Raw genomic sequence first — 48209 nt, 5'->3', positions numbered from 1 at the left:
ATATATAAAAGTGTACCCGCTTCGTAACCCACAACTTCCATGGTAGCCTTATCGGTTTCCACATCAGCCAATKAGTCGTCAGATTTTACTTTATCACCAACTTTAAAGTTCCATTTATTGRTAACGCCCTCGGTCATGGTATCGCTAAGCGCAGGCATACGTATTACAGTAGCCGGTATGCTTGAAAGGTCAACCTTTGGCGCAGCAGTAGCGGCAGGTTTTTTATCAGCAACCGGTGCAGCTTCTTTAGCCGGGGTTGCTTCCTTAGCAGGCGCAGCAGGTTCTCCTGCACCATCGGCAAGGGCTGCTTTGTAATCTTCACCATCTTTACCTAAAACGGCAATTACAGCATCAACCGGAACGGCGCTACCTTCTTCAACACCTATATATAATAAGGTGCCATCCTGGTACGATTCAAAATCCATGGTAGCTTTATCAGTTTCAATCTCGGCCAATACATCGCCGGATTTTACTTTATCGCCAACTTTCTTATGCCATTTCGCCAATACCCCTTCGGTCATGGTATCGCTCATTTTAGGCATTCTAACTACTTCGGCCATATACTATTTATATGTGTTATAAAAAATTTGGTATAAATATAACGGTTAGTCCCTAATGTAAGGGTAATCGCTTTGAACGTAAACGTCGGTATATAATTCAGAAGCCTCCGGCCATGGTGATTCTTCGGCAAACTTAACCGATTCATCAACCAATACTTTTACCCTTGCATCAACTTCTTCAAACCATTTCTCGTCGGCATAAGCTTTTTCAACAATAGCCTGGCGGGTTATTTCAATCGGATCTTTTGCTTTATAGCTTTCCAATTCCTCTTTAGTGCGGTATTTTTGAGGATCGGACATAGAGTGACCCTTATAACGATAAGTACGCATTTCCAGGAATGTAGGGCCTTCGCCGGCACGTGCACGTGAAATGGCTTCATCCATTGCTACGTGTACCGCGGCAGGGTCCATACCATCAACAGCTGATGAGGGGATACCATAAGGTAAGCCCAATTTATAAATATCAGTTTGGATAGTAGTACGGGCCACAGAAGTACCCATGGCATAACCATTGTTTTCGCAAACAAAAATTACCGGCAATTTCCAAAGCGCAGCCATATTAAAGGTTTCGGTAAGTGCACCCTGGCGCACCGCTCCATCACCCATATAGGCTATGTTCACAAACTCAGTTCCCTTATATTGCTCGGCAAAAGCGATACCTGCACCCATTGGCACCTGTCCGCCAACTATACCGTGGCCACCGTAAAAGTGTTTTTCTTTATCAAACATGTGCATTGATCCGCCCTTGCCTTTTGAGCATCCGGTTGCTTTACCATATAACTCGGCCATGATGGCATTTGGTGTTACCCCTTTTGCCAAAGCATGCGCGTGATCGCGGTAAGCGGTGATCATACTGTCTTCCYGTTTCATTACAGACATGGCTCCGGCCAGCACGGCCTCTTGCCCAATATACAGGTGGCAAAAGCCCCTGATCTTTTGTTGTCCGTATAGTTGTCCTGCTTTTTCCTCGAACTTACGCATCAACAGCATTTGTTCGTACCACATCAGGTAAGTGTCCTTTGTTATTTCGATTGAACTCATGTAATTAAACAATCTTTTTCTTGGAGTAAAGCGCAAATCTAATTATATCCTTTAAATTATCGAAACCACAACCAATTTGTTATGCAGATTTATTTTTTATTTTATATTAGGATGTTTTATAAGCATTATAACGCCTGTTTTGTTTGTTTAACCAAACTTTATAAGGCTATTTTAAGGTTTTACAAAAGCATTTCGACCAACTTTCTGTGTCCGAACCGTCAAAAAGACATGATTGCCCTTAATTTCAGACTTTTTTTTCACCAATCCTGTAATAAATAGTACATTAAGAATCGCGCCTCACAACATTATGTAATCGTTCTTCGTAATAGTAACAGCGTTAAATTAATAAGATTTTTAGTTGAGCCTGTTTATTTATATTTTTTGAAAAAAAAGTGCGTTTTATTTGCAAATTTAAAAAATATGGATAGTTTTGTATTCAACGATAGACAAAGTGTCTAATTTAATAAACAATTTGTTGACCCTATCAACAATTCAACTGATTAAATGAAGAAATTTGCCCTGGCTATTGCCCTTATTTTCACTGTTTTAGCTTCACAGGCTCAAACAAAAAATGTTACAAGTGTTGCTGAGGATAAAACCGATGAACAGGACGGTTTAGCAAAAACATACTTATCGCAAATTATGGGTGTCGCGTTATCCGCAACCTCAAACATGAAACTTTTTCACTTTGTTTATGATTGGATTGGTACCCCCTACCACTTTGGTGGCAGCTCCAGAAAAGGTATCGATTGCTCGGCATTTACCAAAGAATTATACAGCGAGGTTTTTAACCTTGATATCAAAAGAAATTCACGCGATATTTTCAGCATGGTTAATCCTGTTAACAAGGATGAGCTTAAAGAAGGCGACCTGGTTTTCTTTAAAATACATAGCCGCAGGATATCGCACGTAGGTATTTACCTTGGTGGCGGCAGATTTGCACATGCATCATCCAGAGGCGTAGCTATCAGCAGCCTTGATGACGAATACTATAGCCGCTATTTTTACAGGGGTGGCCGCCTGCTTGCTTCGTTTAAAGATGAGTTGAGCAATACCCCTGCAACCAACGACGAAGAGGATAATAATTAAAAGAAATTCAATTAAATACATAAATTAGTCCTTTCATAAATATGAAGGGACTTTTTTTTTCCGCACGGTTTTTTTTATTGCCTATAACCTTTTGCACTGCAATGCTTTTACAAGCCTGTGAAAACCCCACGCTTATTAAACATCGCCTGGCGCGGCATAAGGAGAAGGCGGTGATAACCCAACCAGTAAAAACCATTCCTGTTCGGCCCGATTCATTATGCATTGCCGCAGTAGGTGATATTATGCTGGGCACATCATACCCCGACAGCGCTACCCTGCCGCCAGACAGTGCCGTCAATAGCTTTAGAGCCGTAAAGCCTGAGTTGACAGGCGCAGATATAATATTTGGCAACCTGGAAGGCTCGCTGCTTGATAATGGCGATCCTGCCCATTTTAAATTACACCAAAAAAGCAAGGCCTTCCTGTTTAGGATGCCTACTAAATATGCCTCGGTTTTAAAAGATGCCGGCTTTAACGTACTTAGCTTAGCCAACAATCATATTAACGATTTTGACGTAAACGGTCGCAAAAGCACCATTAAAACGCTGGATAGCCTGGGCATTAATTATGCAGGACTGCTGGTTAAGCCTTCAACCGTTTTTGAATTGAATGGCGTTAAATATGGCTTTTGCTCATTTGCTCCCAATGCAAACACGGTATCAATACTCGATCTGAAAGGCTCGGCCCGCATCATCAGCAAATTGAAACAACGTTGTGATGTGGTTATTGTATCTTTTCATGGCGGCGGCGAGGGTGTTGATTTTGAGCATGTGCCCTGTGCCATGGAAAGTTACATTAATGAAAAACGCGGCGATGTGCATGCTTTTGCGCATAATGCTATTGATGCAGGGGCCGATCTGATTCTTGGCAATGGGCCTCATGTTAACCGCGCTATAGAACTTTATAATAACCGGCTGATTGCTTATAGCCTTGGTAATTTTTGCACCTATCGTTGTGTAAGCGTGGCCGGCATTTGTGGCCTGGCACCTATGCTGAAAGTATATGTAAATAAAAAAGGTGAGTTTTTGAAAGGCCGGATTTTATCGTTCAGGCAGGCACATGATACCGGACTGGTTAAGGACACCCTGAACCGGGCAGCTATAAGGATCAGGACACTTACTGAATCAGATTTTCCGGGGAGCGGGTTGAGCATTTCTGATGAAGGAGAGATAGCGGTAACAGTACCCGCAACATAATAGCTTTGGTGCTAAAGCCACAAAGTTTTTGATAATTGTACTGCATTAACCTTTGTAAAGAAAGTTAATGCAATTACCTCAAATAAACCGCATCCTCTTCGCCCTCTTCATCAAGCACAACATCAACATGTTCTTTAATTACCGTGGATAAAGCCATGCCTGCAAAATCGGTTGTTACAGGGAAACTTTTGTGGTTACGATCTACCAATACTGCTGTACGCAATTTTTTGAGCGGTACATCCAGGAAAACACCAAAGCCATACGCAAGGGTTTTACCGCTATTGAGCACATCATCTACCAGGATCACTACTTTGTTACTGCACTCCGTTACATCAAAATTAATTTTGGCCTGCAGGCTGCTGCTTTGCTTATCCAGTTCAATAGATAACAGTTTACAGCTAAAGGGAGCTATTTCTTCAAGGATGGCTTTCAGCCTTTTGGCAATGTGGTTACCACTGGGCATAATGCCGGCTATCAGTATTTCTTCTTCGTCGAAATTATCTTCCAGTATCTGGTAAGCAATACGGTCGAGCTTTTGCTGTATCTGTTGCTGGTTTAATATCAGGAGTTTTTTTTCAGACATGTGAATTAATTGTTGTAATGTTTGAAGGTTGGACCGTTGTAATGTTCCATTTTTTTGTGGTAAATATACAAGTCCGTTTTAACGTTTTGCAAAGTAACCTTTCAACTTTGTAACATTAAAACTTTGCGACAGCTTATTTTTTATACGGAACGTAAACAAAGTTTGCTCCCTCCGGCACTACCACAAACACGCACATATATTCATTAGGATTTTTATAGCTGTTGATGAAACGGTCTTTTAATTCGGGCTTGATTACACCACGTTCTGTGAATTCTTCAAGCGTTGAAGCATGGATGCTCCAATCCGAATTAAGATCATGCCTGTCAAGGATCAATTCTCCTAATTTGAGTTCGTGCTGGTGGGCGATGAAAATGGGATATGACGATAAACCTTCCATCATGATCTCGATTGCTACCTCGTGAATAGAATCCGTAAAAAATTTAAGATCTCGCTCCAGGCTCAGTAGCGGACTGTTCTTTGCCGCTTCATGGCTGTCTTTATTATTACCTTCGTTTAACAGGTCTTCGGGTTGCATACGTTAGAAAATTCTAAATGATAAACTCTAAATCCAGAAAGGGGAAACTCCGGGCAGATAAAACTCTTAATCCAGAAAGAGTTTTTTGTCCTTTATCCTTGCTCCTTTTTTTTTCTGTCCTTCCTCTCCCTCTATCTCAATACCAACAGCACAACATTCTCCACATGCTGCGTATGCGGGAACATATCAACGGGCTGTATTTTTACTGTGTCGTATTTTTCTTTTAGTACCAGCAAATCCCGGGCCTGTGTAGCTGCATTACAGCTTACATAAACTATTTTTGGGGCCTCAATTTCCATCAGGCGGGCAACTACATCCGGGTGCATGCCTGCACGCGGCGGATCGGTAATGATCACATCAGGCTTGCCGTGTTCGGCTACAAAATCCGCCACCAGCACATCCTTCATATCACCGGCATAAAATTTTGTATTGGTGATATTGTTAATGGCTGAGTTTATTTTGGCATCTTCAATAGCTGTAGGCACATACTCCACACCAATAACTTCGCGCACATCACCTGCTATAAAATTGGCAATGGTACCGGCGCCGGTGTACAGGTCGTAAACCAGTTCATCCCCGGTGAAACCTGCAAAATCACGGGTTATTTCGTACAGGCGCAAGGCCTGGATACTGTTGGTTTGGTAAAATGATTTTGGACCAATGCGGAATTTTATACCATTCATTTCCTCATGGATAAATTCGGGGCCTTTAAAGGCTATTACATCCTGGTCAAAAATGGTATCGTTCTTTTTTTGGTTAATGATGTATAGCAGCGAAGTAATCTCCGGGAAGCCTGCATCTATAAAGCTCATCAGCTTGTTCACCTCATCTTCGCTCACATACGCAAAAACCACAATTACCATCACCTCGCCTGTTGATGATGTTCGTACAATAAGGTTACGCAAAGCGCCATGGTGATTGCGCAGATTATAAAAAGAATAGCCTTGTTCTATCACAAAATCGCGGATGCTGTTACGCAGATCATTTGATGGTTCGGCCTGCAGGTAGCAGTGTTTTACATCAAGTATTTTATCAAAACGGCCGGGGATATGAAAGCCCAGCGCATTCATGTTGAGCGTTTCGTCCTCCTTGTTCTCGCCATCATACAACCAGCGTTTATCACTAAAGGTGTACTCCAGTTTGTTACGGTAATAACGATCGGCCGGGGAAGGGATGATATCCATGATACCGTCAACATCAATTTTGGCAATGCGACCAAGCGCGTCTGCAACAGATTTTTGTTTGAATTTTAACTGCGCCTCGTAGGTCATGTGCTGCCACTTACAGCCCCCACAGGTGCCAAAATGTTCGCAGAAAGGATCGGTACGATACTCGGATGGTTGTTTTAGTTGGGTGATTTTTGCCTCACCAAAATTCTTTTTGCTGCGGTAAACCTGCACATCAGCAATATCGCCGGGGATGGCTTTATCAACAAAAAGCACAAACTCATCTGCCTTGCCTACCCCTTTACCCTCTTCGGCAATATCAATTATCCGAACGTCTTCAAAAAACTTCTGTTTCGCAACTTTATTCATCAGGCTGCAAAGTTATGCAAAAAAGCATAATCAGGAAGTAAGATACAAGAATCAAGGTGTTAACCTACAAAAGGCGGCATGCTGTTATTGCTAAGCAAACAAGCTTAACAGGTAACTTATTATACCTTTTGTTGCTTTTTCCTCAACCTCGAACTCCTCATCTATCTGGTCAGAAAAATCTGCTAGTTCACGACTCATGGCATTTTTAATTTACTATGCAAACATAATAAATAACATACTAAAAACCAATATGGTATATGGTATTTTTGAAAATAAATTTCTTTGCTCACTTTTTTCACTTAGAACATTCGAAGAGAAATGTTCTAAGTGAAAACATCTTCCTAGAGAAGTACATCAATATACCAAGCCAATTCTTTATAAAAGAAGAATAAAAAACCTTTGAATTACAAAGTCAATAAAGAAATAAAATTAATGATTCGAATATCACGCGCAATGTTCTATATCTTTATAGATGACCACGCAGGAACAAATATATAATTGGTTAATAGTCGGCCTTCAACAGTCACCGACGAGATTTTCGGAGGTGTTTTATTACGATAGACGCGACAATCAGTTTTTTTCGATTTTAATGACTGATTACCTTTTGTTTGACCAAAATGGAGAGTTAGCCGAGGATATAGTCACCAACTATTCACAAAACACATTAACTCTGCTTACAGACAGAATAAGGAGAGTCAATATTGATAACAGGGTAATTGGCGTTCCACGGCTTGGTGATATCGAAGGCGATTATCTGGAGCATGTGGATACCTTTTTAAATCTAAATTCAATTAATATAGAAGCTTCAACCATTTGGGATGTAGAGGAAAGCGGCACGATAAGTATTAAAATAGATGAAAAGCTTTAAACCGCAATAGCCGCCTTCACCAAATACGGCAAAATCTCTTTTTGAAAAGAAACAAAATTCTTACGTACATCTGAATCACTCACCGAAGTAAACGCGAAGCTGAACACTATGCTTTTACTGCATTTAATTAAAAACCGCAATCGCTGGTGGTATGTTTCGTGCTTGCGGATGCCCGGCAGTTGGATAAATGAAGCCATTAACATTTCTTCCAGCTCGTTGGATAAGTTCTTCAAAAAATCCTGGGAGTTGGTGGATTCACGGATGAAATCCCAGCCTATAAATTCGTTGCAAACGGTGTACGACAGGCGACAGGTTTTCATGATGAGGTTATTGAGGTGAGCCTCTTCATCCATATCGGGCGTGTTGCTTTGAACCAGGTCATCAACACTGGCTTTAATATAGTCCATTAGCAAAATATGCAGTACAGCCTCTTTACTATCAAAGTATTTATAGATAGTGGCCTTTGCAATTTTTGCTTTTTTGGCAATTTCGTTAACACTGGTTTTATGGTAACCGAATTTACGGAATAGATCCTGAGCTGCCCGCTTTATACTGTCTTTTATTTTATCGGCTTCCATGAATTAGTTGGATACGGTTATCGTATAATTATAATAACTTACAATATAACTCCTTAATGCCTTAGTTGCCGGGGCCTTTACAGGCGTTCCATCGCTCAGCGAAAACATTGATCCGCTGCATGGATCGGTTACTGTAAAGCCGGAGGCATCAAGTGTTACGGCGCATTTTTTTTCGGGCTGATAGCTGCTGCAACGGTCATAGGCAACATACCCGCCGGTTGCTGTACGGTAAATAATTAACCCGGCAACACCATAACCGCTTATAAAAACCACACCGCCGGCACTGTTAAGTGCCGATAGGCTGGGATCATTTATTGCCCTTGAGAAATTCACTGGTACACTGGGTACATAGTCTGTAGCTTTGCCGCATGAAAAATAGCATAAGCTAATGAATGCTATCATCAGCAGCCTTCTCATAGCATCTCGGTTGTAAACTGCTTCAGGAAGCGCACATCATTTTCTGAGAACAGGCGCAGATCGCGAATAACATATTTAAGATTGGCAATTCGTTCCATACCCATACCAAACGCAAAACCGGTAAATTTCTTACTATCTATACCGCAGTTTTCCAAAACATTCGGATCAACCATACCGCAACCCAATATTTCAACCCAGCCGCTGTATTTACACATGTTACAGCCAGACCCTTTGCAAATGGTACAGGATATGTCCATCTCGGCAGATGGCTCAGTAAACGGAAAATACGATGGGCGGAAACGTACCCTGGTGCCTTCGCCGTAAAGCTCCTGCACAAAGTGATAAAGCGTTTGTTTCAGATCGGCGAAGGATACGTTTTCATCAACATACAAACCTTCTACCTGGTGAAAAAAACAATGAGCACGTGCCGAAATGGCCTCATTACGGTAAACCCTGCCGGGCATAATAGCCCTGAATGGTGGTTTGCCATGCTCCATCATCCTCACCTGTACCGATGAGGTGTGGGTACGCAAAGCGATATCATCCTTTCCGTTGTTCTTTTTAATAAAAAAGGTGTCCTGCATATCGCGCGCAGGGTGTTCTTCGGGGAAATTCAAGGCCGAAAAGTTATGCCAGTCGTCTTCAATCTCCGGTCCTTCTGCAACAACAAAGCCCAGGCGCTTAAATATATCGATGATCTCGTTACGTACCAAAGATAAAGGGTGACGTGAGCCAACGGTAAAGCCATCACCAGGCAAAGTTAAATCGATATCCAGGTCTTTAGCTTGCGGACCAGCTTCAAAACCATCCTTTAACTCCGTATATTTTGCCTCGGCCAGTTGCTTAAACTGGTTAAGCACCTTTCCAAAGGTCCGTTTTTCTTCGGGGCCGACATTTTTAAACTGCTCAAACAAGTCTTTGATAATTCCCTTGGTGCCTAAAAACTTTATCCTGAACGTTTCCAATTCATCGGCATTAACCGGTGAAAAGGCGTTGATCTCGGCAGTATATTGATCTATTTGAGCTTGCATTATTTTCCTTAACTAYTATTAAACAGGCAAGCATGAATAAATCATGCTTACAATAAGATGCAAATATAAAATTATTTAATCACTCCCAATTCCTTACCTACTTTGGTAAACGCCGCTATAGCCTTATCCAAATGATGCATATCATGTGCTGCCGAGATCTGAACACGGATACGGGCCTTACCCTGCGGAACTACCGGGTAGTAAAAACCGATCACATAAATGCCTTCTTCCAGCATTTTAGCGGCAAACTCCTGGGCCAGCTTGGCTTCGTAAAGCATAACCGGTACAATTGGATGCACTCCCGGTTTTATATCAAATCCGGCTTCCGTCATTTTTTGGCGGAAGTATTGGGTATTACTTTCCAGTTTATCGCGCAGCTCGGTAGTTTCACTCAGCATATCCAAAACAGCTATTGATGCGCCGGCGATAGATGGAGCAAGCGTGTTGGAGAAAAGGTACGGACGCGAACGCTGGCGCAGCATATCAATGATCTCTTTACGGCCGGATGTAAATCCTCCCGATGCACCGCCCAAGGCCTTACCCAGGGTGCCGGTAATAATGTCAATTTTACCCATCACGTTATGATGCTCATGGGTACCCCTCCCGGTTTTACCCATAAAGCCCGAGCAATGACTTTCGTCAATCATTACCAGGGCATTGTATTGTTCGGCTAAAGCGCAAATCTTATCAAGTTGTGCAATGGTGCCATCCATACTAAAGGCGCCATCTGTTACTATGATACGGTGACGGCAGCCTTCGGTAGCTTTAAGCTTTTCTTCAAGATCAGTCATATCATCGTGCTTGTAGCGCTGGCGCTGAGCCTTGCAAAGGCGTACACCATCTATAATCGAAGCATGATTCAGCTCATCAGATATTATAGCATCCTGTTCGTTAAACAATGGTTCAAAAACACCGCCATTAGCATCAAATGCCGCGGCGTAAAGTATGGTATCTTCGGCACCTAAAAATTCGGCAATCTTTTTTTCAAGCTCCTTATGTATATCCTGTGTACCGCAGATGAAACGTACAGATGATAAACCGTAACCATGGGTATCCATTGCATCCTTAGCTGCCTGTATCACTTTAGGATTTGCAGATAGGCCAAGATAATTGTTGGCGCAAAAGTTAATTACTTCTTTGCCGCCCTGTACAGTAATATCCGCGCCCTGTGGTGATGTAATAATGCGTTCCTTTTTATATAACCCCGCATTTTCAATGGCTTCAAGTTCCTGCTGTAAAACCGGCTGTAGTGTATTATACATAGTATGTAATATTAAAGGCAGCAAAATTAAGCATTCACATGCATTTGAAATGCCTAATGAGGTCTAAATATTAAATAGCCTCTTTAGATGAAACATTTTGGAGGCAAAAAGTATTCTTACTAAAGAAAGATTATGAAAAAAAACTTACTGCTGATTGTCACTATTTTATGCGCTCTTAATACAACAGCACAGCAATATCTATTATCCGGGCAGATAACTGATCAAAAAAACAACGTAATTCCGTTTACTTCAGTATACATTCGCAATTCAACCTATGGTACTACAGCTAATGAAAACGGATTGTACCAGTTTAAGCTTTCGCCCGGCACCTATAACTTAACTTACCGTTCTGTTGGCTTTAATGAAAAAGTAGTAACAGTTACTATAACAGATCATGATGAAACCTTGAATGTGCAAATGGATGACGAGGTTTTTGGAACAGCAAGGGTAGCTGCCATTTATCGCAAAAACCGCGATGCTGCTGATACCATCATGAAACAAGTGATCAAAAAGCGAAAATACTACCTGGACGAAGCCGCTTCGTACTCCTGCGCGGTTTATATAAAAGGAGTGCAAAAACTGTTGAGCGCGCCTAAATCCCTATTATCAAAAGAGGTTATCAATACGCTTGATCTGGATTCCATAGGTCGCGGCATTCTTTATCAGCAGGAATCACTATCGGAATATAATTTTCAAAGGCCTGATAAAATAAAGGAAATTACAATTGCCAACCGAACAGCTGGTATAAACACTGCTTTTAGTTATAATAAGGCATCCGATCTGCAGGTGAATTTTTACAATAATGTGTTTACCATAAACGGTTTAAGTACCCGTGGCTTTGTATCGCCCCTGGCATCAAATGCATTAACATTTTATAGGTATAAGCTATTGGGTGTATCAAATGAGAATGGTCGCGTTATTGATAAAATACAGGTAATCCCACGCCGCAGCCATGGCCAGTATTTCCAGGGCGATATTTATATTGTAGAGGGCGACTGGCGTTTATACGGTGCCGATCTGTACCTGGCCAATGGCATAAATAGCCTCAACCTGATAGATACTTTACATATCAGCCAGCAATATGTAGCCATTACCGATAGCGTTTGGATGCCATCGGCAGTGCAATACAACTTTAAGGGAGCTGTTTTTGGGTTTAAATTTGGCGGGTATTACCTGGCTATTTATAACAGCTATAAAATCAACCCCACTTTCCCGGATCATTTTTTTACAGGTGAAGTATTAAAGATTGATACTGCCGCAAACTCAAAAAAGGAAGATTACTGGGCATCTGTCCGCCCCGTTCCTTTAACCACAAAGGAAGCCCGGGATTACCAAAAGAAGGATAGCGTTGCAGCTTATAAGTTAACAGATCGCTACTTAGATTCCATTCAACATACCAAAAACCATATCAACTATCCGGGTTATTTAATATTTGGCTACTATGCCAGTAGCCGCAGCGAGAAGGATTCGTTATATGTTTATCCTTTTTTGCAAACCTTTTATTACAACACGGTTGAGGGTTTTGGTATTAATGCTAAGGTGAGATATACCAAAAAGCTGGACGATTTCCGCTCGCTAAGTATAACGCCGAACTTGCGGTACGGATTTGTAAACAAAATTTTGAGTGCCAATGTTTACTCGGAATATAAGAATGATCCTTTTCACAATGCTAAGTTTTTCATGAGCCTTGGCAACGATATTCTGGATTTAAATAACGTAGGCACCAGGTCGCTATACTTTAATACCCTGAGTACCCTCTTAAGCGAAAATAACTATGTTAAGTATTACCGCACCCACTATGGTCAGTTTGGATACCAGCGCGAGGTTACCAATGGGGTATTACTTAGCGGAAATCTGTCTTACGCCAGCCGAAGCCAGCTTTACAATACCTCATACGCCCACATTAAAGATGTTAAAAACAGGGAATATACGTCAAACAATCCGCTGGCCCCGCCGGGAACGCCAGCCGATGACCATTCCTTTTTATTTCCACAGAACCAGGCACTTACCTTTAGTACCTCGGCAACTTTTACGTTCGACCAGCGATATACTACCCGGCCTACCGGCAAGTTTAACCTGCCTTCAAAATACCCGGCGCTCACCGTAAATTACCGCAAAGGCATCAAGGGGGTATTTGGTTCGGATGTTAATTATGACTTTACTTCTGTTGATGTTTCGCAATACAAAATCAGGGTGGGGTTAACCGGCTTTTCAGCTTTCAAGCTCACTGCAGGAGGCTTCTTTAATGACAAAACCCTGTATTATATGGATTACAACCACTTTTTAGGTAACCAGGGTACCACCTTTGATCCTACCTATGTAGGCAGTTTCCACTTTTTACCTTTTTATACATATAGTACCAATGGAGCCTTTTTTGAAGCACATTTCCAGCACAACTTTGCCGGATCGATATTTAATAAGATCCCCATCCTGAGAAAGGCCAAGCTGGAAGAGGTCATCGGCGCTAATTACCTTACTACCAAAAACAACCGCAATTACCAGGAATATTATGTAGGCGTACAACGCCTTATTTTCAGGGTTGATTATGGTATATCCTACGCCGGTAATAAAAAATACATCCAGGGGTTCAGGATCTTTTACGGCATAAGGTAAAGGTGAAAGGATAAAGGTGAAAGGTTATTACATATAATAATCAAGTGTTCGCATTTTTATATGGATCCATTTACCAAAACATGCCGAACACCCGATTTCAAAAACATCCCCAAAACACACCTCAGGCAATCCTAACATAACCTTTACCCTACCTTATCATCATATAAACTTTCACCCTTAGTGCACCATTCACCAACCTATAAAAACCTTTTGCCTTTTACCTTTATCCTTTCACCTCAAAACGCTTTTACCTTTCCGCTCAAAATCATATCTTTGCACTTCATTTAACACTGTTTGCAGCAGTATCAATGGTTTATGGCAATATATAATACACTACTGTACTATTGTTATTCAACAATAGCCGATGCGGAGCAATTTGCTGCCGATCATTTAAATTTTTGTAAAAGTTTAGGGTTAACCGGTCGCATTATTGTAGCTACCGAGGGGCTTAACGGTACCGTATCCGGCACCGCCGAAGCTTGCAAAACCTATATGGATACCGTACACGCCGATGCACGTTTCGCGGGCATCGACTTTAAGATTGATGAAGTTGCCGAGCCATCATTTGTAAAAATGCACTGCCGTTATAAAGCCGAGATCGTATACTCGGGCCTGCGCGACCCTAACGTGATTAATCCGCAGCAACAAACCGGCAAACACCTGGAGCCAAAAGAATTTATGGCCATGAAAGACCGCGACGATGTGGTTGTATTGGACGTTCGCTCCAACTATGAGCACTCCTTAGGCAAATTCAAAAACGCGGTAACGCTTGATATAGAAAACTTCAGGGATTTCCCGGCGATGATCAATGAACTCGCCAAATACAAGGATAAAAAGATCCTGACCTATTGCACCGGCGGCATTAAATGCGAAAAAGCATCGGCCTTGTTATTGCACGAAGGTTTCCCCGAGGTATACCAACTGCATGGCGGCATTATTAAATATGGTAAGGAAGCAGGGGGTCAGGATTTTGATGGCAAATGCTATGTATTTGATAACCGCCTGTCAGTCGATGTAAACAGCGTGAACCCAGTGGTTATCTCCACCTGCCGTAATTGCGGCAAAACAACGCCTAAAATGATCAACTGCGCCAACCCTGAGTGCAATGAGCATTTTACCCAATGCGATGAATGCGGAACCAAAATGGAAGGCTGCTGCAGCGATGCCTGCCAAAGCCATCCGCGCAAAAGGATTTATGATGGTACGGGCTACTACGTAAAAGTTCCGCAGCCGGTAAATACAGCGAAAAGGAAAAACGAGGGATTGACGGTATAGCGCGTCAATACGAGCGGTAAAATACGGAAATTCTGAAGGCGGAAATAACGTTTTGAAACAGTATACCCTGCACCCAAAGCTTTCTGCCTTAAGCTTTTCGCTTTTTGCTAATCTTTTATTTCTCCAATTCAAAGCTTAATTTCGTAAAATTGGTTTGCTTTACAAGCTGATACCATTTTATATCCCATGCGTAGATCCCTGCTCACTGTTATATCCCTGCTTTGTATCGTTGCCCTTGATGCCGGCGCGGTTGATATAAAAAGCATAGGGGTGCCTTATGTACAAAACTACACCAAGGCCATGTACCAGTCGGGCAATCAAAACTGGAGTGTAACGCGCGATGAGCATGGCATTATGTATTTTGGCAACGCCGAGGGCTTACTCGCTTTTGATGGCAAATACTGGCAGCAGCACCATATGCCCAATTCCCTTATCGTTCGGTCGGTATCCGCCGATGGCAGGAGTAAAGTTTACGTTGGCGCTTATGGCGAATTTGGTTACTGGGCCAATGATAAAAAAGGGTTTTTAAAATACAATTCGCTTGTAAGCCTGGTTCCCAAAAAATACCGGCCAATAAACGAGGAGATCTGGAAAATATATGTTGACGGCGATAGGGTGATCTTCCAATCGTTTGGATCTATCTACATTTATGCCAAAGGGAAAATTGATGTTATAAAGGGACCAAGTCCGTACCTGTTTTTATTTAAAGCCGGCAAACGCCTTTTTATTGAGCAGGTATCCGCGGGCTTATTCGAGCTTATAAACAATCATTTGGTGTATGTTGCGGGTAGTAATATTTTAGGCGCAAGCGGGATACTTTCTATACTGCCATTTCAAAAAGACAGGTATATTATAGGCACCGCCCAAAACGGGTTGTTTATTTATGATGGCCAAACCATAAAACCATGGGCAAACCAGGCCAACGATTTTTTAAAAACATACCAGCTTAATAACGGGGCAAAAATTGCCGGTAAGTATTTTGCTTATGGCACTATTTTAAATGGTATTGTGGTGGTTGATACTGCCGGTAATGTAATCCAGCACATCAATAAATCAAGCGGGTTACAAAACAACACTGTTTTAAGCTTGTATACCGATAGCGAACAAAACCTTTGGGCCGGTTTGGATAACGGCATCGACAGGATTGAAGTAAACTCGCCTCTGTATTTTTATTTCGATAAAACCGGCAGGTTCGGCACCGTCTATTCCAGCATCATATTTGATAAAAAAATCTACCTCGGTACCAACCAGGGCTTATTTTACAGCGACTGGATAGCCGATAACAACAGTAAGCTTTTCCAATCATTTGATTTTAAACTCATCCCCGGCTCACAGGGCCAGGTATGGGAACTTACCCTGCAGGATGGTCGTTTACTTTGCGGCCACAACGATGGCACCTACCAGGTAAATGGCAATATTATCACCAAAATATCGGCAACAACCGGCGGGTGGACCACAAAAAAACTAAGCCAGGATAAACTTATCCAGGGAACTTATACCGGTTTGGTGATCTTCAAAAAAGATGCTGCCGGTAACTGGCTCTTTGATCATAAGGTAGAAGGTTTTGGGGAGCCATCGCGCTATGTGGAGCAGGATAATAAAGGACAGATCTGGGTGAGCCATGCCTATAAGGGCATTTATAAGGTAACCCTTAGTGCTGATCTGAAAAAGGTAACCTCCAAAGTGTATTATGATAGCAAATACGGCTTACCGGGCAGCTTTAATGTAAACGTGTTTGATCTTGATAACCGCGTTGTGTTCTCCTCAGATTCGGGTTTTTATGTTTATGACGACATTACCGATCGCTTTTTTAAATACACCCAGCTCAACAAAAAGCTGGGCACCTTTGCCACTTCAAGCAAGATCATAAAGGCCATTGGCAAAAAATACTGGTTCATTAACCAGGGCCGTGTAGCCCTGGCCGATTTTTCGGCACCGGGCCGGTTAAGTATTGATACCAATCGCTTCAGCATCCTTACCGGGCAAATGGTGCAGCATTACGAAACCATAAACCGCATCAATAACTCAACCTACCTCATCAGTATTGATGATGGTTTTGTGATATTGAATGATGAAGACGCGCTTTTGCCAAATAAAATAAACATTCCGCAGGTATTGATCCGCCAGGTAGAAAACATTACCGATAAAGTTTTTGCCATCAGCGAAAACAGCCAGGACCTTAGCGATACCGGTATTCCCTATACGCAAAACAACATCCGCATCTCGTATTCGCTGCCCTATTATAAACAGGCAAAAATTAAATTCCAGTACTACCTGGAAGGCTACTCCCGGCAATGGAGCGACTGGACGCAGCAAAGTCAGAAAGAATTTACCAACCTTGACCAGGGCACCTACCACTTTAAAGTACGCGCCAAAATCAATGATCAAAATGTATCACAAATAACTACGTTAACCTTTGTTATTCTACCGCCATGGTACGCAGGCAAGCTGGCTATGGTATTTTATGCTTTGTTGCTGGTACTCTCCTACTACCTGGTAAGGTATTATTACCGCCTTAAACTAAGGCGTCATCAGCACCGCATTCACGAAAAGCTGCAGCACGAAAAAGAGGAGTTTTTAAAGCAGGAAGCAATTGCCAGCGAACAGCATATCATCAACATAAAAAACGAACAGTTACAGGCCGATCTTGCCGGTAAAAGCCGTGAGCTGGCCAACTCGGCCATGAATTTGGTTTACAAGAACGAATTGCTGCAAAAAATAAGCGAAGAAATAGCACATTTAAAAGATACTACCGGCCAAAAACTGGCCGACGATCAGCTGCGCCGCATCCAAAAAGTAATAGATGAAGGGATGAACGATGAGCGCGACTGGAACATATTTGAAAAGAGTTTTAACGAAGCCCATGAAAACTTTTTCAAAAAACTGAAATCAGGTCACCCCGACCTTGTACCAAACGACCTTAAACTATGCGCATACCTGCGCATGAACATGAGCAGTAAAGAGATGGCATCCCTTTTAAACATCTCCCTGCGGGGTGTTGAAATAAGGCGCTATCGACTGCGTAAAAAGCTCAACCTGGAGCACGATAAAAACCTTGTGGAGTTTCTCATCGAACTATAATACTACATCATTACCTCTCATAGTCCCTTATAAACACGCCTTACTGCACTCTACAGTTGTAGTATACAAGCTACACATTATAGTCTCTTAAATTTCTGTATATCAAATAGTTAACAAAATAAAAAACACATTTTGAGAAAGCGTGTTAAGATTGATGTATTAATGTTGAGTTAATTTTTTTGATTTAACTGTAATATCTGCACAGCTTTGTAAACTAATAAACCAATTATTTCTAACACGTTTTTATTTAATTAACCACTATGAAAAGAATTTTTACTATTTCAGGGGTGATGTTATTGTTCTTATTTTCCGTTACTGCCGCGTTTGCTCAAAACGTAACAGTAAAAGGTAAAGTTACTGATGCTGCAAACGGCGAAGCCCTAATAGGCGTATCTGTTTTAGTGAAGGGAACAACTACAGGTACCCAAACAGATGTTAATGGTGCCTTTACCATTAGCGCTGCCGGTACAGCTACCTTAACCTTCGCTTATATAGGGTATGCCTCAAAAGAAGTTCCTGTAAACGGACAAACATCGATTGATGTACATCTGCAATCGCAAACCAACGAGCTACAGCAGGTTGTTGTAGTTGGTTACGGTACGCAGCGCAAGCTTGATGTAACCGGTTCGGTGGCAACAGTAAAAGGTGCCGATATTTCAAAACAGGCTTCAAACAATGCGCTGAGCGGCTTACAGGGTAAGGTAGCCGGCGTACAGATCACCAACAGCGGTTCTCCGGGTTCATCTCCTGCCGTTAGCATCCGCGGTTTAGGAACCGTTTATGGAAATGTAAGCCCATTATTTGTTGTTGACGGCGTTTGGTATAATGATATCAGCTTTTTAAATCCACAGGATATTGAAAGTGTAAGTATTCTTAAAGATGCGTCAAGCACAGCCATTTATGGTATCCGTGCAGCCAATGGTGTAATTTTAATAGGGACCAAAAGAGGCGTAAAAGGCAAACCGGTATTTAACTACAACGGCTACGCAGGCTGGCAATCAGTTACCAACCAGGTAAAAATGGCCAACGCAACGGAGTATGCCACCGCTATTAATGAGCTGTATACTTACAACAATATAACGCCCGTGCTATTTAGCGACCCCGCAAGTTTTGGAAAAGGGACTGACTGGTATGCGCAGATATTGCAAAATGCATTTGTAACCAACCATGAAGGCTCCATAAGCGGCGGTACCGATAAATATACTTATAACTATTCGTTTGGCTATCTTGACCAGGATGGTTTGGCCAAAACAAATAATTACAAACGCTATACCGCGCATTTATCAAATGATTTTAAAATTACAAAGGCTTTAAAATTTGGATACACGGCAAGCGGATTGATAGGTAAGTCAAAAGATATCAATGGCGGTATTTTTCACCAGMTATTTGGTGTAGCGCCTACATTACCTGTTTACTACAAAGATGGCGCTTACGGCGACCCTAATGATTACCATACAGGTGACGGCAACAACTATAACCCGCAGGCAACCTTGGATTTTTTCAATCAGCGTTCAAAAAATTACAGAATTACTTATAATGCCTACGCCGAACTGTCATTTTTAAAGAACTTTAAATTCAGATCGAGCTATGGCGGCGATAACGGCCGTGCCGAAGTAAGAGCGTACTCTCCAATATACTACGCTACACTGGCCCAAAAAAGCACCTCATCTAATTTGGATGTAAACCAAACAGATACCCGCAACTGGATCTGGGAAAACACCCTGACCTATGATATTAAAATAAAAGATCATAAGTTAACTGCTTTGTTAGGCTATAGCGCACAGGATAACCGCACTTTTGAAAACGATGCACATGCGCAAAATGTTCCTTACAAAAGCAGCGGAAACCTGGTAACTTCTTTTCCCGATACAGCTAAGGTAACCTACTATGCCGATCCTGCAAGGCAGGCGCACACCCGTGCATTATCGCAATTTGCCCGTGTTAATTATTCATTTAAAGATAAATATTTGCTGAATGCATCAATTCGCCGTGATGGGGCATCACAGTTTTATGGAGATCATACTTATGGTTATTTTCCATCGGTTGGTGCCGGTTGGGTAATTACCAACGAAGACTTCATGAAGGATCAGCATATATTTGATAATTTGAAACTTCGCGGTAGCTGGGGTAAAGTAGGTAACTCGGTAGTACCTATCAATCCAACAGTACAAACCATCGCATCCGACCCCTATCTCACCGCAATTTTTGGTAACCCGCAAACAACCAATCCCGGATCAAGCATAAATACGGTTGTACCTCCAACCATTGTTTGGGAAAAGGCAGTAGCTACCGATTTTGGTATAGAAGGGTCTGTATTAAATCACAGGCTATCATTCGAGGCCGATTACTACAACAGGGAAACACAGGACGCCATATTTTCTATCCCTATCCCTTCATCACTGGGTACAAACAGCAGCTCTATCATAGCTAACCAGGCCAGTATCCAAAACAGGGGGTTTGAGTTTTTACTGAGCTGGAAAAATCAGGCATCAAAAGATTTCTCCTATAGTGTAAGTGCAAATGTTGGCATAAATACCAACAAGGTATTAAGTGTACTAAGTGGTAAAAACCCTATTTACCAGGGCGGTAACGGAATTGCCAACGGTGCTTTAGCCACGCGTACTGTGGTAGGCCAGCCAATTGGCGAATTTTATGGCTACCAGGTAACCGGCATTTTCCAAACACCTGCCGAAGTGGCCGCATCAAAACAAAAAACCGCGCAACCCGGCGATTTCATTTACCAGGATACCAATAAAGATGGCCAAATAGATACCAAAGACCGCGTAGTATTAGGTAGCCCGCTGCCTAAATATAACTATGGCATCAATACCTCGTTTACTTACAAACAATTTGACCTGACTTTAGATTTCCAGGGCGTCGCCGATGTAAGCGTATATAACGCCAATATTGCCTACCGTTTTGGTAATGAAAACTTTACTAAAGATTTTTATGATCACCGCTGGCATGGCGCAGGTACTTCAACAACCTATCCATCTGTAAATGTGGGCTCTACAGCAAACTCCGCCCCCAATTCATTTTACGTTGAAAGCGGTGCGTACTTCAGGATGAGGAATGCACAATTGGGTTACACATTACCGTCGAGCCTGTTAAGCAAATGGAAAATACAAAAAGTAAGGCTTTTTGCTAATGCTCAAAACGCACTTACCTTTTTCGGTTACAAAGGCTTCACCCCCGAAGTTGGCGGTGGTGTAGGCAGCATGGGTATCGATGCAAGCGTATATCCATTGTATGCAACCTATAATTTTGGTGTTAACGTTACTTTTTAATCAAAATAAAGATGAAGAACAGTAAAAACTTTTTCTTGCAAAAGGCCCTCATTTTAGGCTTTGTTGCATCTATTATAACATTTCAAAGCTGTAAAAAAAGCTTCCTAAATGTCAATCCGGCCGGCACTACAGCAGCCACACAATTTTGGAAAACTCAGGCCGATGCTACTGCGGCAGTAAATGCCATGTATGCTAATCTGCACGAATGGAAGAATATAGCTTTTGCGCCTATTGCCGTTGAAAGCATGGGATCTGATGATGTGGAAAAAGGCAGCAGCCCTACCGATGCTACTTACCTGAACAATTTCCATAACTTCTCGGCAACCGCCGGGGAAGGGCAAATTGCCGATTTTTGGGCTGGCGAGTATCAAACCATCAATTTTGCCAACCAGATATTGGGTAATGTACCTAACATAACCATGGACGATGCATTAAAAGCAAGATACCTTGCCGAAGCTAAATTCATCAGGGCTTATGCCTATTTCAGGCTGGTAAGAGCTTACGGCGATGTGCCTTTGCGTTTAAGTTTACCCAAAAGCCCCACTGAGTATAACCTCCCCCGTACAGCCAAAGCACAGGTATATGCTGCAATTGAAACCGATTTAACCGATGCCGCAGCGGTATTACCTCAAACCTACGGTTCGGCTGATGTTGGTCGTATAACTAAAGGCGCTGCATTAACCCTGCATGCAAAAGTAGCGATGTATCAAAAGAAATGGAGCGATGTGGTAACTTATACCACACAGGTAATGGGCATGGGCTATTCGCTATATCCTGATTATGAGCAATTGTTCAGAACTACGCATAAAAATAACCAGGAATCGATATTTGAGGTACAGTGTATGCTGATCCCCAATAATGCTGCTGCTTCCAATTCACAATACTCACAGGTACAAGGCGTTCGCGGTTCAACTGGCGGCGGCTGGGGCTTTAATGTTCCGAGCGCCGATTTGGCCGCCGCATATGAAACCGGCGACCCGCGCAGGGATGCCACTATCATCTTCAGGGGCGAAACTACACCCGAAGGCGATGCCATACCTGCCAACGGTGATAACCCTATGTACAACCAAAAATCATATGTGCCTTTTGGCCTATATGTATCTGGCTTTAATGAAGGCTGCCAGCAAAACAAAATTGTTTTGCGTTATGCCGAAGTATTGCTGATGAATGCCGAAGCTAATAATGAGCTTGGTAATTCAGCAGCCGCTTTAGCTCCGTTAGAAGTGGTTCGCGCAAGGGCAAGAGGCGCCAATGCCGCTATCCTGCCTAAAATTACCACCACAGATCAGGCTGCTTTACGTGCCGCTATTTATAAAGAAAGAAGAGTTGAATTTGCTATGGAGTTTGATCGTTATTTTGATGTTATACGCCAGGGAAGAGGCTTAGAAGTTTTTGGTTCAAGGGGTTGGAAAGCAGGCAAAAACGAAGTTTGGCCGGTACCTCAAAACGAGATTGACCTTAGTGCGGGTATTTTAACCCAAAACCCTAATTATTAATTATCAAAATTCAACAACGATGAAAGCATTTAAAAATTCACTTAAAGTTGCGCTCCTGGTGGGCGTAGCTGCAAGCTTCACCATATCATCATGCAAAAAAGGTTTTGATCCTAAAACTTACGCCCCATCAAAACCATTACCAACATTTGGCGGGTATAGCAGTACAAAAGATATTGAACCTGCAAGCTTAGTAGCCTATTATCCATTCAACAGCAACCTTGCCGATAGTTTATCGGGAGCTACAGGTGTTGGAGCCGGAACAAGCTTTACTAAAGGATTAACAGGCCAGGGATTAAAGGGAGCCGATAAATCATACGTACTATATGATACACCTGCGGGGATCAAATCTTCTAAAAGTTTTACCGCAAGCGTTTGGGTAAATATGCCGCAAAATACTTCAGCAACAGGGCTTATGGATCTTCAAAATGACCAACCCGGGGGAGCCGGATTTTGGGGTAGCCTTGCTATATTTTTTGATAACGGCGGCACATCATCAACCGGTGTACTTAAAGTGCATGCATTTAACAAAAGCGGCAGCTCAACAGGAATAGATGGATGGGAAGGCGGATATACCGTAGCAGATCCCTGGAATACATGGATAAATGTTACCGTAACTTTTGACGCAGACGCCTCTACTATTTATGTTTATTACAATGGCGCCCTTGCAGGTAAAAACACCGTTACGGGCTTTGCGCCTATGGATTGGACCAATGCCAAAAAAATGGTTTTTGGTACTTTGCAGTTTCAAACCACCCCATCGCTTACTGCCAATACCGGTGCGCAGGATTGGGCCGGTTATGTAACCGGAACATTAGATCAGATAAGGTTTTATAGCAAATCTCTTTCTGCCTCACAGGTATTAGCTTTATATAACCTGGAAAAAGCAGGAAGATAATTGGTTGATTGATTTGGGTTGTTCCGGGTAAAACCGGGCACCCATTTTTTTCAAAATATAATTTAACCGGGATTTATTAACGTCGGGTTTGTGCATGAGGAATTTAAAAAATTGTTTGGTCTGGGGCTTAATTATCATACTTTTCGCCTGTGGCAAAGGATCAAAAACCACCCCACCACCGGTTTCCTCATTCAGCTTTAATGCTTTAAAAGTGAACGGAAAAAACAATGGGTTTAAATATGTGAATGTAAATGCCAAACCGGCAATTGCCATTACGTTTTCAACTCCGCTTAACCGTACATCAATAGCCGGCAGCATTAGCATAAGCAGCAAGGCTGGTGCAACCGCTACCTACAATACTACCTACCAAAACAGCGATAGCACGATTGTGATTACCCCAACGGGTTTCTCGCCCATTACGCAATACACCCTCAATGTTACTACAGCGCTAAAATCAGTAAAGGGCGGCAGCCTGCAATCGGCATTGGCTGTGCAGCTTACCACGGCTATCGATAGTACAAAAAAATTCGGCACCATAACCGATGATCAGCTTTTAGACCTGGTGGAGAAACAAACCCTGAAATACTTTTATGATTTTGGCCACCCCACCAGCGGCCTTGCACGCGAACGTAATTCATCGGGCGATGTAGTAACCACTGGTGGCTCGGGTTTTGGCATTATGGCTATTGTCGCGGGCATTAACAGGGGATTTATCTCCCGTGCCGATGGTTTAGCGCGGATGCAAAAGATAGTAGGCTTTTTAAATACCAAAGCTCAAAAGTTCCATGGTGCTTTTCCGCATTGGCTTAATGGCGCTACCGGTGCTGTTGTACCATTCAGTGCGCAGGATAATGGCGCCGACCTGGTAGAAACCTCCTACCTGGTGCAGGGCCTGATAACCGCACGCCAGTATTTTAGCGGCGCCAGCACAGATGAAACCCAGCTGCGTACCGATATCAATACTTTATGGAATGGTGTAGAGTGGGACTGGTTTCGCCAAAACAGCCAAAACGTTTTATACTGGCATTGGAGCCCCGACCAAAACTGGGCTATCAATATGAAAATTACCGGCTGGAATGAAGCATTGATAGTTTATGTTCTGGGAGCAGCATCTACAACCCATGCCATACCCAAAACAGTTTATGACCAGGGATGGGCAAATAATGGCAGCATTAAAAATGGCAGTACTTATTATGGTGTTAGCTTACCGCTTGGTCCGGCGCAGGGCGGTCCGATGTTTTTTGCACATTACTCGTTCTTAGGTATCAACCCCAAAGGCTTAACCGATGCTTATGCCAACTACGAAACGCAGAACAAGGCACACGCCACCATCAATTATAATTACTGCGTTGCCAACCCGCAGGCCAATGGCGGCTACAGCGCCGATTGCTGGGGACTAACCGCAAGTGATATTGAAGGCGGCTATACAGCAAGCTCGCCAACTAACGATGTTGGGGTAATTGCGCCTACCGCGGCCATAGCATCTTTGCCTTATACGCCAACACAATCTATGGCGGCGTTAAGATTTTTTTACTACACGCTTGGCGATAAATTATGGGGACAATATGGCTTTTACGATGCTTTTAACTTAACCAACCCATGGTTTGCAGATTCATACCTGGCAATTGACCAGGGACCAATTGTGGTAATGATGGAAAACTACCGCACCGGCCTGCTCTGGAACCTGTTTATGAGTGCCCCGGAAGTAAAAACCGGCATGAAAAACTTAGGATTCAGCAGTCCTAACCTATAAATTTTAATAACAATATTCTACATGAAAAAAATTATAATAACCCCCATCTTGTTGATACTTGCTCTGTGTTGCTTTGCACAAAAGCAATCAAAAACCACAACGGCAGATGGCATTAAACCAGTAAGCATTATAAAAAACCTTAGCGATAGCGCATTACTTGATGTGGTGCAACGCCAAACGTTCCGCTATTTCTGGGATTTTGGTCACCCTGTAAGCGGCCTGGCCCGCGAGCGCAGCAACAAGTCATTTGATTATGGCGATGAGGTGGTAACAACCGGCGGATCGGGCTTTGGCATAATGGCGCTCATTGTTGCCGATAGCCGTAAATGGATCACCCATGAGCAGGCTGTTGACAGGATGATGAAGATGGTTAACTTTTTATTTAAGGCCAATTCGTTCCATGGCGCTTTCCCCCACTGGATGAATGGCGAAACCGGCAAAGTGATCCCGTTTGGGCGTAAGGATGACGGAGGCGATATTGTGGAATCGGCCTATTTATTCCAGGGACTGATCTGCGCAAAACAATACTTTACCGCCAACAATCCTAAAGAGCGGCGCATACGTGATGTGATCAGCTGGATGTGGGGCGAAATGGAATGGAACTGGTACACCCGCGATGGCCGTGACGCCCTATACTGGCACTGGAGCCCCAACAATGGCTGGGCCATGAATTTCCCTATCCACGGCTTTAATGAATGCCTTATAACCTATGTATTGGCTGCATCGGCAGATAGATACCCGGTAAGCGCCGATGTTTACCACAGGGGTTGGGCGCAAAGCGATTTCTTTAAAAACGGCAAAACTTTTTACGGATATAAACTGCCGCTGGGCTTTGATTTTGGCGGACCGCTTTTCTTTTCGCAATACTCGTTTATGGGCTTAAATCCAAAAGGGTTAAAAGACCAATATGCCGATTACTGGGAGCAGAACAAAAACCATACACTCATTAACTACGCCTACTGCGTTGATAATCCTAAAAAATTTAAAGGCTACGGCGAAAACTGTTGGGGACTTACAGCCAGCGATAACTTTGAAGGTTACAATGCCCATTCGCCAACAAATGATCTTGGGGTAATAACGCCAACCGCAGCATTATCCGCATTTCCATACACACCGGAACAATCCATGAAAGCCCTGCGCCATTTTTATTACGACCTGGGCGATAAGATCTGGGGCGAATACGGCTTTACCGATGCTTTCAGCGAATCGCATAACTGGTATGGTAAATCATATTTGGCTATAGACCAGGGACCAATTGTGGTAATGATAGAAAACTACCGTACCGGCCTGCTCTGGAAACTTTTCATGAGCAGCCCCGATGTACAAAACGGCCTAAACAAACTTGGTTTTGCAAGCCCGGCAATCACAAAGAAATAACACGATTTAGGGATTTTTCAGGATTTACAGGATGCTTTGCAGTCGTTCAACTAAGTTGGGCGACTGTTTTTAATTTACACTACTCCTGTTCCGGCTTTTTTGGCAGGGTTTTCATGTTGAACTTTGGCTTATAAGCCGGTTTAGCGGTGAGAGTTTCTTCAGCAGGCTTTATTTCAGTTGATTCCGCCGATGGAGCAATTTGCTCCTCTTTTTCCGCGGGTTTTTCCTCCGCCTCAACAGTTTTGGGCTTCATCATCGCGGCGTTAAAGCGCGGTTTAAAAGCAGGTTTCGCAGCTGGGATTTCTGCTGTTGGAGTGCCTGAGGACTCTGTGCGGTCCTCTTGTTTCTCTTCTGCGGATGATTCCTCAACAACCGGTTTTGGTTTTACCATTGCGGCGTTAAAGCGCGGTTTAAAAGCGGGCTTTGTAACAGGCGTTTCTGCCGGTGGGGTAGTCGTTTCTTTTACCTCGGCCTTTTCCTCGACAGCATCAGTGCTTTCTGCAGGTTTAGGTTTTACCATAGCCGCGTTAAAGCGCGGTTTAAAAGCAGGCTTTGCAACAGGCGTTTCTGCCGGTGGGGTAGTCGTTTCTTTTACCTCGGCCTTTTCCTCAACAACATCAGTGCTTTCTGCAGGTTTAGGTTTTACCATTGCCGGATTAAAACGCGGTTTAAAGGCAGGCTTTGCAGGTATATTCTCAACAGGTAGTTTATCCTCTTCGGCCTTAACCTCTTCCGGCTTTTCCTCCACGGGTTTAGGTATAGCTGTCGCCCTGAATTTTGGTGTAAAACCAATTTTTGGTGATGGCGTTACCGGTTCTGTCAAACTATCGGTAATAGTTTGTTCGGCAAGAGGGTTTGCAATGGCAACTTTTTCGGTTTTTATTTCCTGCGGAACCGGGAACCTACGCCTTAGCTTATTGAACCAGTATTTCTTGGAATGGTCGAAACTCTTCTCTCCCATCTGCTCAAAGTGATCTTTAAATTCAGAAAACAACGATCCCTCAGCCGCTTGTAAAGCCGCCAGGTCAATCCTTTTCTTTTTAAAAAACTCTTCGAAAACCATTTAATTAATTTGAAGATTTGAAGATTTGAAAATGCCTTTCTAATTTTCAAATTGGCACATATTCAAATTTTCAAATCAATTGAAATTCACATCCACATCCAGCTGATTAAAATGGATGCCTTTATCTGTTTGTTTCCAGTCTGCGCGTTCCTCGTCGGTAGCGTTCATCAGTTTGGGGAACCACTCCAGCGGGAAGGCCTGCTGCTTGCCATCAGCTTTTTCAACAAAAAGCAAGCCATTGGCAAAGGTTACCTTTACTTTCTTTTCTTCCTTACGTGAACTGAATAGTGGCATTTGGCCCCCTCTAAATCTCCCCCGGAAGCGGAGACTTTTGTTTTAATGTTTATTTTTTATAGCCCTCCCTTCCGGGGAGGGTTGGGTGGGGCTTTTACTCGGCCATATTATGGTATACCGCCTGCACATCGTCATCTTCCTCAAGGCGATCGATCAGTTTCATGATCTCGGTAACCTGTTCTTCTGTTACTTCATGAAATGATTGCGGCACACGCTCCAGCTTGGCAGATTTTACTTCAACACCTAATTCCTCCAGTGCTTTTTGCATTTTGCCAAAATCTTCAAAGGCTGTATGTATAACGCCAATATCGTTACCCTCTTCATCAGCTTCAACAAACAGGTCTTCCAGGCCGGCATCTATCAGTTCAAACTCCAGTTCTTCCAGGTCGCGCTCGCCGGGTTCAAATGTAAAAACAGATTTACGGGTAAAAATAAAATCCAATGACCCGGTTTTACCCAACGAGCCACCATATTTTGTAAAGTAACTGCGCACGTTGGCAACAGTACGGTTGGTATTATCGGTTGCTGTTTCAACCAAAACAGCAACCCCATAAGGTGCATAACCTTCATAAACCAGTTCTTCGTAATCTTTTTCGTCGCGGCTTGTGGCCCTTTTAATGGCAGCTTCAACGCGGTCTTTAGGCATGTTAACAGCCTTGGAGTTTTGCACAGCTGTACGCAAGCGCGAATTGGTGGTAATATCGCCGCCACCGGCTTTTACAGCCATCACAATCTCTTTCCCTAAACGGGTAAACTGCACTGCCATTTTAGCCCAGCGCTTAAACTTTCTCTCTTTGCGGAATTCAAATGCTCTTCCCATAACTTTTTATTTGTCCATCGTCCATGGATGGTAAACCATAGACTCAGCGAATATAATTTGTTTTTTGTATAAGTTTTGCAAAACAACAAAGGTAAAACCTTTATCCTTTCGCCTTTAACCTTTTACCTCTATATTACCTTTTTCAAATTCTCCAGCATATCTGCCGTCATTTTTGGCAATTGGTATTCCAGTTTCCATCCCCAGTCCTGCTGCGCACGGCTATCATCAATTGATTTTGGCCAGCTATCGGCAATGGCCTGGCGCGGATCGCTTTCAACATAGCCCATCTCGAAAGCGGGAATATGTTTTTTGATCTCATCGGCCAGCTGTGCCGGGGTAAAGCTTATCCCAGCCAGGTTGTATGATGATCTGATCTTAACCTGCTCAGCCGGTGCATCCATCAAACTGATGGTGGCCCTAATGGCATCTTCCATATACATCATTGGCAAGGCAGTATCTGCAGAAAGAAAACTTTCATATTTACCTTTTTTTAACGCTTCATGAAATATATGCACGGCATAATCGGTAGTTCCGCCACCGGGTGATGCCTTCCAGCCAATTAAGCCAGGGTAACGAATACTCCGTACATCAACACCGTATTTGGTATAATAATATTCGCACCAGCGTTCGCCTGCCAGTTTACTGAAACCATAAACCGTGTTTGGGTCCATTACACAATATTGCGGTGTATTAAACTGCGGCGAATGCGGACCAAAAACAGCTATCGAGCTTGGCCAAAAAACCCTGCCGGTTTTAAATTCAACAGCAAAATCAAGTACATGAATAAGGCCGGTCATGTTCAGATCCCAGGCCATTTTAGGTTTTTGCTCGCCTACGGCCGATAATATGGCTGCCAGCAGGTAAACCTGTGTTGGGCGATGTTTATCGAAAATATGGTGCAGGTTATGCTTATCCAGCACATTTACAATTTCATAAGGGCCGCTATTTCGTATGGCATAAGTTGGGTCGTTAATGTCGGATGCTATTACATTTTCAGCTCCGTGAATGCCCCTTAAAGCCATTACCAGTTCGGTACCAATCTGACCATTGGCGCCAATCACTAAAATTTTTTCGGTCATCAACTTTTAGTTTTGGCAAAGGTAGGAATTTGGGTGAAAAGTTGATGGTTGATTGGTGAGTAGTTCAGGGCAAATCGCTTTTAAGTATCTATCATATTTTTTGGCTAAAGCCCTAACTTATTTCTGTCAATTTAACCGTTGGCTGAAGCCCAACGGCAATGATTTAAGGACTGATCCCGTTTAAGGTAGCTAAAAGTTCATTGCCGTCCCATTTATGGGACGGTAGCGAAGGAATAAAAAGCGGCTTCAGCCAAAATTTGCCATGCAGATATTTTAAAAGCGATTTCCCTGGCGAAACGGTGTTTGGTGGCAAAATACAGCCCTTATTGCTTCCTGTTGAGCATCACATGCGCCTCCCGCCAGACAGGTGAGATTTGCACGTGGGAGACGCATGTGATGCGTCTCTACAAAAAACGGCATTAATTATCGGCCCAAAGCGTCCGTTTGTCCGTCCGTTCCCGGGTGACCATGTTTTGCGGACGCTTTGCGGACACCCCTATCTATAATAAGATTTCGATCATTCCCTTGATTTTAAAAATAAACTTTATTCTTTATTTTAAAGAATTTTCTGTATATTTGAAAGGGTGTTGTATGTTTTTATACAAAGCCAGGTGTCCGCAAGATGTCCTATACATGGGCTTCCCCGGACGGACGGACAGACGAACGGAAAGGTACTCAATCCTGTCCGCAAGGTGTCCGCAAATGTCTCACTCCCCTTTGCGGACGGACACCCAACCAAACCAACATATTCTACAGGCAGTATGCATCCGTACACAGTCAAGGTCATATATATATACACTTATATATATAGGCTATTGGATAAGTATTTTTAAAAAACGCGGAAATTTTTTAATTTATATCAGCAAAAAAAAATGAGGCAGCTATTCAATTATTTTATTTAGCATACCTCTTGCTATACTTCGCAGTGTAATTATGTTTATAGATATTGCAATAATGTAAAATGCAAGAAAAAATAATGGGGCATAGTATTCACCCTCGTGTATTAAGGTAATTGATACCGCAGCTAATATTAACGCAGGTACCAACAAGCTTTTGTACCAGGTAAAGGTTATTAATGCCTCCTTATTTAATAAGCTAATTTCAAATTTACCGCCATCTAATCGTTTCACTGCCTCAAAATTCCATATTAGTTCCCAGGGATCATCATCAAATTCAACAGTGCTATCGGTTACGTTGTTAACCCTGTATTTACCATCATCTAACAGCGATACTATTTTGCCGGTTATAATTTGAGGGTCGAGGTTGGTTGATTGGCTTATTTTAAACTTTAATTTCATTTGCGGTAAGGGTAAGGCGAAGTTAAAAAAGATAGTATTATTAAAAAATAGCATTAATATATCTTTCACCTTTGGGGTATAAGCCTGTCCGTCCGTCCGCAGGTGTCCAACACTTCAGAACGGACGGACACCTGCACGTTGATTTGCCTTGCAAAAATCCCCAAATCCGAACTCCCAAACGGCGAAGCCCTCAACGCAGTTAATCCCAATTCCGAAATCTAACACAGGGTGTCCGTCCGTCCACAGGTGCAACACTTCCGGACGGACGGACACCTGCATGTTGATTTGCCTTGCAAAAATCCCCAAATCCGAAATCCCAAACGGCGAAGCCCTCAACGCAGTTAATCCCAAATCCGAAATCTAACACGGGTGTCCGTCCGTCTGCAGGTGCAGCACTTCCGGACGGACGGACACATGCATGATCAAATTCCAAATCATTAACGGACCTAACAGGAAATCGCTTTTAAAATTAAAAGCCAGCAGGAGGCACCTACGGAGCCATGCTTTTGGGTTTTCTTGCGCTATAAACACGCGACTTCCATGGAGTCAATGACACACACACCTCAACCATTTCCAACTCCAGCGGAGTTATATGTTTATAGTGAAAAGTGCCTTGACCTTGGCTCCGTAGCTGCCTCCTTTTTAAAAGCGATTTCCCTGGTGAGTAGTTGATTAAATTGGGATGTGTTTGAAAAGTGTTCCCGTGTAAATAGTTTTCAGGTCACGCAGTTCAGGATATAAGCCACAATCCATTTCACCTACCCCTCACCTGATTAACGATTCACTAAAAACCTACTATTTCGGTAGATTATCCAAAAAATTATGCATCTTTGAAGTTTAATATTTTATTACATAACAAATTAACTCAAAATGAACCTCCAAAGGAGCTCATTACATTTAAAAACAAATTAACACAATGAAAGTCGCAGTAGTAGGTGCTACAGGATTAGTAGGCACCAAAATGTTGCAGGTTCTTGCAGAACGCAACTTCCCCGTTACAGAATTAATTCCCGTAGCTTCAGAAAAAAGTATTGGTAAAGAAATTACTTTTAAGGGTAAGCAGTTTAAGGTAGTTTCTGTTGAGGATGCGATTAAGATGAAGCCGGATGTAGCTATTTTCAGCGCCGGCGGAAGCACTTCATTACAACAAGCTCCGCTGTTTGCAGCAGCTGGTACAACTGTTATTGATAACTCATCAGCATGGCGCATGGACCCAACCAAAAAACTGGTTGTACCCGAAGTGAATGCCGATGTACTGACTGCCGATGATAAGATCATCGCCAACCCAAATTGCTCAACCATACAAATGGTAGTGGCCTTAAAACCACTACACGATAAATATAAAATTAAAAGGGTGGTTGTTTCAACCTACCAATCGGTAACCGGTACAGGTGTTAAAGCTGTCGACCAGTTATTTAACGAGCGTAAAGGCATCGATGGACCAAAGGTATACCCTTACACTATCGATTTAAATGTTATCCCGCAGATTGACGTTTTCACCGAAAATGGTTACACCAAGGAGGAAATGAAAATGATCCTGGAAACCAAAAAGATCATGGGCGATGACAGCATCAGGGTAACTGCTACTACTGTGCGTATCCCGGTTATGGGTGGTCACTCCGAATCGGTGAACATTGAGTTTGTAAATGATTTCGATTTGGGCGAAGTAAGAGAACTATTGGCTAACTCGCCAGGCATTGTGGTGGTTGATGATACCGCCAACCTGAAATATCCTATGCCGCTTGACGCGCACGATAAAGACGAAGTTTTTGTTGGCCGCCTGCGTCGCGACGAAAGCCAGGACAATACCTTAAACTGCTGGATAGTATCTGATAACCTGCGTAAAGGCGCGGCTACCAATGCTGTACAGATTGCAGAATACCTGGCTGCCAAGCATTTGATTGGTCAGCCGGTTGAGGCGTAGTCGCAGTTAACCTATTTTAAATATACAAGCCCTGTGATGAAAATTGCAGGGCTTTATTTTTTCAAAAAAAATAGAAGTCCGCAAATATTTTGAAAAGACAAAAGAAAAATAAGTCAGTTTAGTTATAAAATTTAACTATTATTTACCACTTATAGCATTTTTTACTAACTTGTAAACGATGAAAGCCTTTAAGCTATTTGTTGTTTTCTGTTGTTGCTGTTTTATCACAGCAAATTTGTATGCTCAGGAAGGTGTCAATCCGGATGCTATTGAGAATGACCTCCTCAGGGTTTTTAAAAGAGTAAATTATTATGGCGCTCACAAAAAAGAGTGGAAAGCCATTGATTCCCTCAAAAAAATGAATAGCATATTCGCTTACAAGCTTAAGTACTATACCGCTAAATATCCATATACCATCCACCTGAATTTTACCGCGCTAAAAAAGGAGCGCCTGGTTATAGCCACCGCTGCAGATGGCCTGTTCCGTACATATTCATGGGATACCAACCTGGGTGCTAACGGGTATGATTTTGATAACGTATTGCAATACAGCGTTAAGGGAAAAACCTTTTCCTTGTTAAAAATGGATCCGCCGGGCAAGGAGGCTTACTGGTATCCTAAAATATACACCTTTGCCGCTAACAATAAAACGTATTACTTAGCGGTATATAATTCTATTCTTTCGGCCACTAAAGCCGCGCAGGGCATCCGGGCTTTTGCCATCGAAAACGGGGTATTAAACGGACGGGTACCGATGGTAAAAACCCCTACAGCAGTATTAAGCAGGTTATATTACGAATACAGCCTGCAATCGGTAGCCGACTGGGAAGCCTTCCCAAGTATATATTTTGATAAAGAAACTAAAACTATCCATACCCCCCTGGTTGATTACAGCGGCAAAATGACCCATAAACTTATTACCTATAAATTTACCGGAAGGTTTTTTGAGAAGGTAAAGAATTAACTTAGCGGAATGATATCCTTCGCCCACCGTGTTTTTATGGAAGTTGCTGCTAATTTGAGTTTCTCAAAAGCGGCGCAGGTACTGTTTGTAACCCAACCGGCCATCAGTAAACACATCAAAGCGCTGGAAGATCAGTATAAGGTGCCGCTGTTCGAGCGTAAAGGCAACAGCATCCTGCTCACCGAAGCCGGCAGCAAACTTAACGAATACCTGCAGCAGGCCACCGAGATTGAGCGAAAAATAGAATATGACCTATCGGTATTAAGCAACCTGTCGCAAGCTGCCGGGCATTTGCGTTTAGGGGCCAGTACTACCATCGCACTTTATATATTGCCGTCTATATTATCGGGTTTCCAGCGGGAGTACGCCAATGTGGATGTACAATTGGTTAACCGCAATTCTGAATATATCCTGAACGCCCTGCTTAACCACGAGGTTGATATCGGCATCATCGAGGTTGATAACAAACTCACCACCGTATCCTACAAACCATTCATGAGCGACGAGGTGATCCCGGTATGCTCGGCTAAAAGTCCATTGGCGGGCAAATCGTTAACCTTAAAACAGTTTGTAAAAACACCATTGGCCGTAAGGGAGCGCGGTTCGGGTACGCTGAACGCGGTTTTGAAATCGCTATCCGCATTGCATATTAAACCGGCAGATCTATCTGTAAAGATCCGCCTTGGCGGCACCGAAGCCCTCAAAAATTTCCTGCTGGCCGATCAGTGCCTGGGCTTTATGCCACGTCCCTCCATTATACGTCAACTTGCCGAAGGCGACCTGGTGGAGGTACCTATAGAGGGCCTAAAGATCACCCGTGATTTCTTCTTCATCCGCCGTAAGGGGACTGAAGACTACGGGTTAACCAGCAATTTTATCAATTTTGCATTGCAGCATATTGAGGGCAAATGATCGACATAAAAACCGTGTTTGCGCATTATAAAATTTCGCAAATACCAAAGGAGTAAAGGCCTTTGCATGAAACACAACCCCCAAAAGGCATGTCAGTCTGAGCCTGTCGAAGACTCGCGCGGAGAGGCCCTTGCCCGCTATGGCTCGACAAGCTACCCATGACCTTATTGCGGATTTTGGAGTGATTTTTTTATATCCATTTAGTGATTTTAAACTTTAACTAATTTAAAATCAACTGTTTAAATCAGTTAAAAGATATAACTAAGGCACAAAAAAATCCTTGCCGGCTTTTGTCGGTATTTTGCACCCTTCGATTAAGATGCCTTTGAATTCATAAAAAAGCTGTACCCGAAGATGTTGGATAAACGACAGGCTACCCACCGGACAAATCCTTAAAGGATCGTACCATAATTTCAAACTCTTATCTTCAGAACCATACTCACCAACAGGCAAGAACACTATATCATGCGCGGCCACACTGTACAGCCTTAGCAAAGATAGGTCATTTTTCAATTTCAAAGTCCCCGGATTTTAAAACTCACCATGACATCCCATAACACGTGATTACAAGTATAAAATCCGGTGGACACTGAAGGGGGATGACGATTAAAAAAAATGTCATCCTGAACGGAGTGAAGGACCTAGTCGCAGACTGTACAGGGCGAAAAAGCATGGCGAATAATAGATCCTTCACTCCGTTCAGGATGACAAACGCGCTTTGTTGCAAAAACGTCATAGAGAGAGGCGCTGCCCCTACTTAAACTTATTCTTTAAAGCCGCCAGTTTTATCGCAATATCCGTTTCAGGAGCCTCCTGGGGCCGCTTATTAAATGATGGTTTGTTGGCAACCGGCCTTCTATCTTCATTTCTTCTTTCGGATGGATTACTCTTATCATTTTCTTTCATTGATAGCGCAATACGCTTACGGTTTACATCAACTTCAGTAACAGTAACCTCTACTTTTTGATGCACCTTCAGCACTTCGTTGGGGTCTTTAATAAACCGATTGGTGATCTGGCTTAAATGTACAAGGCCATCCTGGTGTACGCCAATATCAACAAAAGCACCAAAATTGGTAATGTTGGTTACTATGCCAGGGAGTTTCATTCCCACCTTTAAATCGCCAATAGCGTTTACGCCGTCGGTAAAACTGAAAGCCTCAAACTGCTCACGCGGGTCGCGGCCCGGCTTGGCAAGCTCGGCCATGATATCATTCAGCGTAGGCAAACCAACCGTTTCTGATGTGTATTTCTGCAAAGGGATACTCCTGCGGATAGCGGCATCGCCCATCAGGTCCTTCACCGTACATTTCATGTCTTTGGCTATCTGCTCCAATAAGCTGTAACGCTCCGGGTGTACCGCGCTGGAATCGAGCGGATTTTCAGCGTGATGGATTCGTAAAAAACCCGCTGCCTGCTCAAACGCTTTTTCACCCAGGCGGGGAACTTTTTTTAGCTGATCGCGGCGTTTAAAAGCGCCGTTCTGATCGCGGTACTCCACAATATTTTGTGCCAATTGCGGCCCAAGACCCGATACATAAGCCAGGATTTGTTTAGATGCTGTATTCAATTCCACACCAACAGCATTCACGCAACTCATCACAGTATCATCTAATGATGTTTGCAATTTATTCTGATCTACATCGTGCTGGTACTGACCTACACCGATTGACTTTGGGTCGATTTTTACCAGCTCTGCCAATGGATCCATCAACCTTCTGCCGATAGAAACCGCGCCTCTAACTGTTATATCTTTATCCGGGAACTCCTCTCTTGCTACATCAGATGCAGAATAAATAGAGGCCCCGCTTTCGTTCACCATAACTATGGCTACGCCGGGCAGGTTAAGGTTGCGCACAAATAATTCCGTTTCGCGGCCTGCAGTTCCGTTGCCTATGGCAATAGCTTCGATATTATATTTTTCAAACAAGTGTTGTACTGTTTTTTCGGCCTCTCTTGCCTGCCCTGCACCGGTATGCGGATAGATGGCCGTATTCTCCAACAGTTTACCCTGTTCATCCAAACAAACCAGCTTGCAGCCTGTACGGAAGCCGGGATCAATAGCCATTACCCGTTTTTGACCAAGTGGCGCACCCAACAAAAGCTGGCGGGCGTTTTCGGCAAAAACACGGATAGCCTCTTCATCTGCTTTCTTTTTGGTAAGCAGGCGCACCTCTGTTTCCATAGATGGTTTCAGCAGGCGCTTATAGCCATCGGCAATGGCTTGTTTTACCTGGTCGGCAGATGGATTGCTGGCTTTAACAAAGCTATCTTCCAGTGCAGCAATAGCTTCCTCTTCGGCGGGTTTAATATCCAGCCAAAGGATCTCCTCTTTTTCGCCGCGGCGCATAGCCAGTATACGATGTGATGGAGCTGATTTTACAGGCTCAGTCCAATCAAAATAGTCTTTATACTTAATTCCATCCTGCTCTTTTCCTTCAATAACTTTTGATTGAAAAGTTCCCTTCTCCACAAACAATTCACGGATGCGGGTACGCACTTCTGCATTTTCGCTTACGGTTTCGGCAATAATATCTCTTGCACCGGCCAACGCCTCCTCTATACTGTTTACGCCTTTTTCAGCATCAATAAATACAGCGGCTTCGGTTTGCAAATCGGCTTTGCGTTGCTCCAGCAATAGGTCGGCCAATGGCTGAAGGCCTTTCTCCCGGGCAGCGGTAGCGCGGGTTTTGCGTTTTGGGCGATAAGGCAGGTAAATATCCTCCAGGGCAACCATGGTTTCGGCTTCATTGATCTGTTTTTCCAATTCGGGCGTTAATTTACCCATATCGGTAAGCGATTTCAGGATGGCCTCACGGCGTTTATCCAGGTCGCGCAGTTGTTGTGCCCTGTCGCGGATCTCGGCAACCTGCACTTCATCAAGCGTGCCGGTAACCTCTTTGCGGTAACGGGAAATAAACGGAACGGTTGCGCCTTCATCAAGCAAAGCAAGGGTTGCGCTTACCTGTTTCTCTGAAATAGAAAGCTCTGCAGCTATTTTTTTAGAATGAGATATCATACATCAAATTTCGGACTGCGAAGTTGAGAAGAATACCTTTACAATTCAAAAAAAGATTGTTAACAATTGAGGAAGGCGAGCCTTCGATTTTCGGACAAAGGACTTTCAGACAAAGGATGAAAATATAAGGGACATATTATTGCATTGCCTTCACCACCCTATTGATCGCCTTGCCCCAAAACTCACCCAATGCAATTGCGCCTTGTTTATTCGGATGCAGATAAAATATTCCCTGCTTGCCGTTTTCCGGGATCAGATCTGTTAAGTGATGTTTCCTGAAATATTTAAAGGCCTTTTTATCGCCAACAAAAACATGTTCAGGGCTCGTAGTTGAGTAGCTTGCTGCCAGGCTATCAATTTTAGGGATATAACTTTGCAGCCGGGTTAGGCCTTCCTGCAAATACTTCGCGCCGTTTTGAGTATTGGGGCTATACCATATGGGGTGCTGCAATATGATAATGGCTTTTGGAAAATCAGCCAGCAGTTTATCGATAATGGTTTTTACATTCTGGATATAATTTTCGGGCGATACCGGTGCGCCGCGTGGGCCTTGTATCGCGCTGTCGTTAGTACCCAGTTTAACCGAAAAGATCAGTAATGCCTCTTTGTCTGTAAAAGCATTGGCTGCTGTTTCAACTTTGGTAAATGTATCGCCTGCACCGGGCAAAAAGTTGAGAGTGGTATAACCGCTGTGGCCCTGGTTACTAAACTCAACTGTTCCTAAATTTTCTTGTTTGCGTAAATAAGCAACCGCGGTAGCGGGTGGTGCATCATTTGCTGCATCGTGGAGTTGAACACCCTGGGTTATGCTGTTGCCGATAAAAACAATATTGAGGTTCGGCTTTTTATCCTGGGCAAAAGAGGACGAAATACTGAATAACAGTATTGTAACCGATAAAAGATATTGTTTCATATTATTATTTCTTTATCCCTTTTTGGAAAGATCATACATTCCATTTCTTTTTAATCCTGGCAATTCGCTCACCACTTCACGCCCATATTCCAAAACATAAAGGCCCATTTATCAACCTGCCCGCTTATAACCTGCGCGGTTGACTGGCCTGCGCCGTGCCCGGCATTTGTTTCAATCCGGATAAGCACAGGCTCAGTCCCTTTCTGGTATTCCTGCATACGCGAACCAAATTTAAAAGAGTGGGCAGGCACTACCCGGTCGTCATGATCGGCAGTGGTAACCATAGTTGCAGGGTATTCCCGTGGCTGTAACGCATGGTATGGCGAATACTTATACAGGTATTCAAACATTTCTTTTGAATCTTCGGCTGTTCCATAATCATAACTCCAGCCTGCACCCGCAGTAAACTTGTTATAACGCAGCATATCCAAAACGCCCACAGCTGGGAATGCTACCTTAAAAAGATCGGGCCGCTGCGTAAGCATAGCGCCTATAAGCAATCCCCCGTTTGAGCCACCAGAAATAGCCAAATGCTCTTTTGAAGTGTATCTGTTTTTGATGAGATATTCGGCAGCAGCAATAAAATCATCAAACACGTTTTGTTTTTTCATTTTAATCCCCTTGCGGTGCCAGGTTTCGCCATACTCGCCGCCGCCACGCAAGTTGGGTACAGCATAGATACCGCCATGCTCCAGCAGGATAATATTTGACGTACTGAATGCCGGGGTTAGGCTTACACCAAAACCTCCATAAGCATATAGTAATGTAGGGTTTTCGCCATTAAGTACTGTACCCTTTTTGTAGGTGATGATCATCGGGATCTTTGTTTTATCCTTCGACGTATAAAACACCTGTTTGGATTCGTACAGTTCAGGATCAAACTTTACCCCCGACTTTTTGTAGACGGTTGATTGCCCGCTCGCGATATCAAGCTTAAAAATTGTTGGCGGGTACACGTAGCTGGTAAACGTGTAATAGGTTTCTTTTTCCTCCTTTTTAGCTCCAAAACCCGCTGCAGTACCTACCGATGGCAGGGTGATAGTACGCTCCAGCTTTCCGTCCATATTATATTGCTGTACAAGCGAAGTGGCATCTTTTAAATACTCGGCGAAGATTTTTCCACCTGCCGTACTGGCGCTTAATACATTCTTTGTTTCGGGGATAAGGTTTTTCCAGTGAGTAATGGTAGGGGTCTCCGCATCCACCGTAACAATTTTAAAGTTTGGCGAATAAATATTAGTGATGATATACAACTTGCCGCCCACATTATCCAATACCGAATGCTGGTTATCAAAATTATCAACCACGTTCACAATCTGGCCGCCCGGTTTGCTCAAATCCTGGATGTAAAGCTCATTCCCGGTAGTTGACGTAGCCGCAGTGATCACCAAAAAGCGTTCATCCTCGRTAAGGTAAGCGCCTATATACCTCCTGGGTGTTTTATCGCCGCCAAAAATGAGTTTATCGGTGCTTTGCTGTGTACCCAGTTTATGGTAGTACAATTTATGATATTGTGTAAGCCCCGATAGCTGGCTGCCCGCCTTGGGTTTATCATAACTGCTGTAGTAAAAACCATCGGTACCTCTCCAGGCCAGGCCGCTGAATTTTACATCGATAAGCGTATCCCCCACCACACTTTTATCACTTGTTTTTATCACAATCACCTTGCGCCAGTCTGATCCTCCTTCCGAGACCTGGTAGGCGGCCAGGTCCCCGTTTTTTGTAAAGTCTATCCCCTGTAATGATGTTGTGCCATCGGCCGAGAATTTGTTGGGATCCAAAAATATTTCGGGTGTGCCGTTATCACCCAGCTGGYGGTATAATACAGATTGACTTTGAAGCCCGTCGTTCTTATAAAAGTAGGTGTATTTACCTTCTTTAAACGGGGCGCTGTACTTTTCGTAGTTCCATAGCAGCTCCAGGCGTTTGCGCATTTCTTCGCGATAAGGGATCTGTTGCAGGTAGCCTTGGGTAACTTTATTTTCTTCTTTTACCCATGCTTTGGTATCGGCAGCCTGGTCGTTTTCCAGCCAGCGATAGGGGTCGGGCACCTGGGTGCCAAAATAAGTATCAATGGTATCAACCTTTTTTGTTTGGGGGTATAACAGTGCTTTAGTATTCATTTGTTGTGCGTAGGTATAGCTGCAAAATAAAACAGCTAATGCAAATAAACAGGTTGTTTTTTTCATCGGGATTTAAATTACAGGGAACTAAAGATAGGGATTTGAGCCAAATGCCAGCAAATGATTAAGTCAATAAAGGTTAAAAGTTGTTAATTTTGCCCATTTCTGCCATTTAATTGAGCGGGGCAAGCTATATTAGCAGCCGTAATTAAAATGAGGCATCTGCTGATGCTTTTGCCGGTTGGCATGTATAATTATTTATTGGCGATTGGTTTTTTATTATCAGTACGGGTAACTATAATAATGCATTTTTTTACACGTTTGCTAAACCAAATAACAAGGGCAAAAGCAAACCTTATTTATTATTAGGACTATTACAACATGAAACAAACTTTTACACTTTTTGCTGCAGCTTTTTGTATGCTGATAGCGCTTAACTCAAAAGCCCAGGATATTAAAGAGGATGATGACGTGGCTCCCGAAAAATCTAAAAGCTATATAAGTTTAGGTGCAGGTTTGTCAAAACCATTTGGAGCATTTAAAGTAGCTGACTACAGCGATCCGAAAGCTGGTTTTGCAAAAAAAGGTATAGTTTATTCTATAGACGGTGCTCATTACTTTTTTAAGCGTGTTGCTTTAGGCTATACCGTAAGCTACCAGGACCAGGGGAACTTAACTTATGATGATGATGTAAAACTTTCGCAGGGATACACAGACGATTATATAGCCGATGGCTCGATAGTTACTGCCAATAAGCGTTACAGAAGCCTTAATGTTTTATTAGGGCCGCAATACACTTTGGTATGGCATGCTTTTTCCTTCGATTTCAGGGCATCGGCCGGGGCAATAAAAAGCTTTGTAACACCACAGGTTGCGGTGCAGATACAAGGAGTAGATGCGCAAAGCGGTGAGTTTATTCAGCAAAGTTCAAATAAATTCGCATTTGCGTATGGTGGCAGTGCAGCCATCCGCTTAAACACCGGTGCTGGCTGGGGTTTATTTTTAAAGGGAAATTACATTAACTCAACCGGACCAAAAATCACTTACACCGGTCGTACACTTGTACTCGGCCGCACGGTTGCCAAACAGCCAATAACCGAGGGCCAAATGTTGTTTGGCTTGTATAAAGAATTTTAATTGAAACACTAATTGCACGAATTTCGCGAATTTACACGAATGATTAAATCTATCTATTTTAAGAATTCGTGAAATTCAATTCAATTGTGGCCCGCTTTCAAGTATCCGTGCCTCTTATTAAAATTCGTGAAATTCGATTTAATTGCAGCCAACCTGCAAGCATTCGTGTTTATTAATTTTTATCCGGATCCGGGGCTATATCGTCATCAAGATTTAAAGTAAAGGCGGCCTCCGAGGCCCGGGTTGCGGCATCAATACCGGCTGTATCGGCAATATCCTTATCCAGTCGTTCATTACCGGTATCCTTGCCTTCATTCTGTTCATATTCATTACCGGGATCTTTTTCATCCTGGCTATCATCAAGATTTGGATTTTCGGGAAGTGGCATAATTTCTATTGTTTAATATATCATTTATAACCCTCAAGATAGCACGTTGTTTGCGTGTATGCCCAAATAATCTGTGCAGGTGAGGTGTATTTTCAGTTGCATGTTATAATATTTTTCCCTTTCCCCCTTCGCCAGGTTTGGGCTGAGGTTCATTTTTTCCTTTCATCGTTTAAATGTATTTTTGCAGGTATGCCAACCCGTAACAAACTTTATTTTGCTTCTGATTTTCATTTAGGTACCGGCGAATATGCTGCCAGCCGCGAACGCGAAGACAGGATAGTACGCTGGTTGGATACCATAAAAGCCGATGCCGCCGAACTGTTTTTAATGGGCGATGTATTTGATTTTTGGTTTGAATATAAAACCGTAGTACCCAAAGGATACATCCGTTTTTTGGGTAAACTGGCCGAACTTACCGACGCCGGCGTAAAGCTTTATTTTTTTAAGGGCAACCACGACATGTGGATGTTTGATTATTTTAAAAAAGAGCTTGGTGTAACCATCATCAGCGATGAATTAGTTATTGAACGTAGTGGGAAAAAGCTTTTTCTTCATCATGGCGATGGGCTTGGACCAGGCGACCGCTTTTACAAAGTTTTAAAAAACTTTTTCCGCAGCGGTTTTTGTCAATGGCTATTTGCCAGGGTGCATCCTAATTTAGGTGTTGGCATAGCCAATTATTGGTCAACCCATAGCCGCATAAGCAATCAGAAAAAAGAAAACCCTAAACCCGGAGAACAGGAATGGCTGGTTAGCTTTTGCCGGGAGGAATTGAAGACGAACTATTACGACTATCTTATTTTCGGCCACCGCCATTTACCGCTGGATATACAGCTTACACCCCAAACCCGCTACATTAACCTGGGCGAATGGGTGAACTACTACACCTACGCCGTGTTTGATGGCAATGAGCTTAAGCTGGAATATTTTGAAAAGTAAATGGTTAATAGTCAATAGAAGTTTTTTACAATTGGCAATGGACAATCGACTATAATCTACTGACTTACTATTTCAGCAGAACTTACAATCCCCTGAAAAAATATATGCACTAAAATGCGTATTTTTGTGCGTTTTTTGAAGCAAGCCTATAAACCGACCGAAACGTGACGCATTTCTTAGCCGGACCATCATCCAGGATAGCTGCTTCGATTAGCTATTGAAAACAGATTATGTTAGAGAAATTAGAACTGATATATCAACGCTGGAAAAACGTTGAAGGTGAATTGAGCAATCCTGAAGTTATGCAGGACATGAAGCGCTATGCCCAGCTGAATAAAGAATATAAAGACCTGGCCAAGATTGTTGATGAGTACAACATTTACCGCAACATCATGAGCAATATTGACAGCAACAAAGAAATTCTGGCTACCGAAAAGGATGAAGAATTCCGTGAAATGGCTAAATCTGAGCTTGACGAACTGCTAACCCAGCAGGAGGAAAAAGAAGAGCAGATCCGCTTGATGCTGATCCCTAAAGATCCGGAGGATTCTAAAAATGCCCTTGTGGAGATCCGTGGCGGAACCGGTGGTGATGAAGCCGCTTTATTTGCCGGCGACCTTTACCGCATGTACATGCGCTATTGCGAAAAGCGAGGCTGGAAAACCGAACTGGTTGATTATACCGAAGGCACAAGCGGCGGCTACAAAGAAATTGTATTCAACGTAAACGCCGAGGATGCTTATGGTACCTTAAAATATGAATCGGGTGTGCACCGTGTACAGCGCGTACCGGATACCGAAACACAGGGCCGTGTACATACTTCTGCCGCATCTGTTGTGGTATTGCCCGAGGTTGATGAGTTTGATATTGATTTGCAGGTGAGTGATATCCGTAAGGATCTTTTCTGCGCCTCGGGCCCGGGCGGACAATCGGTGAACACCACCTATTCGGCCGTGAGGTTGACTCACATTCCTACGGGAATTGTGGCACAATGCCAGGATCAAAAATCGCAGTTAAAAAATTACGATAAAGCCCTGCAGGTACTACGTTCAAGGGTTTATGAAATGGAGCTGCAAAAGCACCTCGAAGAAACATCAAAAAAACGTAAAACCATGGTTTCCACCGGTGACAGATCGGCCAAGGTGCGTACTTATAATTATCCCCAGGGTCGCTTAACCGAGCACCGTATAGGGTTAACCATATACAATTTGCCCGGTGTATTAAACGGCGATCTGCAAGAAATAATGGAAGCTTTACAATTTGCAGAGAATGCAGAAAAGCTTAAAGAAGGTACTGTTGTTTAAGCCGAAGACTTAAAACTAAAGACAGAAAGTTTTTTTTCGAAAAAATTTATATCAAAGGCTTTGAGCATCGTGCTTAAAGCCTTTTCTTTTACCCCAAAAAAGCTTTCTGCCCTCAGCTTTGTGCTTTAAGCTTTTTTGTACCTTTAATACCATGGAAGAATCTGAAAAACTTGATCGTATTATTGAGGCCCGGATGAAACTTAAAGCCCGGTTTGAAGAAAAGATGAAGCTTACACCTTCTGTTGCTGATGATACACCACGCGGATCGGGCAAAATAAACAGGCATGGCATGCCGGTTGTTCCAATTGGGCAAACCATCACAACAAAATGGCCCGTGCTTGATCTGGGTTATCAGCCCAATATACCTACCGATCGCTGGCGGCTCACTATAGATGGCGCGGTTGAAAACCCGGTAAAGCTCTCCTGGAAACAGTTTATGGATTTGCCGCAAACCAAAGATACATCAGATTTTCATTGTGTTACCACATGGTCCAAACTGGATATGTCATGGAAGGGAGTAAGCCTGCTTGACCTTGCCGCATTGGTACACCCTCATGAAAATGCTACCCACATCATGTGTTATGGATACGACACCTATACCACCAATATTTCGCTTGAGGAAGCCTTAAAACCCGATGTGTTATTGGTGCATACTTTTGAAGGGCAACCGTTACCAATTGAGCATGGCGGACCAGTACGTATGATAACCCCGCAGCTATATGCCTGGAAAGGCTCCAAATGGATAAAGCGCATTGAGTTTTTAACCGAAAACCAATTAGGCTTTTGGGAAGACCGAGGTTACTCAAACACTGCCTACCCCTGGCGTAACGATAGGTACAGCGATTAGCTGAAAGCTTAGGGTTAAAAGCCCAAAGCTTCGTCAAAAGGCCTTTAGCCTTTATGGCTTCCCGGTTATTTTTGCAGATTGCTCAAGTTCGCTTGCCACCGCATCATCAAAATACAGGCGGAATATTACCCAGTCATTTTTAGGTTTGTAAAACATAAATGTAAACCTTAGCGGCTGTGTTTGGTGTTTTACAAGGTAGCTGTAAAGTACAAAACTGTTTGATGCCTTACGCTGCGCAATTAAATCTTTACCAAGGTAAGGCCCCATTACACTGCGTGTGGTATCTATTTTAGTTATCAATTTTATCAGGCTGTTGGTATCAATAAGCGGGTTGGTTTTAAAAATATCCAACATAGCTTTTGTGGTGCTTTCCTTATCGTAGCTTTTAAAAAATCTATCTATCAGGATAACCGGTGTAATAATCCCTGCTGCCGGTGCTTTAACCACGGGTTCAGTTTTTACCACTTGTGGCGCGGTTTGGGCAGAGGCACTGCCGTAAATAGCTGATGCTAATAAGATGAAAGAAAAGGACTTTATGCCTTTTAAAAGGAGATTTCGCATGCTCATGGTGTTTGTGTGCCTAAAATAGGGAAATTATGCAAGATGGCGTATATCAACCAATTTTAAAATACGGTTCGCGATGTTAAACCCGTCAAAATTTACAGGAAGATTGTTTTGACGATCAATGATGCGCGATTTATTTTGCTATCCGTTGCTTTATCAAAAACACAGAAGCTTTCATTATCAAAATTAAAACAATACCGATGATACAGAAGCTGCTACTATGCCGACAGTATTATGCGTAGTAATTCCATTACTAATACTGTTGAAATTTATGCTCAGCATCACTAAAAAAAGAGGCAGGTAAATAGCTATTAATTTCCGATGCTGTTTTGCCATGATCTAAATTATTGATATTTAGATTAAAAATCAAATAGCGGCGGTTATCTTTTCTTCAAAAATTCGGTTTTTAGCACAATGCTCATGCCRTCAATTTTGCAATCCACTTCTTTATCATCATCGGTAAGGCGAATCTTTTTTACCAGTGTGCCTTGTTTAAGGGTGACACCGCCACCTTTAACTTTTAAACTTTTAATCAGCGTTACCGAATCGCCGTCATTAAGGGTGTTGCCGTTACTATCTTTTACGTTTGATGTTTCCATTGTAGGTTATATAAAAATAAAGAGCCCGGTACTTAAATACAGGGCTCTTTGTATATTTAAATCTAAAGGCGACAAGAAATTCTGTCAATCCTAAAATCGTGTTATTATTTAGTAACGTACATTACCTCTTTAACCGCTTTAATAACCCTTTCCGGATTTGGAAGGTATTCCTGTATTAAAGTTGGAGCATAAGGCAATGGCACATCGCCACCCATAATACGCAGAATAGGTGCATCAAGATAATCAAAAGCGTCTTTTTGTACTTTAAAAGCAACCTCGGTAGCTATCGAACCTAAAGGCCAGCTTTCTTCAATGATCACTAAACGGTTTGTTTTTTTAACCGAATTGATAACAGTGGCATAATCAATAGGGCGTACAGTGCGTAAGTCGATCACTTCGGCATTGATACCTTCTTTTGCCAGTTCGGCAGCAGCGGCAATAACCACTTTCATAATCTTACCAAAACCTACCAATGTTACATCGGCACCTTCGGTTACTACCTTAGCTTTGCCTATTTCAATATAGTAGGTTTCTTCAGGCACTTCGCCTTTATCGCCGTACATTAACTCTGATTCCATGAAGATAACCGGATCAGGATCAAGTATTGMCGATTTTAATAAGCCTTTTGCATCGTATGGGTTTGATGGAACGATTACTTTTAAACCAGGGCAGTTGGCATACCAGTTCTCGAAACACTGACTGTGCTGTGAGCTAAGCATACCCGCATTACCGGTTGGGCCGCGAAAAACGATTGGCACAGAAAACTGGCCACCGCTCATCGACATGATTTTGGCCGCACCGTTGATGATCTGATCGATGGCAACTAACGAAAAGTTAAAAGTCATGAACTCGATGATAGGKCGCAATCCATTCATAGCCGAGCCTATGCCTATACCGGCAAAGCCTAATTCAGAGATGGGCGTATCAATAACGCGTTTTGCACCAAATTCATCCAGCATACCCTGGCTTACTTTATAGGCTCCGTTGTATTCAGCAACTTCTTCACCCATCAGGTATATTTTATCGTCGCTGCGCATTTCTTCGACCATGGCCTCTCTTAGCGCTTCTCTGAATTGTATTTCTCTCATTATATTATATAAAATGACGTTTTTTGCGACCGCAAATATAATCACTAATGTGTGAAATGCAATTACAGCCCACGTACTTTGCATTTTTAACACATATATTTTACAAAATGTAGTTACATTGGTAGCTTAAACCCCGTCACAATGAAATTCCCGTCAATAAAAACACTTGCCAATGGTTTTTCATCTACCTTAAAACGTTATCCGTTTGAGCTGATATTTGCTTTAATTGGCACAATAGCCGGCACAGTTGAAGTTGAACTGCGCCACCTTAACAGGGTGCATGAGGGTTGGCTAATGCGTGGGGTAATGACGGCAAACCTGGGTCTGCTGTTAAGTTTATCGGCTACGCTATATACCCAAAGCCGTGAAATAACAAAACGAAATACGTTGATCATAAAACTAATTGCGGTTGTTTTTGCCTCATTGCTGATATTTATTATCGACCCAACAGCCCGCGAAGCAG

The 48209-nt window shown here is 42.9% G+C and carries 41 protein-coding genes; 19 read left to right on the top strand and 22 right to left on the bottom strand.

Annotated features, from left to right (window positions below; genetic code table 11):
- A partial coding sequence (locus AC1DPZ_RS01595) for a biotin/lipoyl-containing protein (RefSeq protein WP_477400776.1) occupies window positions 1-560 on the bottom strand: 560 nt, incomplete at its 3' end.
- A gap of 45 nt (window positions 561-605) precedes the next feature.
- A complete protein-coding gene (gene pdhA / locus AC1DPZ_RS01590) occupies window positions 606-1601 on the bottom strand; it encodes a pyruvate dehydrogenase (acetyl-transferring) E1 component subunit alpha (RefSeq protein WP_477400775.1) in 996 nt (331 codons plus the stop codon).
- Window positions 1602-2105: 504 nt separating this feature from the next.
- On the opposite strand from pdhA, the gene AC1DPZ_RS01585 reads away from it, so the two are divergent.
- Both AC1DPZ_RS01585 and AC1DPZ_RS01580 read left to right on the top strand, forming a co-directional pair.
- Window positions 2106-2690, top strand: coding sequence for a C40 family peptidase (locus AC1DPZ_RS01585; protein WP_477400774.1), 585 nt, complete (start codon window positions 2106-2108; stop codon window positions 2688-2690).
- A 101-nt stretch (window positions 2691-2791) separates the two neighbouring features.
- Window positions 2792-3886 (top strand): CapA family protein, encoded by a 1095-nt coding sequence (locus AC1DPZ_RS01580; RefSeq protein ID WP_477400773.1) that lies wholly within the window; start codon window positions 2792-2794, stop codon window positions 3884-3886.
- A gap of 73 nt (window positions 3887-3959) precedes the next feature.
- Here AC1DPZ_RS01580 and AC1DPZ_RS01575 read toward each other — a convergent pair whose 3' ends face one another.
- The 3 genes from AC1DPZ_RS01575 to rlmD form a co-directional block, all read right to left on the bottom strand.
- The gene (locus AC1DPZ_RS01575) at window positions 3960-4469 is read right to left on the bottom strand and encodes a phosphoribosyltransferase family protein (protein ID WP_477400771.1); all 510 of its coding nucleotides are present in this window, start codon (window positions 4467-4469) and stop codon (window positions 3960-3962) included.
- Between the two features lie 133 nt (window positions 4470-4602).
- Window positions 4603-5004: a hypothetical protein gene (locus AC1DPZ_RS01570; protein WP_477400769.1), complete on the bottom strand. Its 402-nt coding sequence runs from the start codon at window positions 5002-5004 to the stop codon at window positions 4603-4605.
- Window positions 5005-5135: 131 nt separating this feature from the next.
- A complete protein-coding gene (rlmD, locus tag AC1DPZ_RS01565) occupies window positions 5136-6539 on the bottom strand; it encodes a 23S rRNA (uracil(1939)-C(5))-methyltransferase RlmD (RefSeq protein WP_477400768.1) in 1404 nt (467 codons plus the stop codon).
- A 589-nt stretch (window positions 6540-7128) separates the two neighbouring features.
- On the opposite strand from rlmD, the gene AC1DPZ_RS01560 reads away from it, so the two are divergent.
- Window positions 7129-7407, top strand: coding sequence for a hypothetical protein (locus AC1DPZ_RS01560; RefSeq protein ID WP_477400766.1), 279 nt, complete (start codon window positions 7129-7131; stop codon window positions 7405-7407).
- Here AC1DPZ_RS01560 and AC1DPZ_RS01555 read toward each other — a convergent pair.
- The 4 genes from AC1DPZ_RS01555 to kbl form a co-directional block, all read right to left on the bottom strand.
- Complete coding sequence (locus tag AC1DPZ_RS01555) at window positions 7404-7985, bottom strand: TetR/AcrR family transcriptional regulator (protein ID WP_295718190.1); 582 nt, start codon at window positions 7983-7985, stop codon at window positions 7404-7406. The genes AC1DPZ_RS01560 and AC1DPZ_RS01555 overlap by 4 nt on opposite strands.
- A 3-nt stretch (window positions 7986-7988) precedes the next feature.
- Window positions 7989-8402, bottom strand: coding sequence for a Rieske (2Fe-2S) protein (locus tag AC1DPZ_RS01550; RefSeq protein WP_477400765.1), 414 nt, complete (start codon window positions 8400-8402; stop codon window positions 7989-7991).
- The gene (pheS, locus tag AC1DPZ_RS01545; protein ID WP_477400764.1) at window positions 8399-9433 is read right to left on the bottom strand and encodes a phenylalanine--tRNA ligase subunit alpha; all 1035 of its coding nucleotides are present in this window, start codon (window positions 9431-9433) and stop codon (window positions 8399-8401) included. Before pheS ends, AC1DPZ_RS01550 begins: the two co-directional genes overlap by 4 nt.
- Before the next feature lie 71 nt (window positions 9434-9504).
- Window positions 9505-10695 (bottom strand): glycine C-acetyltransferase, encoded by a 1191-nt coding sequence (gene kbl / locus AC1DPZ_RS01540; protein WP_477400763.1) that lies wholly within the window; start codon window positions 10693-10695, stop codon window positions 9505-9507.
- Window positions 10696-10827: 132 nt separating this feature from the next.
- Here kbl and AC1DPZ_RS01535 point away from each other — a divergent pair, with 132 nt between their 5' ends.
- The 8 genes from AC1DPZ_RS01535 to AC1DPZ_RS01500 all read left to right on the top strand — a co-directional run bounded on the left by AC1DPZ_RS01535 (window position 10828) and on the right by AC1DPZ_RS01500 (window position 26472).
- On the top strand, window positions 10828-13308 hold the full coding sequence (locus AC1DPZ_RS01535) for a DUF5686 family protein (protein WP_477400761.1): 2481 nt from the start codon (window positions 10828-10830) through the stop codon (window positions 13306-13308).
- Between the two features lie 315 nt (window positions 13309-13623).
- Window positions 13624-14583, top strand: a complete 960-nt coding sequence (gene trhO, locus AC1DPZ_RS01530) for an oxygen-dependent tRNA uridine(34) hydroxylase TrhO (protein WP_477400760.1) — start codon at window positions 13624-13626, stop codon at window positions 14581-14583.
- A 186-nt stretch (window positions 14584-14769) separates the two neighbouring features.
- Entirely contained in the window at window positions 14770-17664 is a 2895-nt protein-coding gene (locus tag AC1DPZ_RS01525) for a triple tyrosine motif-containing protein (protein ID WP_477400758.1), read from the top strand.
- 260 nt (window positions 17665-17924) lie between these two features.
- Entirely contained in the window at window positions 17925-20951 is a 3027-nt protein-coding gene (locus AC1DPZ_RS01520) for a SusC/RagA family TonB-linked outer membrane protein (RefSeq protein WP_477400756.1), read from the top strand.
- Between the two features lie 11 nt (window positions 20952-20962).
- The gene (locus AC1DPZ_RS01515) at window positions 20963-22447 is read left to right on the top strand and encodes a RagB/SusD family nutrient uptake outer membrane protein (protein ID WP_477400755.1); all 1485 of its coding nucleotides are present in this window, start codon (window positions 20963-20965) and stop codon (window positions 22445-22447) included.
- A gap of 19 nt (window positions 22448-22466) precedes the next feature.
- Entirely contained in the window at window positions 22467-23342 is an 876-nt protein-coding gene (locus AC1DPZ_RS01510) for a LamG domain-containing protein (RefSeq protein WP_477400754.1), read from the top strand.
- 94 nt (window positions 23343-23436) lie between these two features.
- A complete protein-coding gene (locus tag AC1DPZ_RS01505) occupies window positions 23437-25095 on the top strand; it encodes a glucoamylase family protein (protein WP_477400753.1) in 1659 nt (552 codons plus the stop codon).
- Between the two features lie 21 nt (window positions 25096-25116).
- Window positions 25117-26472, top strand: a complete 1356-nt coding sequence (locus AC1DPZ_RS01500) for a glucoamylase family protein (protein ID WP_477400751.1) — start codon at window positions 25117-25119, stop codon at window positions 26470-26472.
- 79 nt (window positions 26473-26551) lie between these two features.
- Here AC1DPZ_RS01500 and AC1DPZ_RS01495 read toward each other — a convergent pair whose 3' ends face one another.
- The 5 genes from AC1DPZ_RS01495 to AC1DPZ_RS01475 all read right to left on the bottom strand — a co-directional run bounded on the left by AC1DPZ_RS01495 (window position 26552) and on the right by AC1DPZ_RS01475 (window position 31026).
- Window positions 26552-27535, bottom strand: a complete 984-nt coding sequence (locus AC1DPZ_RS01495) for a hypothetical protein (RefSeq protein ID WP_477400749.1) — start codon at window positions 27533-27535, stop codon at window positions 26552-26554.
- 75 nt (window positions 27536-27610) lie between these two features.
- A complete protein-coding gene (locus tag AC1DPZ_RS01490) occupies window positions 27611-27829 on the bottom strand; it encodes a DUF2442 domain-containing protein (RefSeq protein WP_477400748.1) in 219 nt (72 codons plus the stop codon).
- Window positions 27830-27923: 94 nt separating this feature from the next.
- Complete coding sequence (locus AC1DPZ_RS01485; protein WP_477400747.1) at window positions 27924-28649, bottom strand: YebC/PmpR family DNA-binding transcriptional regulator; 726 nt, start codon at window positions 28647-28649, stop codon at window positions 27924-27926.
- 128 nt (window positions 28650-28777) lie between these two features.
- A complete protein-coding gene (locus AC1DPZ_RS01480) occupies window positions 28778-29728 on the bottom strand; it encodes an NAD-dependent epimerase/dehydratase family protein (RefSeq protein ID WP_477400746.1) in 951 nt (316 codons plus the stop codon).
- Window positions 29729-30609: 881 nt separating this feature from the next.
- Window positions 30610-31026, bottom strand: a complete 417-nt coding sequence (locus tag AC1DPZ_RS01475; protein ID WP_477400745.1) for a hypothetical protein — start codon at window positions 31024-31026, stop codon at window positions 30610-30612.
- Between the two features lie 916 nt (window positions 31027-31942).
- Here AC1DPZ_RS01475 and AC1DPZ_RS01470 point away from each other — a divergent pair.
- The 3 genes from AC1DPZ_RS01470 to AC1DPZ_RS01460 all read left to right on the top strand — a co-directional run bounded on the left by AC1DPZ_RS01470 (window position 31943) and on the right by AC1DPZ_RS01460 (window position 34826).
- A complete protein-coding gene (locus AC1DPZ_RS01470; RefSeq protein WP_477400744.1) occupies window positions 31943-32950 on the top strand; it encodes an aspartate-semialdehyde dehydrogenase in 1008 nt (335 codons plus the stop codon).
- 178 nt (window positions 32951-33128) lie between these two features.
- Window positions 33129-33914 carry a hypothetical protein gene (locus AC1DPZ_RS01465; protein WP_477400743.1) on the top strand — a complete coding sequence of 262 codons (786 nt, stop codon included), beginning with the start codon at window positions 33129-33131 and terminating at the stop codon, window positions 33912-33914.
- A 9-nt stretch (window positions 33915-33923) separates the two neighbouring features.
- Complete coding sequence (locus AC1DPZ_RS01460) at window positions 33924-34826, top strand: LysR substrate-binding domain-containing protein (RefSeq protein ID WP_477400741.1); 903 nt, start codon at window positions 33924-33926, stop codon at window positions 34824-34826.
- 753 nt (window positions 34827-35579) lie between these two features.
- Here AC1DPZ_RS01460 and AC1DPZ_RS01455 read toward each other — a convergent pair.
- The 3 genes from AC1DPZ_RS01455 to AC1DPZ_RS01445 all read right to left on the bottom strand — a co-directional run bounded on the left by AC1DPZ_RS01455 (window position 35580) and on the right by AC1DPZ_RS01445 (window position 40946).
- Complete coding sequence (locus AC1DPZ_RS01455; RefSeq protein WP_477400740.1) at window positions 35580-37844, bottom strand: Tex family protein; 2265 nt, start codon at window positions 37842-37844, stop codon at window positions 35580-35582.
- A 136-nt stretch (window positions 37845-37980) separates the two neighbouring features.
- On the bottom strand, window positions 37981-38757 hold the full coding sequence (locus AC1DPZ_RS01450) for a GDSL-type esterase/lipase family protein (protein ID WP_477400739.1): 777 nt from the start codon (window positions 38755-38757) through the stop codon (window positions 37981-37983).
- A gap of 68 nt (window positions 38758-38825) precedes the next feature.
- Window positions 38826-40946, bottom strand: a complete 2121-nt coding sequence (locus AC1DPZ_RS01445; protein WP_477400738.1) for a prolyl oligopeptidase family serine peptidase — start codon at window positions 40944-40946, stop codon at window positions 38826-38828.
- 315 nt (window positions 40947-41261) lie between these two features.
- Between AC1DPZ_RS01445 and AC1DPZ_RS01440 the strand changes: the two genes are divergently transcribed.
- Entirely contained in the window at window positions 41262-42017 is a 756-nt protein-coding gene (locus AC1DPZ_RS01440) for a hypothetical protein (protein ID WP_477400736.1), read from the top strand.
- Window positions 42018-42189: 172 nt separating this feature from the next.
- Here AC1DPZ_RS01440 and AC1DPZ_RS01435 read toward each other — a convergent pair whose 3' ends face one another.
- A complete protein-coding gene (locus tag AC1DPZ_RS01435) occupies window positions 42190-42405 on the bottom strand; it encodes a hypothetical protein (RefSeq protein ID WP_477400734.1) in 216 nt (71 codons plus the stop codon).
- Window positions 42406-42594: 189 nt separating this feature from the next.
- Here AC1DPZ_RS01435 and AC1DPZ_RS01430 point away from each other — a divergent pair, with 189 nt between their 5' ends.
- The 3 genes from AC1DPZ_RS01430 to AC1DPZ_RS01420 all read left to right on the top strand — a co-directional run bounded on the left by AC1DPZ_RS01430 (window position 42595) and on the right by AC1DPZ_RS01420 (window position 45495).
- On the top strand, window positions 42595-43344 hold the full coding sequence (locus tag AC1DPZ_RS01430; RefSeq protein WP_477400732.1) for a UDP-2,3-diacylglucosamine diphosphatase: 750 nt from the start codon (window positions 42595-42597) through the stop codon (window positions 43342-43344).
- A 230-nt stretch (window positions 43345-43574) separates the two neighbouring features.
- Window positions 43575-44648 carry a peptide chain release factor 1 gene (gene prfA, locus AC1DPZ_RS01425; RefSeq protein ID WP_477400731.1) on the top strand — a complete coding sequence of 358 codons (1074 nt, stop codon included), beginning with the start codon at window positions 43575-43577 and terminating at the stop codon, window positions 44646-44648.
- 151 nt (window positions 44649-44799) lie between these two features.
- Window positions 44800-45495 carry a sulfite oxidase-like oxidoreductase gene (locus tag AC1DPZ_RS01420; RefSeq protein ID WP_477400730.1) on the top strand — a complete coding sequence of 232 codons (696 nt, stop codon included), beginning with the start codon at window positions 44800-44802 and terminating at the stop codon, window positions 45493-45495.
- A gap of 51 nt (window positions 45496-45546) precedes the next feature.
- On the opposite strand, the gene AC1DPZ_RS01415 is transcribed toward AC1DPZ_RS01420, so the two are convergent.
- The 4 genes from AC1DPZ_RS01415 to AC1DPZ_RS01400 all read right to left on the bottom strand — a co-directional run bounded on the left by AC1DPZ_RS01415 (window position 45547) and on the right by AC1DPZ_RS01400 (window position 47746).
- Window positions 45547-46056: a hypothetical protein gene (locus AC1DPZ_RS01415; RefSeq protein WP_477400729.1), complete on the bottom strand. Its 510-nt coding sequence runs from the start codon at window positions 46054-46056 to the stop codon at window positions 45547-45549.
- 189 nt (window positions 46057-46245) lie between these two features.
- On the bottom strand, window positions 46246-46395 hold the full coding sequence (locus AC1DPZ_RS01410; protein ID WP_477400728.1) for a hypothetical protein: 150 nt from the start codon (window positions 46393-46395) through the stop codon (window positions 46246-46248).
- Window positions 46396-46439: 44 nt separating this feature from the next.
- A complete protein-coding gene (locus tag AC1DPZ_RS01405) occupies window positions 46440-46658 on the bottom strand; it encodes a zinc ribbon domain-containing protein YjdM (RefSeq protein ID WP_477400727.1) in 219 nt (72 codons plus the stop codon).
- Between the two features lie 104 nt (window positions 46659-46762).
- Complete coding sequence (locus AC1DPZ_RS01400) at window positions 46763-47746, bottom strand: pyruvate dehydrogenase complex E1 component subunit beta (RefSeq protein WP_477400725.1); 984 nt, start codon at window positions 47744-47746, stop codon at window positions 46763-46765.
- 141 nt (window positions 47747-47887) lie between these two features.
- Between AC1DPZ_RS01400 and AC1DPZ_RS01395 the strand changes: the two genes are divergently transcribed.
- The coding region (locus AC1DPZ_RS01395; protein ID WP_477400724.1) for a hypothetical protein at window positions 47888-48209 on the top strand (322 nt) is incomplete at its 3' end.

The sequence above is a fragment of the Mucilaginibacter sp. P4_G9 genome, assembly GCF_056400985.1.
The sequence above is the reverse complement of the archived record's forward strand: the minus strand, read 5'-3'. Positions and strand labels throughout refer to the sequence as shown.

Bases quoted from the DNA above. Each gene is read 5' to 3' on its own strand.
- AC1DPZ_RS01485 (WP_477400747.1), bottom strand. From the start codon at position 28,649: ATGGGAAGAGCATTTGAATTCCGCAAAGAGAGAAAGTTTAAGCGCTGG.
- prfA (WP_477400731.1), top strand. From the start codon at position 43,575: ATGTTAGAGAAATTAGAACTGATATATCAACGCTGGAAAAACGTTGAA.
- AC1DPZ_RS01455 (WP_477400740.1), bottom strand. From the start codon at position 37,844: ATGATATCTCATTCTAAAAAAATAGCTGCAGAGCTTTCTATTTCAGAG.
- AC1DPZ_RS01515 (WP_477400755.1), top strand. From the start codon at position 20,963: ATGAAGAACAGTAAAAACTTTTTCTTGCAAAAGGCCCTCATTTTAGGC.
- AC1DPZ_RS01535 (WP_477400761.1), top strand. From the start codon at position 10,828: ATGAAAAAAAACTTACTGCTGATTGTCACTATTTTATGCGCTCTTAAT.
- AC1DPZ_RS01580 (WP_477400773.1), top strand. From the start codon at position 2,792: ATGCTTTTACAAGCCTGTGAAAACCCCACGCTTATTAAACATCGCCTG.
- AC1DPZ_RS01480 (WP_477400746.1), bottom strand. From the start codon at position 29,728: ATGACCGAAAAAATTTTAGTGATTGGCGCCAATGGTCAGATTGGTACC.
- rlmD (WP_477400768.1), bottom strand. From the start codon at position 6,539: ATGAATAAAGTTGCGAAACAGAAGTTTTTTGAAGACGTTCGGATAATT.
- AC1DPZ_RS01420 (WP_477400730.1), top strand. From the start codon at position 44,800: ATGGAAGAATCTGAAAAACTTGATCGTATTATTGAGGCCCGGATGAAA.
- AC1DPZ_RS01460 (WP_477400741.1), top strand. From the start codon at position 33,924: ATGATATCCTTCGCCCACCGTGTTTTTATGGAAGTTGCTGCTAATTTG.
- AC1DPZ_RS01465 (WP_477400743.1), top strand. From the start codon at position 33,129: ATGAAAGCCTTTAAGCTATTTGTTGTTTTCTGTTGTTGCTGTTTTATC.
- AC1DPZ_RS01500 (WP_477400751.1), top strand. From the start codon at position 25,117: ATGAAAAAAATTATAATAACCCCCATCTTGTTGATACTTGCTCTGTGT.
- AC1DPZ_RS01525 (WP_477400758.1), top strand. From the start codon at position 14,770: ATGCGTAGATCCCTGCTCACTGTTATATCCCTGCTTTGTATCGTTGCC.
- AC1DPZ_RS01495 (WP_477400749.1), bottom strand. From the start codon at position 27,535: ATGGTTTTCGAAGAGTTTTTTAAAAAGAAAAGGATTGACCTGGCGGCT.
- AC1DPZ_RS01510 (WP_477400754.1), top strand. From the start codon at position 22,467: ATGAAAGCATTTAAAAATTCACTTAAAGTTGCGCTCCTGGTGGGCGTA.
- AC1DPZ_RS01470 (WP_477400744.1), top strand. From the start codon at position 31,943: ATGAAAGTCGCAGTAGTAGGTGCTACAGGATTAGTAGGCACCAAAATG.
- AC1DPZ_RS01430 (WP_477400732.1), top strand. From the start codon at position 42,595: ATGCCAACCCGTAACAAACTTTATTTTGCTTCTGATTTTCATTTAGGT.
- AC1DPZ_RS01450 (WP_477400739.1), bottom strand. From the start codon at position 38,757: ATGAAACAATATCTTTTATCGGTTACAATACTGTTATTCAGTATTTCG.
- AC1DPZ_RS01415 (WP_477400729.1), bottom strand. From the start codon at position 46,056: ATGCGAAATCTCCTTTTAAAAGGCATAAAGTCCTTTTCTTTCATCTTA.
- AC1DPZ_RS01410 (WP_477400728.1), bottom strand. From the start codon at position 46,395: ATGGCAAAACAGCATCGGAAATTAATAGCTATTTACCTGCCTCTTTTT.
- AC1DPZ_RS01505 (WP_477400753.1), top strand. From the start codon at position 23,437: ATGAGGAATTTAAAAAATTGTTTGGTCTGGGGCTTAATTATCATACTT.
- AC1DPZ_RS01475 (WP_477400745.1), bottom strand. From the start codon at position 31,026: ATGAAATTAAAGTTTAAAATAAGCCAATCAACCAACCTCGACCCTCAA.
- AC1DPZ_RS01575 (WP_477400771.1), bottom strand. From the start codon at position 4,469: ATGTCTGAAAAAAAACTCCTGATATTAAACCAGCAACAGATACAGCAA.
- AC1DPZ_RS01550 (WP_477400765.1), bottom strand. From the start codon at position 8,402: ATGAGAAGGCTGCTGATGATAGCATTCATTAGCTTATGCTATTTTTCA.
- AC1DPZ_RS01560 (WP_477400766.1), top strand. From the start codon at position 7,129: ATGACTGATTACCTTTTGTTTGACCAAAATGGAGAGTTAGCCGAGGAT.
- kbl (WP_477400763.1), bottom strand. From the start codon at position 10,695: ATGTATAATACACTACAGCCGGTTTTACAGCAGGAACTTGAAGCCATT.
- AC1DPZ_RS01440 (WP_477400736.1), top strand. From the start codon at position 41,262: ATGAAACAAACTTTTACACTTTTTGCTGCAGCTTTTTGTATGCTGATA.
- trhO (WP_477400760.1), top strand. From the start codon at position 13,624: ATGGCAATATATAATACACTACTGTACTATTGTTATTCAACAATAGCC.
- AC1DPZ_RS01585 (WP_477400774.1), top strand. From the start codon at position 2,106: ATGAAGAAATTTGCCCTGGCTATTGCCCTTATTTTCACTGTTTTAGCT.
- AC1DPZ_RS01490 (WP_477400748.1), bottom strand. From the start codon at position 27,829: ATGCCACTATTCAGTTCACGTAAGGAAGAAAAGAAAGTAAAGGTAACC.
- AC1DPZ_RS01570 (WP_477400769.1), bottom strand. From the start codon at position 5,004: ATGCAACCCGAAGACCTGTTAAACGAAGGTAATAATAAAGACAGCCAT.
- pheS (WP_477400764.1), bottom strand. From the start codon at position 9,433: ATGCAAGCTCAAATAGATCAATATACTGCCGAGATCAACGCCTTTTCA.
- AC1DPZ_RS01435 (WP_477400734.1), bottom strand. From the start codon at position 42,405: ATGCCACTTCCCGAAAATCCAAATCTTGATGATAGCCAGGATGAAAAA.
- AC1DPZ_RS01555 (WP_295718190.1), bottom strand. From the start codon at position 7,985: ATGGAAGCCGATAAAATAAAAGACAGTATAAAGCGGGCAGCTCAGGAT.